58 protein-coding genes and 4 pseudogenes are annotated in these 57,243 nt (G+C 39.4%); 34 read left to right on the top strand and 28 right to left on the bottom strand.

The window, feature by feature from the left end; translation table 11 throughout:
• The first annotated feature begins 199 nt into the window (after positions 1-199).
• The 7 genes from H0185_RS15015 to H0185_RS14985 all read left to right on the top strand — a co-directional run bounded on the left by H0185_RS15015 (position 200) and on the right by H0185_RS14985 (position 7,447).
• The gene (locus tag H0185_RS15015; protein WP_221874327.1) at positions 200-1,570 is read left to right on the top strand and encodes a spore germination protein; all 1,371 of its coding nucleotides are present in this window, start codon (positions 200-202) and stop codon (positions 1,568-1,570) included.
• Positions 1,567-2,661: a GerAB/ArcD/ProY family transporter gene (locus H0185_RS15010; RefSeq protein ID WP_221874326.1), complete on the top strand. Its 1,095-nt coding sequence runs from the start codon at positions 1,567-1,569 to the stop codon at positions 2,659-2,661. Before H0185_RS15015 ends, H0185_RS15010 begins: the two co-directional genes overlap by 4 nt.
• The gene (locus H0185_RS15005) at positions 2,658-3,779 is read left to right on the top strand and encodes a Ger(x)C family spore germination protein (RefSeq protein ID WP_221874325.1); all 1,122 of its coding nucleotides are present in this window, start codon (positions 2,658-2,660) and stop codon (positions 3,777-3,779) included. The genes H0185_RS15010 and H0185_RS15005 overlap by 4 nt, the downstream gene beginning before the upstream one ends.
• Before the next feature lie 338 nt (positions 3,780-4,117).
• Entirely contained in the window at positions 4,118-5,578 is a 1,461-nt protein-coding gene (locus H0185_RS15000) for a YcdB/YcdC domain-containing protein (protein ID WP_221874324.1), read from the top strand.
• Positions 5,579-5,683: 105 nt separating this feature from the next.
• Positions 5,684-6,883, top strand: a complete 1,200-nt coding sequence (locus H0185_RS14995) for a DUF4085 family protein (protein WP_221874323.1) — start codon at positions 5,684-5,686, stop codon at positions 6,881-6,883.
• A 48-nt stretch (positions 6,884-6,931) separates the two neighbouring features.
• Positions 6,932-7,129, top strand: a complete 198-nt coding sequence (locus H0185_RS14990) for a hypothetical protein (protein WP_221874322.1) — start codon at positions 6,932-6,934, stop codon at positions 7,127-7,129.
• Positions 7,130-7,153: 24 nt separating this feature from the next.
• Complete coding sequence (locus H0185_RS14985) at positions 7,154-7,447, top strand: hypothetical protein (protein ID WP_221874321.1); 294 nt, start codon at positions 7,154-7,156, stop codon at positions 7,445-7,447.
• A gap of 56 nt (positions 7,448-7,503) precedes the next feature.
• Here the strand turns inward: H0185_RS14985 and H0185_RS14980 are convergent, their stop codons facing one another.
• On the bottom strand, positions 7,504-7,893 hold the full coding sequence (locus H0185_RS14980) for a hypothetical protein (RefSeq protein WP_221874320.1): 390 nt from the start codon (positions 7,891-7,893) through the stop codon (positions 7,504-7,506).
• Between the two features lie 540 nt (positions 7,894-8,433).
• Between H0185_RS14980 and H0185_RS14975 the strand changes: the two genes are divergently transcribed.
• The 4 genes and pseudogenes from H0185_RS14975 to H0185_RS14960 all read left to right on the top strand — a co-directional run.
• Positions 8,434-9,225, top strand: a complete 792-nt coding sequence (locus tag H0185_RS14975) for a DUF2935 domain-containing protein (RefSeq protein ID WP_221874319.1) — start codon at positions 8,434-8,436, stop codon at positions 9,223-9,225.
• A 157-nt stretch (positions 9,226-9,382) separates the two neighbouring features.
• Positions 9,383-10,102 (top strand): 3-ketoacyl-ACP reductase, encoded by a 720-nt coding sequence (locus H0185_RS14970; protein ID WP_221874318.1) that lies wholly within the window; start codon positions 9,383-9,385, stop codon positions 10,100-10,102.
• A gap of 152 nt (positions 10,103-10,254) precedes the next feature.
• A complete protein-coding gene (locus H0185_RS14965; RefSeq protein WP_221874317.1) occupies positions 10,255-12,102 on the top strand; it encodes a dihydroorotate dehydrogenase in 1,848 nt (615 codons plus the stop codon).
• 41 nt (positions 12,103-12,143) lie between these two features.
• Positions 12,144-12,290, top strand: a pseudogene (locus tag H0185_RS14960) (hotdog family protein); the annotation flags it as partial.
• A 447-nt stretch (positions 12,291-12,737) separates the two neighbouring features.
• Here H0185_RS14960 and H0185_RS14955 read toward each other — a convergent pair.
• Both H0185_RS14955 and H0185_RS14950 read right to left on the bottom strand, forming a co-directional pair.
• Positions 12,738-13,163 (bottom strand): annotated as a pseudogene (locus H0185_RS14955) (AhpC/TSA family protein); the annotation flags it as partial.
• 135 nt (positions 13,164-13,298) lie between these two features.
• Complete coding sequence (locus H0185_RS14950) at positions 13,299-13,742, bottom strand: MarR family winged helix-turn-helix transcriptional regulator (protein ID WP_221874316.1); 444 nt, start codon at positions 13,740-13,742, stop codon at positions 13,299-13,301.
• Positions 13,743-14,026: 284 nt separating this feature from the next.
• Here H0185_RS14950 and H0185_RS14945 point away from each other — a divergent pair, with 284 nt between their 5' ends.
• Positions 14,027-14,512, top strand: coding sequence for a GNAT family N-acetyltransferase (locus H0185_RS14945; protein ID WP_221874315.1), 486 nt, complete (start codon positions 14,027-14,029; stop codon positions 14,510-14,512).
• Between the two features lie 69 nt (positions 14,513-14,581).
• Here H0185_RS14945 and H0185_RS14940 read toward each other — a convergent pair.
• Positions 14,582-15,404 (bottom strand): annotated as a pseudogene (locus H0185_RS14940) (MBL fold metallo-hydrolase).
• Positions 15,405-15,668: 264 nt separating this feature from the next.
• Between H0185_RS14940 and H0185_RS14935 the strand changes: the two are divergent.
• Entirely contained in the window at positions 15,669-16,496 is an 828-nt protein-coding gene (locus H0185_RS14935) for a GNAT family N-acetyltransferase (protein WP_221874314.1), read from the top strand.
• A 212-nt stretch (positions 16,497-16,708) separates the two neighbouring features.
• Here the strand turns inward: H0185_RS14935 and H0185_RS14930 are convergent, their stop codons facing one another.
• From H0185_RS14930 to H0185_RS14895, 8 genes are all read right to left on the bottom strand, one after another.
• Positions 16,709-17,128 carry a hypothetical protein gene (locus H0185_RS14930; RefSeq protein ID WP_221874313.1) on the bottom strand — a complete coding sequence of 140 codons (420 nt, stop codon included), beginning with the start codon at positions 17,126-17,128 and terminating at the stop codon, positions 16,709-16,711.
• A 23-nt stretch (positions 17,129-17,151) separates the two neighbouring features.
• The gene (locus tag H0185_RS14925) at positions 17,152-18,609 is read right to left on the bottom strand and encodes a DUF4153 domain-containing protein (protein WP_221874312.1); all 1,458 of its coding nucleotides are present in this window, start codon (positions 18,607-18,609) and stop codon (positions 17,152-17,154) included.
• A 69-nt stretch (positions 18,610-18,678) separates the two neighbouring features.
• The gene (locus tag H0185_RS14920) at positions 18,679-19,317 is read right to left on the bottom strand and encodes an HAAS signaling domain-containing protein (RefSeq protein WP_221874311.1); all 639 of its coding nucleotides are present in this window, start codon (positions 19,315-19,317) and stop codon (positions 18,679-18,681) included.
• Positions 19,298-19,645: a PadR family transcriptional regulator gene (locus H0185_RS14915; protein ID WP_221874310.1), complete on the bottom strand. Its 348-nt coding sequence runs from the start codon at positions 19,643-19,645 to the stop codon at positions 19,298-19,300. Before H0185_RS14915 ends, H0185_RS14920 begins: the two co-directional genes overlap by 20 nt.
• 155 nt (positions 19,646-19,800) lie before the next feature.
• Positions 19,801-20,787, bottom strand: a complete 987-nt coding sequence (locus H0185_RS14910) for a DUF4003 family protein (RefSeq protein ID WP_221874309.1) — start codon at positions 20,785-20,787, stop codon at positions 19,801-19,803.
• 136 nt (positions 20,788-20,923) lie between these two features.
• Positions 20,924-21,691, bottom strand: coding sequence for an ABC transporter permease (locus H0185_RS14905; RefSeq protein WP_221874308.1), 768 nt, complete (start codon positions 21,689-21,691; stop codon positions 20,924-20,926).
• Positions 21,688-22,593 carry an ABC transporter ATP-binding protein gene (locus H0185_RS14900; RefSeq protein WP_221874307.1) on the bottom strand — a complete coding sequence of 302 codons (906 nt, stop codon included), beginning with the start codon at positions 22,591-22,593 and terminating at the stop codon, positions 21,688-21,690. The genes H0185_RS14905 and H0185_RS14900 overlap by 4 nt, the downstream gene beginning before the upstream one ends.
• A gap of 15 nt (positions 22,594-22,608) precedes the next feature.
• The gene (locus H0185_RS14895) at positions 22,609-22,806 is read right to left on the bottom strand and encodes a PLD nuclease N-terminal domain-containing protein (protein ID WP_221874306.1); all 198 of its coding nucleotides are present in this window, start codon (positions 22,804-22,806) and stop codon (positions 22,609-22,611) included.
• Positions 22,807-22,994: 188 nt separating this feature from the next.
• Between H0185_RS14895 and H0185_RS14890 the strand changes: the two genes are divergently transcribed.
• Positions 22,995-23,414 carry a YtxH domain-containing protein gene (locus H0185_RS14890; protein ID WP_221874305.1) on the top strand — a complete coding sequence of 140 codons (420 nt, stop codon included), beginning with the start codon at positions 22,995-22,997 and terminating at the stop codon, positions 23,412-23,414.
• A 261-nt stretch (positions 23,415-23,675) separates the two neighbouring features.
• Here the strand turns inward: H0185_RS14890 and H0185_RS14885 are convergent, their stop codons facing one another.
• Positions 23,676-24,500: an ABC transporter ATP-binding protein gene (locus H0185_RS14885; RefSeq protein WP_221874304.1), complete on the bottom strand. Its 825-nt coding sequence runs from the start codon at positions 24,498-24,500 to the stop codon at positions 23,676-23,678.
• Between the two features lie 212 nt (positions 24,501-24,712).
• Complete coding sequence (locus H0185_RS14880) at positions 24,713-25,678, bottom strand: iron-hydroxamate ABC transporter substrate-binding protein (RefSeq protein ID WP_221874303.1); 966 nt, start codon at positions 25,676-25,678, stop codon at positions 24,713-24,715.
• 123 nt (positions 25,679-25,801) lie between these two features.
• On the opposite strand from H0185_RS14880, the gene H0185_RS14875 reads away from it, so the two are divergent.
• Genes H0185_RS14875 through H0185_RS14860 form a run of 4 tightly spaced genes read left to right on the top strand, consistent with a single transcriptional unit; the run spans position 25,802 to position 29,903 of the window.
• A complete protein-coding gene (locus H0185_RS14875) occupies positions 25,802-26,815 on the top strand; it encodes a FecCD family ABC transporter permease (protein WP_221874302.1) in 1,014 nt (337 codons plus the stop codon).
• Positions 26,816-26,823: 8 nt separating this feature from the next.
• Entirely contained in the window at positions 26,824-27,837 is a 1,014-nt protein-coding gene (locus H0185_RS14870; protein WP_425515833.1) for a FecCD family ABC transporter permease, read from the top strand.
• A 25-nt stretch (positions 27,838-27,862) separates the two neighbouring features.
• On the top strand, positions 27,863-29,299 hold the full coding sequence (locus tag H0185_RS14865; protein ID WP_221874300.1) for a M14 family zinc carboxypeptidase: 1,437 nt from the start codon (positions 27,863-27,865) through the stop codon (positions 29,297-29,299).
• Complete coding sequence (locus tag H0185_RS14860) at positions 29,262-29,903, top strand: pyridoxamine 5'-phosphate oxidase family protein (RefSeq protein ID WP_221874299.1); 642 nt, start codon at positions 29,262-29,264, stop codon at positions 29,901-29,903. Before H0185_RS14865 ends, H0185_RS14860 begins: the two co-directional genes overlap by 38 nt.
• A gap of 91 nt (positions 29,904-29,994) precedes the next feature.
• On the opposite strand, the gene H0185_RS14855 is transcribed toward H0185_RS14860, so the two are convergent.
• Positions 29,995-30,204, bottom strand: coding sequence for a hypothetical protein (locus H0185_RS14855; RefSeq protein WP_221874298.1), 210 nt, complete (start codon positions 30,202-30,204; stop codon positions 29,995-29,997).
• A 268-nt stretch (positions 30,205-30,472) separates the two neighbouring features.
• Here H0185_RS14855 and H0185_RS14850 point away from each other — a divergent pair, with 268 nt between their 5' ends.
• Complete coding sequence (locus tag H0185_RS14850) at positions 30,473-30,703, top strand: glutaredoxin family protein (RefSeq protein WP_221874297.1); 231 nt, start codon at positions 30,473-30,475, stop codon at positions 30,701-30,703.
• 339 nt (positions 30,704-31,042) lie between these two features.
• On the opposite strand, the gene nspC is transcribed toward H0185_RS14850, so the two are convergent.
• Together nspC and H0185_RS14840 are read right to left on the bottom strand one after the other, a co-directional pair.
• Positions 31,043-32,170 (bottom strand): carboxynorspermidine decarboxylase, encoded by a 1,128-nt coding sequence (gene nspC, locus H0185_RS14845; RefSeq protein ID WP_221874296.1) that lies wholly within the window; start codon positions 32,168-32,170, stop codon positions 31,043-31,045.
• Positions 32,171-32,174: 4 nt separating this feature from the next.
• Positions 32,175-33,401 carry a saccharopine dehydrogenase family protein gene (locus tag H0185_RS14840; protein WP_221874295.1) on the bottom strand — a complete coding sequence of 409 codons (1,227 nt, stop codon included), beginning with the start codon at positions 33,399-33,401 and terminating at the stop codon, positions 32,175-32,177.
• 785 nt (positions 33,402-34,186) lie between these two features.
• Here H0185_RS14840 and H0185_RS14835 point away from each other — a divergent pair.
• Positions 34,187-34,369 carry a hypothetical protein gene (locus H0185_RS14835; protein ID WP_221874294.1) on the top strand — a complete coding sequence of 61 codons (183 nt, stop codon included), beginning with the start codon at positions 34,187-34,189 and terminating at the stop codon, positions 34,367-34,369.
• A 115-nt stretch (positions 34,370-34,484) separates the two neighbouring features.
• Here H0185_RS14835 and H0185_RS14830 read toward each other — a convergent pair whose 3' ends face one another.
• Positions 34,485-35,354 (bottom strand): nitroreductase family protein, encoded by an 870-nt coding sequence (locus tag H0185_RS14830; RefSeq protein WP_221874293.1) that lies wholly within the window; start codon positions 35,352-35,354, stop codon positions 34,485-34,487.
• Between the two features lie 213 nt (positions 35,355-35,567).
• Here H0185_RS14830 and H0185_RS14825 point away from each other — a divergent pair, with 213 nt between their 5' ends.
• Entirely contained in the window at positions 35,568-36,482 is a 915-nt protein-coding gene (locus H0185_RS14825; RefSeq protein ID WP_221874292.1) for a S66 peptidase family protein, read from the top strand.
• A gap of 78 nt (positions 36,483-36,560) precedes the next feature.
• Here the strand turns inward: H0185_RS14825 and H0185_RS14820 are convergent, their stop codons facing one another.
• Positions 36,561-36,704, bottom strand: a complete 144-nt coding sequence (locus H0185_RS14820; protein ID WP_221874291.1) for a hypothetical protein — start codon at positions 36,702-36,704, stop codon at positions 36,561-36,563.
• Between the two features lie 232 nt (positions 36,705-36,936).
• A complete protein-coding gene (locus H0185_RS14815; protein WP_221874290.1) occupies positions 36,937-37,227 on the bottom strand; it encodes a hypothetical protein in 291 nt (96 codons plus the stop codon).
• A gap of 399 nt (positions 37,228-37,626) precedes the next feature.
• Here H0185_RS14815 and H0185_RS14810 point away from each other — a divergent pair, with 399 nt between their 5' ends.
• From H0185_RS14810 to H0185_RS24490, 5 genes and pseudogenes are all read left to right on the top strand, one after another.
• Complete coding sequence (locus H0185_RS14810) at positions 37,627-38,196, top strand: DUF2179 domain-containing protein (protein ID WP_221874289.1); 570 nt, start codon at positions 37,627-37,629, stop codon at positions 38,194-38,196.
• A gap of 185 nt (positions 38,197-38,381) precedes the next feature.
• Positions 38,382-38,819 carry a hypothetical protein gene (locus H0185_RS14805; protein WP_221874288.1) on the top strand — a complete coding sequence of 146 codons (438 nt, stop codon included), beginning with the start codon at positions 38,382-38,384 and terminating at the stop codon, positions 38,817-38,819.
• 125 nt (positions 38,820-38,944) lie between these two features.
• A complete protein-coding gene (locus tag H0185_RS14800) occupies positions 38,945-39,373 on the top strand; it encodes a HEAT repeat domain-containing protein (protein WP_246629215.1) in 429 nt (142 codons plus the stop codon).
• A gap of 386 nt (positions 39,374-39,759) precedes the next feature.
• Positions 39,760-39,885 (top strand): annotated as a pseudogene (locus tag H0185_RS24495) (GNAT family N-acetyltransferase); the annotation flags it as partial.
• A gap of 114 nt (positions 39,886-39,999) precedes the next feature.
• Positions 40,000-40,374, top strand: a complete 375-nt coding sequence (locus H0185_RS24490) for a hypothetical protein (RefSeq protein WP_343223155.1) — start codon at positions 40,000-40,002, stop codon at positions 40,372-40,374.
• A 139-nt stretch (positions 40,375-40,513) separates the two neighbouring features.
• On the opposite strand, the gene H0185_RS14790 is transcribed toward H0185_RS24490, so the two are convergent.
• Positions 40,514-40,708: an IDEAL domain-containing protein gene (locus H0185_RS14790; protein ID WP_221874286.1), complete on the bottom strand. Its 195-nt coding sequence runs from the start codon at positions 40,706-40,708 to the stop codon at positions 40,514-40,516.
• Between the two features lie 692 nt (positions 40,709-41,400).
• Here H0185_RS14790 and proC point away from each other — a divergent pair.
• The 4 genes from proC (at position 41,401) to H0185_RS14770 (ending at position 45,241) form a co-directional block, all read left to right on the top strand.
• Complete coding sequence (proC, locus tag H0185_RS14785; protein ID WP_221874285.1) at positions 41,401-42,243, top strand: pyrroline-5-carboxylate reductase; 843 nt, start codon at positions 41,401-41,403, stop codon at positions 42,241-42,243.
• A gap of 39 nt (positions 42,244-42,282) precedes the next feature.
• On the top strand, positions 42,283-43,407 hold the full coding sequence (gene proB, locus H0185_RS14780; RefSeq protein ID WP_221874284.1) for a glutamate 5-kinase: 1,125 nt from the start codon (positions 42,283-42,285) through the stop codon (positions 43,405-43,407).
• A gap of 60 nt (positions 43,408-43,467) precedes the next feature.
• Positions 43,468-44,733 carry a glutamate-5-semialdehyde dehydrogenase gene (locus H0185_RS14775; protein ID WP_221874283.1) on the top strand — a complete coding sequence of 422 codons (1,266 nt, stop codon included), beginning with the start codon at positions 43,468-43,470 and terminating at the stop codon, positions 44,731-44,733.
• A gap of 118 nt (positions 44,734-44,851) precedes the next feature.
• Positions 44,852-45,241: a VOC family protein gene (locus tag H0185_RS14770; protein ID WP_221874282.1), complete on the top strand. Its 390-nt coding sequence runs from the start codon at positions 44,852-44,854 to the stop codon at positions 45,239-45,241.
• 55 nt (positions 45,242-45,296) lie between these two features.
• On the opposite strand, the gene H0185_RS14765 is transcribed toward H0185_RS14770, so the two are convergent.
• Entirely contained in the window at positions 45,297-46,589 is a 1,293-nt protein-coding gene (locus tag H0185_RS14765) for a S1C family serine protease (protein WP_221874281.1), read from the bottom strand.
• 448 nt (positions 46,590-47,037) lie between these two features.
• On the opposite strand from H0185_RS14765, the gene H0185_RS14760 reads away from it, so the two are divergent.
• On the top strand, positions 47,038-47,190 hold the full coding sequence (locus H0185_RS14760) for a YgdI/YgdR family lipoprotein (protein ID WP_221874280.1): 153 nt from the start codon (positions 47,038-47,040) through the stop codon (positions 47,188-47,190).
• A 91-nt stretch (positions 47,191-47,281) separates the two neighbouring features.
• On the opposite strand, the gene H0185_RS14755 is transcribed toward H0185_RS14760, so the two are convergent.
• The 3 genes from H0185_RS14755 to H0185_RS14745 form a co-directional block, all read right to left on the bottom strand.
• Entirely contained in the window at positions 47,282-47,368 is an 87-nt protein-coding gene (locus H0185_RS14755; protein ID WP_221874385.1) for a YjcZ family sporulation protein, read from the bottom strand.
• 354 nt (positions 47,369-47,722) lie between these two features.
• Positions 47,723-48,934, bottom strand: coding sequence for a SpoIIE family protein phosphatase (locus H0185_RS14750; protein ID WP_221874279.1), 1,212 nt, complete (start codon positions 48,932-48,934; stop codon positions 47,723-47,725).
• A 3-nt stretch (positions 48,935-48,937) separates the two neighbouring features.
• Positions 48,938-49,762 (bottom strand): alpha/beta fold hydrolase, encoded by an 825-nt coding sequence (locus H0185_RS14745; protein WP_221874278.1) that lies wholly within the window; start codon positions 49,760-49,762, stop codon positions 48,938-48,940.
• Positions 49,763-49,979: 217 nt separating this feature from the next.
• On the opposite strand from H0185_RS14745, the gene H0185_RS14740 reads away from it, so the two are divergent.
• On the top strand, positions 49,980-51,170 hold the full coding sequence (locus H0185_RS14740; RefSeq protein ID WP_221874277.1) for a MalY/PatB family protein: 1,191 nt from the start codon (positions 49,980-49,982) through the stop codon (positions 51,168-51,170).
• Positions 51,171-51,356: 186 nt separating this feature from the next.
• Positions 51,357-52,745 carry a sensor domain-containing protein gene (locus H0185_RS14735; protein ID WP_221874276.1) on the top strand — a complete coding sequence of 463 codons (1,389 nt, stop codon included), beginning with the start codon at positions 51,357-51,359 and terminating at the stop codon, positions 52,743-52,745.
• Between the two features lie 326 nt (positions 52,746-53,071).
• Here the strand turns inward: H0185_RS14735 and H0185_RS14730 are convergent, their stop codons facing one another.
• Both H0185_RS14730 and H0185_RS14725 read right to left on the bottom strand, forming a co-directional pair.
• Positions 53,072-53,425, bottom strand: a complete 354-nt coding sequence (locus H0185_RS14730) for a hypothetical protein (RefSeq protein WP_221874275.1) — start codon at positions 53,423-53,425, stop codon at positions 53,072-53,074.
• Between the two features lie 134 nt (positions 53,426-53,559).
• Entirely contained in the window at positions 53,560-55,242 is a 1,683-nt protein-coding gene (locus H0185_RS14725; protein WP_221874274.1) for a hypothetical protein, read from the bottom strand.
• 180 nt (positions 55,243-55,422) lie between these two features.
• Between H0185_RS14725 and H0185_RS14720 the strand changes: the two genes are divergently transcribed.
• The gene (locus H0185_RS14720) at positions 55,423-56,169 is read left to right on the top strand and encodes an AAA family ATPase (RefSeq protein ID WP_425515832.1); all 747 of its coding nucleotides are present in this window, start codon (positions 55,423-55,425) and stop codon (positions 56,167-56,169) included.
• 141 nt (positions 56,170-56,310) lie between these two features.
• Here the strand turns inward: H0185_RS14720 and H0185_RS14715 are convergent, their stop codons facing one another.
• A complete protein-coding gene (locus H0185_RS14715) occupies positions 56,311-56,787 on the bottom strand; it encodes a glutathione peroxidase (RefSeq protein ID WP_221874272.1) in 477 nt (158 codons plus the stop codon).
• Positions 56,788-57,243: the final 456 nt, after the last annotated feature.

Genomic DNA, 57,243 nt, shown 5'->3' with positions numbered 1-57,243 from the left:
ATCAACGACATTTCTGGCCTCCATATCCTAATTTGGCTCTTGAGCAATCCGCTCAAGGGCTTTCTTATGCGATTTTCACTAGCTTGTTCTTAGTCTAAATCTCAATGTCCTTTCCATCTGTCCCTTCCTTTATGAATGACAAATCTGTTTTCGGACACGATACTAGTATACTTTGAACATGACAATAGGAGATATTTACATGCTGTTTAAGAATCGTAAGCCGAATGTAGAAGAGGAACTTGAGTGGCTGATAAACGAATTGAAGCCTTCAAGCGATATCCTACATAAACCGTTGCGCTTAGAAGATAAACAAATTGAACTGGTGTATATCAAATCCGTCGTAGATGGAGCGCAACTTCAACAGATTGTGATTAAACCCTTTTTTGAATTGGCGAGTGAACAACATGTAGAGGCCTATTTAAAATCACTACCGAATCAGCAAGATGTTACCTCAAAAGAACAAGTTCTTTTAGAACTCACAAAGGGCAGTGTCGTGGTGAGGCTGAAAGACGAACTCTTGTTATTCGATATCAAGAAAGTCAACACCGACACCGTTCGAGAAACAAATATTGAACCTACGATTATCGGGCCACAATATGCGTTAAGTGAGGATATCGGAACGAACCTAAATCTGATTCGACAACGATATCATAAGCCGTCTCTTACTGTTGAAACGGTGGAAGTAGGGAAAAAGAGCCAGCAATCCTTAGCCATCATCTATGATATGGAATATGTTGGGGAAAAGGTATTAAAGCAAATTAAAAGCAAAATAGAATCCCTAGATCAACCTGTCATTCAATCCTCTACCCAACTTCAACGGTTTTTGAACGGACGCAAACGTTCAATGGTCCCAACCATGATGATGACTGAACGCACGGATCGGGTTGTGTACAATCTTGCAAGTGGAAAAGTAATTCTATTGTTGGACGGCTCGCCAACGACGATTATCGCCCCAGCGGTATTTTGGGATTTTATGACGTCCATGGAGGACAATTATGGATTGTATTGGGTCACCAAATTTTCAAAATTCCTACGTTACCTTGGGTTGTTTACCAGTCTCATTCTACCGGGACTTTATGTGGCTGCAACCTCGTTCAATCCTGAGGTATTCCGAGTGGAGCTAGCGCTTTCAATTGCGGGAAGCCGGATTGGGGTTCCGTATCCTTCCTTTGTTGAGGTTTTGTTTATGTTAATTTTCATGGAACTCTTAACCGAGGCAAGTATTCGTCTTCCTAAGGCCGTAACGGGGACAGCCACAACAGTTGGCGGGTTAATTCTAGGGACGGCTGCAACAGAAGCTGCGCTTGCATCCAACATTATTATCATCATCGTGGGCGCTGTCGCCATTTCAACCTTCGTCATTCCCATCAATGAAATGAGCTTTGCGATTCGACTTGTAAGATATTTGTTGCTTTTCGCCGCAACCGTAGCGGGTTTGGCGGGCTTAGCCTTAGGCCTCATTGGAATCTTAATGTATTTGGTCAGCAGGGATAGCTTTGGGCAACCTTATCTTAAACTCTTTTTTGAAAAAAAGAAGGCAGAAACTGCAACTAGGGTGAAGCCATCATGAGCCGCTATTTTTTCTATCTCGTCTTTGTCAATATGATTGCAAATGTTGTCGCATCGGTTCCGAAAATTCTTTTAGAAAAGAAATCAGAAGGAGCCATTGCCTCTATGCTCCTATCCATCTTCCTAGGACTGGCATTATGTTATATCGTTGCCAGATTTTTTAATTCTTTCCCTGGGAAGGGGCTACCTGAATTGACACAAAAATACTTACCCCGTTGGTTTGCAAATCTGCTCCTTCTTTTCATCGCAAGCGCTTGGTATATTGCAGGGCTGATTACGTTGGTTACGTACACCTTCTTACTAAAGCGGTTCTTAACACCCGATATGCCTTTAGTGTGGATAACGAGCATTTTTTTGTTATTTCTCTCGTATGGGGTTCTTATGAAGACAAGCAGCGTCCTTTATACAATTGAACTCGTATTACTATGCTGTATCCCAATCAATGTTCTCATCATGTTCAAGTCTTATGTAACACCTGAACTAGAATGGGACTTCATTAGTGAGTCAATCATGCATGCCTATGAGCTGCCTAGCTTTACTGCACTCTCAGCATCCACGTATTTATTGGTGGGCGGGTTCAACCTCATTATATTCAATCGGTTTTTCACAAAAAAGCACAAGATAACAGGGAAACAAATTCTTTTTATTGGAATGCTAGGAATTGGGTCATTGTTAACAACCTATTTTATTCCCATTGGGATGAACGGATTTGAATCGGTCGAAATGATTGCTTATCCGTGGATTATAACAGCCGATACGCTTCGATTAAATCTTGGGGTGATTGAGCGAATCTTATTTGTTTTTTTGCTATTATACTTGGCGATCTCTTTTTTAAGTTTATTAATTCACTGGCATGTTGCTATAGAACTATATAAAAGTGTGATCACGTTTAAACGCCTTACATATAAGGGCAAAAATTTAACTCCACTCCTTTTTATCGGCCTTTTTTGGTTTGGCAGCATCCAAGTGACGAAGTATTTAACTGAATACCAACTAACTCTCTATACGAGTTATTTTTATAATCTTTTGCTTTGTTCTCTTATCGGGATGGTCGGTCTTTTTTGGTTTATTGTAAGGAGGGCAAAGTCTTGAAAAAGAAAGTTCAGCATTTAGCAAAACCGTTCTTTATTATCGTTGCGGTTATGGTCCTTCTCTTCCAATCAGGGTGTGGATTTAAGGATATTGATAAGCGGATTTTTGTATTATCGATTGGTATCGATCACACAAAAAGTGAAGAAAAACCATTCCGCGTTGTGTTAAAACTAGCTGTTCCTTCAGGTTCCATCAAACAATCGGGCACAGAGTACACCTATTTAACAGAGGAAAGTGAGTCGATAAGTACCGCCATTAGGATATTAAAATCTCAAACCGATAAAGAACTAGATTTTGGTCATGCAAAGGTCATTGTTTTTGGGGAAGAAGTTCTCCACCATGAATTAGAGGAAATCATCGATTTTTTCTTAAGAAGAAGAGATATTCAAATGATTTCTTGGGTAGGAGTTGGCCAACCCTCTGCCGAGAGTGTGTTAAAAGCGGAGCCTGAATCAGAAATGGCAGGATCCCATGCCTTATTTAACTTTTTTGATCAGAATGGGGTCGAAAGCTCGCTCATCGTGACAAGCTATTTGTTTGATTTTAGGAGGAGAGTGATGGAGACGGGGATTGATCCCATTCTACCAGTCTTAAACACAAGTGAAGATAAGAAGAGAATCGAAGTGAGTCGGGCAATTGTCGTAAACAGCGATAAAAAGCCGGTTGAATTGAATGAAAAACAAGCGACCATCTATAACTTAATGGGGAATAATGCCGACCGTTATGATGTTAGAGTGAAAAATGACGATCTGAACTTTACGGTTGCGATTGATACATCAAAAGTAACCTTTGACATCAATACCGATTCAAAACAGAAGCCAATCATAAAAATGGATATCGAGATGGTGGGCATCATCCAGGAAGCTGATGTGGATACCGATTCTAGTAAATTGCACACCTACAGCGAAGTTACCAGTAAAACCGTCAAAAAAGATGTGACAGAAGTTTTAACAATGTTCCAAGAGGAAGGATTGGACCCACTTGGGTTCGGTTTACGGTACAAAGCAACCAGACTGAATAACAATAAACGATATGAAGAGTGGAAAGAACTTTATCCTAAGGTAACGTTTGAAGTAAACGCCAAAGCATCGCTTAAGAGCACTGGGGTAATTGAGTAGAAAAACGGGAGAGTCAGACATGCTGTCTGGCTTCTTTTTCTTTTTTAGGGGGAAAGGATTGTTTCTGTGCTTGTAATACGGGTGAAAATTAGGGATTATGGTAGGAGAGAAGAATAAAATAAATCCAACCTCCATTGCTAGTTCGTTGTTAGCTATTTCTTCGGTAGCAAAAATTACCCTACTTATAACTGGATTCAAGCTGCTAAAAGTTTCATCCGCCTTTCCATTTGAGTGGCTAAGAGAAATTGGCTGATTAGGCACTTTTTTAAAAGAAGATTGACTATTGATGTAAGAAAAGCCAAATTGCAAGAGAGTCTTAACATAAGGAGGAGAATAGGATGGCGTCCATTTTACATAAGCTACAGCCATTTTTACCGGTGGAGGTTTATCAAACCTATGCCGATTATGAGGGATATGAATTGTTTGCTAAGAAAACGAATCAACAAATCGGCATGTACACATTGAATCAACAAGGGGAGATTTCTAGTTTTTCCTTAGATGGAGAAGCGGAGGAAGGGAAATTCTCCAAGCAGGAACTTGTTGAAGTTGCAGCCAACTTTATTGAGACCTTTCATCCTGATAAAAAAGATGAGTATGAACTTTCTGCGATTATAGATTTTGATAATCCGTATATGATTTCCTATGAGAAAAGAGACGAAAAATACGGCCTGTTTTTACATAGTGAGGGTTTTACCGTGTCTGTTGCAACCAATGGGCAAATACAACAATTTTTTTATGCAAAAGAAGAGTATCAGATCCTCTATCCCGACACCATTATCTCTGAAGAAAAAGCGCTTGAAACGTATATGGAACATCTCAGCTTTGACCTCACGATCACAAAATTTGATCCAGAAGTCTTTAAGAATGGGGACAATCACATCCATCTATCCTACAGCGTGAATGAACACGCTTTTGATATTCCAGCTGATGGGGGTGAGCCTGCTACCCTAAATGAGGAAATAGACTGGAAACCGATCTCCCCACAGGCACCTCCGAAGGATGAACTTTATCAATTAATTGGGGTAACCTCTAAACATAAGCAACTGGAAGTAATTGAGGATGAAAATAAAACAATTGAATGTTGGTCGTTGCGGGATGATCCTGGGCACGTGAACAGTGATATGGATGAAGTGAATGCGCATATCATCAAGCTCTGTTTTGGTCAGAAAAGTGGCCATCTTCTCCAAGTGACAAATGGGGAACAGGTGGACCAGGATCGTAACCAAATAGGAATAGGAGAAGCCAAACAAAAAGCATTGGATGTCATGTTTAAACTCTTTCCTGATGCAGATAAACGGTTCCGCCTTGAAGTTTTAGAAGACCATGTGGAAGATGATTATCTTTTTGAAGAGGAGAATCACGAGGAACTTGGGGAATCGTTTGATGAAGAATCAGAAGAAGATTTTGTCGACGAAGATGAGAGTAGCTTAGAGGATAACTACACATTTTATTTTCATCTTCAATTTAAGGGTGTTCGAGTGGACGATTGCGTATCCATCATTGGAATTGGAAAGCATTCAGGGAAGGTCAATCATTTTCAATTGAATGTTTTAGAAGAGGCTGAATATCAGCAGCTCCCTAGTAAGCCCGTTATTTCGCAAGAGGAAGCGAAAAGGATGTACAAAGACCTGATCAAGATGGAGTTATTATTTGTCCGCGAATATGATGAAAACTATCAAGCCATTTATACATTAAGCTATAGTCCATCTTTCCCTGCCACGGTAGGTCATGTCCGTGCGATCGATGCCATTACAGGGAAAGCGATGTATGTGGACGTGGGGGATGCGACTTTTTATTAGGATGTATGCTTTTAGTCAAATAACTGTAAGATCCCGAAGGAGTGGCCTAACCACTCATGTTTGGACCGGAAGTCAAAGCTAAAAGAAAAAAGGAGGTGAGTTGACTTGAGGTGGAATCTCACAAAAGAAGCAAAAGAAACATTTTTAACATGTAATCTCCTGCCAATTCATGAATCGGATGAAGAATGGGAAATCACGTTAAGAGAAGCAGAGGAAGAAGGGGAAGATCTTCAGGGGCGATTGAAAGCCGATCTTGAAGAGGTAAAACAGGAACTCCTTCAGATCTTGCCTAGTCGTTTCCTGCACTATGTAGAAAATGGGCAATTGAATCAGCCTACTTTGCCAAAACACGTTCGCGAAGATTATTTACAATGGATGAGAGCCAGAGACAGGGAATTTGAGCGTGTGTTAGATGCTGCTTATAAACAAACAAAACAGGCTGTGGCCTATTTGCCTAGTAGCGTTCAGGAAATCTTTGCAGAAAGTTTGCATGATTCGACGATTGAGCGGATTGAAAGGGAGGGAAACACTCTCCATTTGTATCTCAACACAGATGGTGGCTTTTCAACGAAAGCACTGATTCATTTTAGTTTTAAAAAGGTGAGTAGTGAAGTAAGCGACCAACCAATTGAAGTGGGGCAATGGTTGGTTTATAACGAGCTACAGAAAACCGATAACGGCTTTGCCTTCAAAATTTTGTTTGAAAGCCCCGAAGATGAATGGACAATCGAAATGGAAGGTTTGGATGCTCGCTATTATTATCGCCCTAGGCTTTTTATGAGTTTGAGAGATGAAGAAAAGCTAGAAGTAACCTCCTTAACAGCTTATACGGAACAGCTACATCCAGATCAATCTTATTGGCTCATAACCCCGGATGTAACGTGCGCGATTCAATCTTTAGATGGTAAAATTAGTATTGAAAATGGGGAAATAGAGTATGGTCCAAGTGAACTGATTGTTACAGTAGGAACCGAACGCTTTACATACGATACAGAAGAACGGAATCCAATTGAGTACATCTACACGGACGTTTACGAAGATCCGTATGAACAAGCAAACGAACCTGTTCAAACAGACGAACTCAAACAAGCTGCATTAAGTGATGAATTAAAATGGCAAGTTCGTGCATGGAATACGATGTATCATCAACCAAAAGAGCTAGCAGACATCATCAATGAGATTTTGCTAGAAATTCAGGTGACCGAGGAAAATGAAATGATTTTAAGTGTATCTACCAACCATTTTCACAGTGAAGGAATTTTAACAGAAGCCGTCATTGAAAAATTCAAAAGTTTACTAGAGTAGTTTGTACATAAAAAAATAGCCATCTTAGCATCAAGGAGTGTCATCAATTTGTTAAAAAATGTATCAACTTTACACCTATATTTTTCGGTTCTATTCGTTTTTATGAGTTTTATCCAAGCCTATTACAATTGGAATGAAAGATTTATCTTTTCATTGCTTTCCTTAGTATTAGGTTCTGTTCTTTTGATTTTAAGTGTTCTAGTAGTCATCAAGAAAAAGAAAGAAGCCCATAACAACCAGTTGTAAAAAAAGAAGGGGGAGGAGGGATTCATGTTACCAACGTTTTTCGTCATCATTCTATTCTCCTTCCTTGTTTCAACGCTAACCAGCATGAGGATATGGAAAAAGAAGAGTAATAAAAGGGTGGCGCTATTGGTTTCCTTAATGATCAATACTCTTATTCTATCCTTAGCAACAGCTGTGCTCTACCAGGTAGATGTTCAAACCTTTCATAAGCAAACACAAGGATTCTTCGGTAGTTTAGGGATTTTCGTTTTAGGTTTTTTTATCCCAATCAACACACTTCTTACCTTCTATATTTTAGAAATTGTAAAAAATAAATAAAGGGAATGTCAGGTTTACACTGACATTCCCCTTGTTCGTTCATGACCCAAACCATTTTACTTCTCTAAAATAATGTAATCCTTAGACTTTGATACAGGGATACCATTTTCTTTAGCAAAATTAGATAAATCAAGATAAATTTTGCTTGGATAGAAATTTGCTATTCTAAAATTAAATCCTTTTTCAGTTTTTATTATGACACATTTCTTTGCCCAGCCGATACGTTTAAACTTCATACTTTTTATATCATGATAATGAACCTTCTTTTTGTAAATTGGTAAATGAAAGAACATAATTTGATAAGTTAAATAACCTTCATCTATATCAAACTTAAATTCCACCAAGAGGGCTATAAATATAAAAAAGGCCAATAATATTTGTGCTAATTGTAACCATTTGGGAAAATCCTCGACTGTTATTGAAACTAAAGGTACGAACAACAACATACCTAAAAGCCGCCTCTGAGCCCTTGCGTAATACAATCATGTCACCTCATCTTAAGATTCATAATAACTCGCTCAATGATGAATTACTCCCTTAGTTGAACAAGAAAAAAATAGAGCTTCATAATTGTATCATAAAATTCCAAATTTTGTATTACTATTTATCTGATAATTAGGTCATTCTTCGTGATATTTTTAAGAGAAAAGTTCACTAGCACAACTATCCATTGCTAGTTGATTACATCAGCATTGAAGTTTAATTTGGTAGACTGCAACGACTACTTCCGGAGAAGTTATTATCGACAATACCTCTATCACTCTATTAACATTCGCAGAAAATACATGGGATTGTATTTTGTATCATTGTACAAAGCATTTAACCTAATGTCCTTATTCATTTGTTCAGAGTTGTTGGGCCACCATCTTATGGTGGTTTTTTTTGTACCAGAAACAACTTTCTTAATAAAAAATGGAGTGGAAGAATTTGTATAAGCATTATGCGAATACACTCTAATTGGGGAAATACTTTTGAGGGGTGAAGTAATGTCCAATGAGTTTGTTTCTCGGTCGCTTGATGAAATTCGTTTTTGGTCAAGGATAATGAAGGAACATGCTTTGTTTTTAAGCCTTGGATTCAGTTTTAATGACTCACAACTAATTCAGGAAGCGCAACAACATATTACTTTATTTGAGAGAATTGAAGAACAGCTGAGTCGTTATTCTCCCAACTCTGATCCACAGTCAATCCGAACTTTTAACAATTACGTGTATCAGGCAGCTGCTTCCATCTGGGCTTATAAACGAAAAGTTTTGGGGTTAGTTTTGCGGTGTGAGATTCAGTCCAATAACTTTCCTTTGCTTGTTGATCACATCAGCCGAGAAGCAGCCTATTTTGCGAATCGCTTAAAAGAATTAAATGAAGGAAGAATTGTGCCTTTGCCTGAAGCCATTATTAAGGAAAATGTCTTCTTTCTAAAAATTATGGCAGACCATTCCAAGTTTATCGGACACCTTCTTGACCCATCTGAAAGGAAATTAGTGGAACAAGCCAGAGAATTTAGTCATGACTTTGACCAGCTTGTTTTTCAAGCCATTGATTTAGATTCCATGCGTCCTCAATCTGAAACACCACCAATTCTAGATCAATTCCTAGACCAAAATCGTGTATCCGTCGTTGCTCTACGTGATTTTAAGAAAACGGCGAGAGAGTTAATTGAAGCTTGTAGAATCAAGAGCAATATTCACCCATTGCTAGCCGATCACACCTTCCGTGAAGCGGAACGCTTTTTGTCGATCATAGATATGTTTGAGGCAAGTCTTACTTCAGGGAAATAGCACTTATAATTTTCGTGTTTCCTAGATCGTTTGCTGTGCATCGGCTTATCTCTTCATAATAAAACCATAATCTCTCTGTGCCTTGCGGATGTTTTGAACTTATCAATTTTAATCGTTAGAATGAGGGAAACGTACTTTTTATGGAGGGATGAAGCTGATGCAATCATTAAAAGGGAAAAAAGCACTGATTACAGGTGGAAGTAGAGGGATTGGGCGGGCAACCGCGCTGGCGCTCGCGAAGCAAGGTGTTGAGCTTGGATTAATTGCACGTTCAGAGGCAAGCTTTGATTCAATTCGGAAAGAATTAAATGAACTTGGGGCAACCTTTGTTACAGCCACTGCTGATGTAGCCAACGAAACAGAGGTTCAACAAGCAGTCAGTAAAATTGAAGACCAACTTGGAGGCATTGATATTCTCATTAATAATGCTGGTGTTGGGGCAAGAGGTTCTTTTATGGAGCTTTCAACGGATGAGTGGAAAAACGTCCTGGACACCAATGTCATGGGAATTGTCTACGTCACCAAAGCAGCACTACCAGGAATGATCCAGAAAAACAAAGGGGACATCATTAATATATCTTCGATGTCTGGCCTAAAAGGCACGGAGGGTTCTAGCGCCTATAGTGCCTCCAAATTCGCAGTGATTGGAATGAGCGAGTCCCTCATGCAAGAAGTACGCGGCCACAATATTCGTGTTAGCGTGCTTACACCAAGTCTTGTTGATACAGAGTTTACTCGCGGACGAGATTCTGAGCCTCGAGACCCAAACAAATTTATGCAAGCAGAAGATATTGCGGAACATATTGTCGGCTTGCTTCAGCTAGAGCAGCGTATCTTCATTAAAACCTCTGCACAGTGGGCAACAAATCCGTTTTAAACATACCCTCATCCATCGGGGAGGCCAAAGCAAATAAGCAGGGGTTTCCCTGCTTTTAAACGTTAGGTTGATGATAGAGGTCCATCAACATGATAGAATAAAATAAAATCAGGCTGCTAGGGCGGCCAAAATGAGTGCAGAAGGTGTTGCTTATGCCAGATTGGTCGTATCATCCACTAAAAAAGCTTGTCATAGATAAACTCAGTCCGAAAACTAGCAGAGAGTTCATACATAACTCAATGAGTACCATTGCGTCAATTCCTGGTGGGCGGGGACTTATTGGGTTTTTAGGACATATGCGACCTTCACCGGACCTTCAAAAGCTAGTGAATCATACGCTTTATTCTTCTCCAATTGGTTTAAGTGGCGATATCGATCCTCATTTGTCAGGTACGAATGCTTTTCAAGAACTAGGGTTTGGCTTTTTAGAAATCGGACCAATTGTGCTGAACGAACCTACATCCCAAAGTGAACCTAAAAGGGACAATCATCATATACTTTTTTCAACTTATCAAGAGAAAGTTCCTCTCAAACTAGCGATTAAAAAACTAACGAGACTGAACATACAAATTCCTATATTCGCTAAAATTGATTCACAAGTTACCAAAAACGAATTGAGCATCATCGCCAACCATTTAACCCCGTTTGTGGACGCTTTTATCGGAACGAGTGAACAGTTTCGTACATATCTAGATAAAAGTGAAATCTTTTCGGAGCGTCCTTTTTATGTAACATGCTTCGCTGATGAAATGAACGATAAAGAGTTAGGGCCGTTCATAAAAACATCAGGTCTAGCTGGGATTGTCGTGAATGCACCCCGTCAAACGGATGGAGATTATTGGCATGAAGCGGATAATGCACATGTATGCTTAGCCAAGAGTGTTAAACGGGTGAAGAATCTCTATCCTGATTTAACGGTCATCACTGCAGGTGGAGTAGAGACTCCAGAGGAAGGGGATTCCCTTATTCATGCTGGTGCAGATTTATTGCTTTTAACAGAGGGGTATGTACAAGCGGGTCCAGGATTGCCAAAGCGAATTCATGAAAAAATTTTATATGAAGAAGTCCAAGTAAATGACGCCACAACCTGGTACTGGTCCTTTCTGTTTGGACTAGCTATCCTTACCGCCGGAATAATTGCTTTATATTTTGCTTTCACGAGTATCATCCTTCCTTACGATGAATCCTTTATCGGAATCACAAGGGCTGATTTGTTACAAGTAAATCCTCTCATTTTAGCCTTTATGTCCCATGATCGAATGGCGCTCGCCGGAACGATGATATCGGGGGGAATCCTCTATATCCAGCTTGCCCGACACGGAATAAAAAACAATCTGCATTATGCAAAGATTGCTTTTCATAGCGCAGCAATCGTGGGTTTTATAGGCATCTTCCTTTTTATCGGCTATGGGTATTTTGATTGGCTACATGGTTTATTTTGGCTAATCTTGCTGCCAATCTATTATTTTAGCTTTAAAGAAGGGAAAAAAGTGATAGGTTCCCCATCTTCCAGTCATGGACAAAATGACCAAGCTTGGAAATACGCTCTTTATGGTCAACTAATGTTCGTCATCCTTGGCTTTTTAATCACAATCGGTGGAATTGTAATTAGCATAATCGGTGTTTCCAAGGTATTTGTGTCAACGGACTTAAGCTTCTTATGTATGTCACCGGAAATGATAGAAAGCATTAGTCAAAATTTAATCCCAGTTATCGCCCATGACCGAGCAGGCTTTGGCAGTGCCCTTGTCAGTGTTGGCTTACTTGTCTTGATGATTTCGCTGTGGGGTTTCCGACAAGGAGAACGTTGGATTTGGAATACGCTCGCACTAGGAGCCTTGCCAGCGTTCATCACAGGAATCGGAACGCATATTTACATTGGCTACACACCTTTTATCCATTTACTGCCTGTATACTTATTAGTCATTCTCTATATATTGGGATTAGTATTTTCATATCCTTTCTTAAAAGCCGGGACAAGAGCTCGTCCTAGAAAATAAAGGAGGACTAACATTGACATTAAAAGTAGGAGAGATCATATACGTTTACACCAGAGGATGTTGAGCTGTTTAGCAAGCTTTCTGGGGATGAAGGCCTTCACCATGTTGAACCAGATGAACAGGGGAGACTTGTCGTTCAAGGTTTGTTGACTGCGACATTGCCAACCAAGGTGGGTGGAGATAAAAATAAAATCAAACTGTAAAAAATCACCAAATGAGTTTAATATATAATAAAAATTTTTTTGGAAGTGATGTCTCTATGGAAAAAAGAAGAAAATGGTGGAGCATAAGTCTACTAAACTATAGTAGTTATGTGCGTATTTATTATTTTCTAACTTTGTTTTTAATGGTAATTGGAAGTAATATTATATTTAGGGCGTATTCTATGCTACCTGATTTTGATTGGAAACTTTTTTCGTCTATACTAATTATTTTTGCATTCGTATACACTCTTACACGTTGTATTAAAAAAATGAAGAAAGAATACGAAGAAAAAGAACTTGGTTATTAACTTATATCGTAATGTTTTTACTACTTCTTTATCTGTTTTTATAAAAAAACAATATTATTTAACATAGCTAAACGAATAAAAAAGGAAACGTAAGAGCAATGGCTCATCGTTTCCTTTTTTGAATCTATTTCATTTGTTCTAAAAGTTGGTCAATCGTTGCATGGTCTTCTGGCGCAGTGTCAATATGACTCCAAATCACTTCACCTTGTTCATTAAACAGCCAAGATCCACCTTGAATGTAAATATCATGCGTCTTCATGGCTTTTTTGACTAAGTTTTGTTGCTTTTCATCACTAGGAAGGAAGGTCTTAGAGCCGCCTTTTAACAAGGCTTTTCCAGCTGTAAGAAGAAGCTTCGTTTTTGCCATGCTCACATGTCCCATTTCACGATAAAGTGCCCGGTCTGGATCGCCGTAGATTGGAAACGGATAAGGCCCAAACGCTTCATCAAATTGTTCTAAGAAAGAACGATTCGAAGGGGCAATGATGATAATTTGATAACCAGTTGCAGCTACTTCTTGGTATCGCTCACGCAACTGCGTGAGTATTTCTCGACAAACCGGTCAACCAGGATGGCGGACGAAAACAACTAAGCTTTTTTGCCCGTTTAAGATCTCACGAAAGTTCTGATTTTCATGAAAAGGTCTTTGTAATGCAATATCCATGCTTTCACCTCATTGTTGTATTTAACGCGTTACTTTTTGTAGACTTTCAATCATTTGGTTCATTTGGTTCAATAACCCCGAGTATTCGTCTTTTGTTAAACCAAAATGAGGAATGCACTTCTCCGGTAAGTTTAACGCATCTTCCCGCAGCTGTTCTCCCCGCTCGGTCAGGGCAATATAAACCTTGCGTTCATCTTCAGTTCCTCGGACTCTTTTTACTAACTCCATTGCTTCCATTCTTTTTAACATCGGTGTTAGTGTCCCGCTATCTAAGAAGAGACGTTCGCCAATTTCCTTTACCGTTAAACGTTTATGTTCCCAAAGAACCGTCAACGTTAAAAATTGCGGATAAGTGATGCCTAACTCATCTAAAAAAGGACGATACAAACGTGTGATTTCTCGTGAACACGCATAAATAGCAAAGCATAGTTGATTATCCAACTTTAAAAATTGTTCACTTTCCATAGAGGTATTATCTCCTTCGCAATTAAATTGTGCACAATTTAATTATCTTATCCACTCACAAGAAAGTCAAGAGGGAGGAGGAAGCTGATATATGGTCACGTAAATCTATAGGACAAGGTCTCGTTTTTAATAGTAAAATAAATAGAATAAGTTAGAAGTGGTTGTAGGATTCTCAAAATGGAGTTCAGGAAAAAAATAGTAATTGTAGAGTTGGAGTTATATTTGTTTATACCACTATGGGTTTCGATAGCTTGAAGAGAGTATGGGTCAAAGGAGGGAATAGATTGTTCGAAACAAAAAGATGTTTGATCAATACCTTACGAACTTCGGACAGTGAAGAGGTTAAAAGATTATTTATAAATCCTGAAGTGAGAAAATTTCTCGGTGGCGTTCCTACAGTAGCTTCCATGGAAGGTATATTAAACGAAATGGTTGATCCAACAGCAACTTCTTATTATTGGGTTATTAGAGAAAAAAACACAAATGAGTTTATTGGGTTCGTTTCCCTTGACCCTCACCACGATGGTGATGATCTTGAACTTTCTTATCAATTATTACCAAAGTGGTGGGGAGCAGGTTATGGCACCGAAGTGGTAAAAAGAGTTCTTCAATTTGCTTTCAATGAATTGAATCTTCCAAAAGTAGTTGCAGAAACACAATCGAAAAATACTTTTTCGTGTAGACTCTTAGAACGGTTAGGGATGGAATTAGAACGAACAACGATTAGATTTTGCGCAGAACAATCCATTTATTCTATTAAACATTTATAAATGCCTTCTAAACCATCACAAGGCAATTTCCTCAGCTTCGTTGTAAGCAAAAGGAACTGACCTTTGCTTTTAAACTGACAATGATTGTTCTTGAATCACAGAATTAATAATATGCAACGAATCCCACTCTCCTGAAGAGAAAAAGATGATGGGGTATTTTTTAGGAAAAAGCTTCGCCTTGATTTCACTTGGAGAATCGCCTGCTTCATGGAGCTTGAGAATGTTTCCTTGTAGATTTCCTAAATACTCTAGCTTTCTCTGTAGAGCCGAACGACCATTTTTCAAATAGCCTGCATGGCAGCAAAATACTTCTTCGAAATCATAGGTTAACACTGTTTTTAAGGAATGAATCAAGGATGGAATGCTTTCTTCACGTAAAACAACTTTGGTTTTCTCTTGGCAATACAAATCTCCTGTAAAAAGTTGACCCGTTTCACGATTTAAAAACGACAAATGATCAATAGCATGCCCAGGTGTTTCAATCACATCCCATATAGCATGACGAGATGTAAAGGTTTTGCCTATTGGCTTTGGCGTGAAATGGAGCCCGCTTTCCCCAAAAATATTTGCGGTACAAAGGATAATCTGGCTTCTGTTTACAATAGTCTAGCTTGAGCTCACTCATATAAATCGGTACTTGAAGCTGTTTTTGCAAATAAGCGGCGCAACCTGTATGATCTTCATGAAAATGTGTGATAACCACTTGATCGATTTCTTGTTTGTCAAAGAATGGTTTGAATTCCTTTGCTAACGACTGTGCCCCCGTATCAATTAACACGCCATCTATAACGAAGCAATGAACATTTAGCTTTACCCCTTGAACCGCTACCGTGCCGTTTCCAAACGTAACATTGTTGATGCTTTGTTGTTCAAAGCTTCTTTTTACTAGCATGTATATGTCCCTCCACTTGCCCTTTTGATTTAGTAAAATTTTAACACAAGTTGAGTGAATATTCATTCATTTTTATCAAAGGATGATGAAGGAATCGTTGCTTTAATCCCAGAGGTGAACTCAACTTAATAATTTTTACAACTTCCACTAACAGGAATTTTCGGTATAATCAAAATAGAATGGGAGTAGATGACAAGATTGGGAATTCCCATTCTAGCAGTTAATCAGTTATAAAAAGAATTTTAGTAGAGTAGGGGTAAGAGCATGCTAACAACTAAACAATTAACGGACATACAACAGCTACAAGAAATCTGTGAAAAAGACGGGGAATTTCAGTTAAAGCTAAATCTTGATATGTTAGCGAACCGAACCGAGGGGAAAAAGGAAGACTTCTTTCATTACGAAGAGGGGAAGCTTGTCGGCTTTCTTGGTAGCTATGGGTTCGGGAATAAAATCGAACTCTGTGGGATGGTGCATCCAGATTATCGAAGAAAAGGAATCTTTTCAAGCTTACTGAAAATGGGAATTGAAGAAGCAAAGAAACAAGAAATCTCAACCATCCTTTTAAATGCGCCTACTGATTCTCAGTCAGCCAAGGGTTTTCTATCAAACGTTCCATGTAGCTTTGCGTTAGCGGAATATCAAATGAAATGGCATCAAACCGATTTAATCGATGACGACAGCATTACTGTTAGACACTCGGTTTCAAAGGAAGACTATGATGCAGAGATTCAGCTAGAGATTTCCGGCTTTGGGATGAGTGAGAAGCAAGCAAAGGAAATGCAAACTAGCATTAGTGAAAACAGCAACGAGCAAAAATTCATCATTGAAGTGGAAGGAAGAATCGCAGGAAAGATGCGCGTATCAGAATTGCATGGGGAAGCTTGGATTTATGGATTTGTCGTATATCCAGAACTACGCGGCAAAGGAATTGGCAGAAAAGCTCTTTCCAAAGTAGTAAAAATGGAACAGCAAAAAGGGTTGCCTGTTTTCCTAGAGGTCGAGGCGAAAAACGCCCATGCACTAGGATTGTATGAGTCTATTGGGTTCAAAACGTACCATTCTCAGGATTACTATAAATACAATTATTAATAAGGTCCTCCCTAGTAAGAATTTAGAATATCCCGGCTAAATTTATCGGCTGTTGAGCATGCTGCTGGGTGGAGATTTCTTTTAACGATCCCTTTTATCCTCTCAATGGCGGTATTTGTAATTAGTTTGGCGATATTTGAGGTTAGGCCAATGTTGAATCTAATTAGAAAATCGGAGCTTGATACCAAGCTCCGATTTTTTACGCTATCCTTTTAATTTACTCTCTTTAATTCTGCTTCTCTCATTGATTCACCTGTCAGTTCAAAGGAAACCACTTGATTCGGATGCAATTCAAGTGTGACTTTTTTACTTAATGGGATACGTTCACCATTATGTTTTGTTAAAATAAATACTTCCATGTTGGCGCTACCCTCTAACTCAAAATCTTCTTTTCGGAATTCAAACGTTAGATTCTCATCTTTGCCAATCTTAGAACCATCTGCATTCACGCTACCTTGTGAATGATGAAGAACAGCTAATTCTAATCCATAAAATTCAAAATCAGCTTTGTTGTTAATATGAATAATCATATTATTTTCAGTGGGTAGAATGGGTGTGCCAGTTTCATTGGTACAAGAAGATAAAATACCTAAGAAAAACAGGGTGCTAAGCAATAAAGATAATCGTTTCATTTTACTAGTCTCCTTTTCCTTCATTACAACTCCAATTCTCCAAGCTTTTCATAAGCTCTATCTCTTACAAGATTATGAGACTGCCATGTATCACTTTTTATATACTGTCTATCGTCCTTACGCTGTTTTAATAACTCTTCCAATCCTGGAACATCAGGATGCTTTTCATAAAGTTGGATTAAACCGAGTACTCCAGTCGATGACAAGTTGCTTAAATATTGGATGTCTATTTTCCCAGTTGATTCATAGCGAGCAATATTGCGATCCACGACAATTTGGTCCAGGTTGACGAGATTGATGCCTGTATAAAAAATGATTGAAGCCATGAAATAAAAGTGGAATAAAGATAATCGCTCCAGCCAGATTTTCACGAGTGTATAGGTAAAGATGACCATCAGGAATATCATGAAAGCAGTCACCAACACTCGTAGGAAGGTAAACCCATATGCATCCTCATACATCGCCATTCGCATGAATGCTGAGACTAGTAAAACTCCGCTTGATAAAACAAGAATAGTTAAAGCAGACTGAATCGCTTTTTTCAAAACTCCAAGAGCGCTTTTCGTAAATTGAATCACAACCATTGTGACCGTCAGATTAATCAAGGTAACAAACAATAATTCAAAAAAGCCGCGCCGCGCATATTCCGCATACGTGTAACCACCCTCAAGGGTGCCACTGAAAAAGTACTTGAATTGAACAGCAACAAATAATACATAAACCAAATCAAGCAGCAATAACACAGTCAGAGTGATGATCCCGTCGAGTGACATCGACTTGGGAATTCCTTCTTTCGGGATTGCTTTGATATTTTTATGCAGAAGAATCTGCATGAAACCAAAGAAACCAAAAGTGTAAAGTAGAATCACGATGATACGGAAAATCGTTTCTGGGTTAACATTTAGCAGTTCTGGAAAGTTACTTAAAAGTCGTTCAAATTGGGCATCAGCCGAAACCAATAGATTTAAGATGACAAATAAAATCGGAATGGAAATGGCAATTCCAATCAGAACCTTTTTCCAAACAACATATTTCTCTGGATGGCTGCTCTTTTTTAGACTTCCACTCAGGTGGGCGATGAAGTGGAAAGGGTAGAGAAGTCCATTTCCAAGGCGCAAAAAAGCATAAAAAAGGAAGCTTAGCTTATTCCATTCCATTTTCTGTGGTGACGTAATTAATGATAGGTGAAAAATGACCATTGCCGGAATCAAAAGGATATTTAAAGCGTAAAAAGCCGTTACATCATAAAGATAATAGCCAGCAGACAAGAGCCAAATCGAAATTAATACCAAGTACCCAACACGTTGGTGGGAGAAAGAAAACCTACGAAAGCGCCAGTAAAAAATTGCGTAAAATACACTTATAAACACAAAGTAGGAAATCCCAATTTGGTCACGGAAAAAGGCTTCTTCCGCAACGATTCCTAAAATAAGACACAACAACAAAAACAGCCAATCCTTCTTTTCTAGCTTCATTTCCATGTGATTACCCCCAAATAATATAGGTTTTCTTTGTATATAGAATTTCTATGTATATGCTCAAAAAAAAGCTTATACAGAAGCTTTTTTCCCCCACCTATAGCTAATGAGGCATAGGGGGTATAAGAGAGTAGTCAACAGAATGCAGAGTCCGATAAAGGTTTCCTGCAGTAACGGATAAAACCATTCGTGAGGAATAATGCGGAATACAGTTAACACCATCAAAGTTAAGTTTGGAATTAAGGCAAGAATGAACGTCCGCCTCATCAGCTTTTTGCCTTTATGACCAAAACCTCTGCCAATTTCATAGCCAAGCAACGCCCAAAAGAGCATGTAAACAAAAGCAATCAAGATTGGGAAGGAGGTCAGTTTAAACCAAAGATTCGTTAGCCAGTTCCACTCTAACACGTTATGTGCCAGGGTGAGGGCACCCCCACCAGCAAAAAAGAAGATATTCACAAGGATAAACAACCATTTCATATTGCTTGGCGTCACGGAAAGCTCTTCTTTCCACATGGCAGCAATCTCTTCCGGAGTTCCAAACCTAGAATAGATGTGTGAACGCATTTCTGACTCATCATTTAAGTGATAAAGCTCGCCAAGAAGTTCATCAAGATGGACATCATATTCAGTTAAAATGGATTGTTTATCTGGATGATCGCCAAGACACTTTGATAAACTTGTTAGGAACTCATTCTTTAACACTTCCATGATTTTTTCTCCCCATCAACTTGTTCATGACCGAAACAAAGTTATTCCATTCATTGGTTTTTTCAAGGAGCATGTCTTTTCCTGCTTCTGTAATCCGGTAATACTTCCGTGCTGGACCTTTTTCTTGTTCCTGCCAATAGCATTCAATGTATTCCTGCTTTTCAAGCTTGTGTAGTGCCGGGTACAATGTCCCTTCCTTCACGGAAAATTCATTTCCACTACGCTTCTCTAGTTCTTTTACGAGCTCATATCCGTACATGTCTCGCTCCTCAAGGAGCTGAAGCAACAAAAGGGAGGTACTGCCTTTCACCAATTCCCGATTAAACATCTTTTCACCTACCTAGAGTTTTTATGTATATAGAGATTCTACAACGTAGGGAAGAAATTGTAAAGGGGATGATTTAGAGGATGTGGATATTTTTTCCGTGTGAAACGCGGGAATGAAAGAAAGCCGTTTTCTCTTTGTGAGAAACGGCTCCTGTATCAACCACCATTATTTGCGTTGTTCGCTGCAACGGCTGCGGTCATGCTCGCTGTCATCGCTGCTTGTTGGGCTTGAAGTAAAACTTCGATGGTTGTGTTTAAACCAGTCGTTGCAGCCTCCGTTAGCAGCGCTTTATCACTCATTAAAAAGAGAACACTAAGCATAAAATTAACATCTTTATTCCATTTAAACAGGCGATCATTGTTTAGGTCTTCATAAATGGCAACGAGATGATTCATTTCGCTCTCAACTTGCTCTAAATAAGAGAGCATTCCGATATAAGGATAATACATCTTTTTGGATTTGAATTTTGCTTTTTCAAGGAGAGTCTTCACTTCAACGCATTTTTGTGCACTTTCGTCCGGCTTCTGCTCCTCATTTAAAGCAAGGATATGGCTTAAAAACTGCAGGTCATTGCCAATGGTAAATCCTTTTTGCTTTAAAGCGTGATAATGTTCTTCGACATGTAGTAGAATGTCTTCTTTATTTTTATCTAAAGTAGCAAGGATTGAAGCCAAAGGATAATCGCCAGAGTTTGTTAAGAAAGGGTGATGTTCTCTCATCCCTTTATATAAGTCCACTGTTTTTTGTGCATATTCCTCCACCTTATGAGGTTCTATTTTAAGAAGCGTCCCCGCAGCGATGTAGGAATAAACAGCGCGGCTATAGCCATTGTCGATTAATTTTTGATAGATAGTAGAAAAATGAGCGAAATGTTCTTTAGGGGTGTCGGTGGTTGTTTCTAATGTAGCGGCTACCGTAAAGCGGTGAGCCGTTCTCAAGTGTGAAAAAAGACCAACCTCATTTTTAATATAATCCGCTAGTTCTAGGAACCGGTGTAGTTGAAATTCCTTTGAATTGGTCACATACATCGCGGCAATGAGCATGAGAGACCGTTTATCACATTTCCACTTTAATTCTGTATATAGTTCAGCGTAGATTTCTTTAAAAAGGGCCAACCGTTCCCGAATGGATTGAGTGAGCATTCTAAAAAGACCACCTTTCGTAATTTCCTCTATTATTTGTTAATACGGATGAACTTTCAGAAAGTTCCATTCTTGAAGGCTTAGGGCGTGAAAAAGGCAGGGGAACTTCTTCCTCTGCCGATGATAAAACCTCTGATTATTTCCTTTGCCAGTTTGTGGTTGAGAGAAAAAGAAATATAACCACAAGTACTCCAGTGATCACAAGGGGAAGGAAGAGGGGACCTTCAACACGTCCATCCACCAAAAAGGAAGATGCAGCAGTTGTTAGTTGAGCAGGACTCCATTCCATCCATTTCCCGAGGAGCGATGTGGAAAGCGATAAAAGAATACTTACTAAAAGTGCGCAAACGGCGACAAGACCACTGCTATTCAAACGACTGCTAAGGAAAACAGTGAATGTTAGTAAAAATACAATCCAACCAAGATAGAGTCCGGTTCCTTTAACAAGATTTATGAAAGGATAAGGATCAATCAGCAGTCCGGTATAATACCAGGATGCAACCATGCCTAGAGCGATCGATGCAGCGCTTAGGAGTATAGCACTCAACCATTTTGCGGTGATATAAGAAGAATAAGCAACTGGCTTGACGAGAATCGCTTTAATCATCCCACTTTTACGTTCAGCTGAAACGATGCCCATAAAAGCAAGCACGAGCACGAGTACACCCATCTGATTGAACTGGCCAAGTGTTTGTGCAAGAACTTCACCGCTAGAGGGGAGAGGGATTTCAATGATGGTGCCTTCTGGGAGATCACTAGCGTTTTTTAAGATGTCGGGCATATAGTAATTGGTCACCGGCTGCAAGAGTCCAAATAAAATAAACACAAGCGGAACCCAGATGATTTTATAATTGCGAGACATTTCGAGCCATTCTTTGCGAAATAAAACAACCCATTTCTTCATTTCCCCACCACCTTCATGAAGAGGTCTTCAAGTGTCGTATGACCCACTGTAAAGCTTGTGACAGGGATTTGTTTGGCCTTGATTTCTGCAAGCAATGGGCTACGGGCAGCAGCAACATCCTTTACAAAAACCTCCACTGAGCCATCTCTGTATTCTACTTTGGAAACGACCTCCCATGTAGCAATTGTCTTTGCCCATTCTTCTAAGTTTTCCTCAGCAGAAATTTTAATAACATCCTCTTGATACTTGCGGCGGAGTTCAGGAAGGGAACCAGAGACTGCTAAATTTCCATCGTGTATCATAATGACATCATCACAAATTTCCTCAGCATCATGAAGAATATGGGTGGAGAAGAGAATGGTCATTTTCTTTTTAAGCAATTTCATCATTTCAAGAACTTCTCTCCGTCCGACAGGGTCAAGTGCTGAAACAGGCTCGTCAAGCATCAGCAGCTTGGGTTCGTGAATCATTGCTTGAGCGATTCCAAGTCGCTGCTTCATGCCACCTGAGTATCCACCAATTCTGCGTTTTTTGCTATGTGCAATCCCCACAATCTCAAGCAATTCATCTGTTCGTTTCATCGCTTCTGCTTTCGATAAACCCGATAATTCGCCGATAAACAGTAGGAATTCTTCTGCATTCATCCACGGATAGAAAACCGGATGTTGGGACAAATAGCCGATCTGCTCCCGGTAATCCCCTTTTTTAGCATTCAGAAATGAGATGGTGCCTTTTGTTGGTTTTTGCAAGCCAGCAAGCATTTCTAATGTCGTTGTTTTACCCGCACCGTTCGGACCAAGTAAAGCGACACATCTTCCTTCCTCAATGGTAAAGGAGAGGTCTTTTACGGCCATATGATGGGTAAAATTTTTCGATAGTGATTTCACTTCAACTATTTTCATCCTCATCCCTCCTTCTTAGTCATGCCTTTTCCCAATCGTGAAATATAAAATAGGCCCGATAATACTAACGAAGAGAGAGATGAGAACCCACATCCATTTAGGACCGTTCGTTCTTTCAGATTTTGATAAGTCTATTAAAGCAATGATGATGAGAATAACTTGAATCCCAATTAAAGGCGAAACTAGAGCCCAATTTACCTCTGCTAATCCCATTGTATTTTCTCCTTTACACCTTATTTGATGTATTCTACTTCTATTCTACCTTTTCCGGTAAGCACATCCAATTAAAATAAATATGTTTTATTGATAAGGGCTTCTTAGAATGTAAAAACAAAAAAGAGTTTCATCACTAGAAAAATAGGTAATAGAATAGATAACTACTAGAAAGGGAGCTGATTGAAATGAAAAAACAAACAAATCTTGCATGGGGTACGGTTGTTGGAGCAGCAGTAGGAGCGACAGCGACATTACTTGTGACTCCTAAATCAGGGAATCAAATACGAAAAGACATCGGTAATCAGCTGAATAAAGGGAAACAGAAAACAGCAGAAATAAAGAATGAATTAACAAGTAAATTAGAAGAGCTTTCTGAAAATGTAAATGATAGTACATCAACCATTTCACAATCGGTAAAAGAAAAAAGCGAAAACGTGAGCAATGAAGCAACCAAGGCAATCAACAAGGCTAGTGTGAGTGTTGATGAGTTAAAGAAAATAGTAAGAGATCTTACGAATGAAGGAAAGCATGCAAGAGAGGAAATACTAGAAATCGTCGAACATGAGCTAAATGAAATGGCAGAAAGTGTAAAAGAGTTAAGGTAAGAGGTAGGGAGGAAAAGAGCCTCCCGGTTTCTTCCTCCATTTTCTAGGAAATTGTTGTAAAATATAGAGCGTTGATGCTAACTGAAAATGAAAAACGGTCACCAAAAAGCGTACATGATGCCTAAAGACGCTCTAGGTTGAAAATGTCACCAAGAAGCTCTCATGAAGCCCGAAGAAAACCGCCAGCAAATAGAAATGTTGATCCATATAATGAATCACATAAAAAAGGAAGCAGAAGTCCGACTTCTCTGCTTCCCTATATTATATTACTGAAACTCGTTTCGTTTGTTTTGGTGCAATCGAACGACCTTTGCCGTGCGGTACGCAGACAGGAGTTCCGAAAATCGGATCACAAGAAATATTGCACTTCATTTGGAAGACGTCATGGACTAGTTCACAAGTGATGATGTCCTCTGGTTTTCCTTGTGCATAAATCTTTTTGTCTTTCACTGCTACCATATGGTGTGCATAACGACTAGCTAAGTTTAAATCATGCAACACCATCACAACTGTATGGCCTTTTTGCTCGTTTAAATCAAACAATAAATCGAGGATTTCGATTTGATGTGTCATATCTAAATAGGTAGTAGGTTCATCTAATAAAATGATATCGGTTTGCTGTGCCAAGGTTAACGCAATCCAAGCACGTTGGCGTTGACCGCCTGACAATGAATCAACCGCACGATCTTGAAGATGGAGAATATTTGTGGATTCAAGCGCTTGTTGAACAGCGTTTTCATCTTCTTTTGTCCACTGCTTCATCATCGAACGATGTGGGTGTCTACCTTGCTTCACGAGCTCATACACCGTCAAGCCTTCAGGAGTGACCGGGCTTTGAGGCAGAATCGCAAGCTTTTTCGCAATTTCCTTTGTTTTCATTTTGGCAATCTCTGCGCCATTTAAAAGAACCGTCCCACTTTTAGGCTTGAGTAAGCGTGCCAAGGAACGCAATAAGGTGGATTTCCCACAACCATTCCCACCAATTAACACGGTGATTTCACCTTTAGGAATCTCTATATCTAAATCTTCAATAATTGTTGTCTCTCCGTAACCCAATGTTAAATCCTTTGCTGATAATGAATGCATTGGAATCTCTCCCCTTTAATGTGCGCATCTAACACACATGTGTGACCGAATTGTATATCCCTATTCTATTTCCTTTCAGCATAACAGTCAATGATACTAATTATCATTTGAAAAATAGACACATTTTACAAGTGGTAATAAAAGAAAATGCTGTCCCTTCTTGATTGAAAGAGGGGACAGCACTGATAAGGTATTCATACAATGTTATAAGGTTATTTCACCAAAGCACTTAACACATCATCAATTGTTTCTTGGGAAGCGATAAGTCCTTTGTTAGTCCAGTTACTTGGATCGTTGATAAGATGGACATTAGCTTTTTTCGCGGCTGGTGTACTTTGCCATACTGAACTTTTCTCTAATGTTTCAATTCCTTGTTCACCCTCTAAAGCTAAAAGAATGACATGGTCAGCATCAAGCTCAGAAAGTTTCTCTACGGAAATTGGATTCCATGCTGCCGCATCCGCCTCACCTAATTCTTCAATAAGTTTTGGCTGTTTTACGCCTAACTCAGAGTAGAGGACCTCGGCACTATGACGATTTTGTTCAAATAAGAAGAATTGATTGCCTACTGCCCAAATCACAGCTGCCGTTTCGTCGCCAAGTCCTTCTGCTATTTGCTCCTTAGCGTCTGCTACTTTTTCTTCGTAGTCACTTATCGCTTTTTTTGCTGCATCTTCTTTGCCAAGAATCGTTCCAAATGTCTCGATTTGCTTTCGCCAGTCACCAACTGTTTCTTCTTTCATCACATAAGTTGGCGCAATTTTGTTATAATCGTCAAAGGAACCTTCATAGCTATCCATATTATTTTGTAAAATAATGAGGTCCGGCTCATGGCTTAGAACCTGCTCTAATGGAAGATTCCATTCAATGCTTGGGACATCTTTCAAGTCTTTCTCTAAATAGTCTTGAACACTTTGACCAATGGCCCATTTTGCCACTGGAGTAACACCCAATGCAAGTAAAGCGTCTTCATGAAAAGGTGCCATTATTTTTTCTGCATTTCCCGGAAGGGTGACTTCACCCATCCCCGAATCGAGAGTCACGTCACTGCTTTCGGTGCCACCCTCTGATTCAGGTTCTGGGGATGCATCATCGTTTCCACATGCAGAGATAATAAGGACGAGCAAACTCATAACGATTGTGAAAAAAAGTCGACGAAACTTCATATTCTTTTTCATATGTATTTCTCCTTTTATGGTATAATTTCACTGTCAATGATAATCATTTTCAATTACATAGTCAATTAAATGTTTCTTTCTTTTTTGACAAATTAATGAACTCTGTAGAAACAGGAGAGAGCAATGCGATCATTTATTCATCAATCGAATAGTACAAAAATCATGATTAATTTTTTCACCTTCCTTGCTTTAATTGTTTCAATCGGTGTATCCGTTTCGTATGGATCAACCAATATAGATTTTACAACAGTTTGGCAAGCAGTCTTTCAATTTGATCCAGAGCAAACCTCCCATCAAGTCATTCAAGAGTTACGGTTACCTCGGGCAATCTCCGCAGCGTTCGTTGGTGCTTTTTTAGCGGTATCAGGTGCAATTATGCAAGGAATGACCCGTAACCCTCTAGCTTCTCCTTCCATCATGGGGGTGACAGACGGAGCGGCGTTTGCACTTGTGCTGATGCTAGCATTTTCCCCAAGTCTTTCAAACCTAGGGCTTATTGGTTCATCGTTTGTTGGTGCCGGTTTGGCAGTGGCCTTGATTTTTACCATTGGTTCCTTTTCAGCTGGGGGGTTAACGCCTGTAAAACTTGCGCTAGCAGGTGTGGCGATAGGAACGATGTTACGTTCAGTTTCTTCTATTATCTCCCTACATTTTAATTTAGAAAAAGAAATGGGCTTTTGGCTTGCAGGGGGACTGGATGGAACCAGTTGGACATCTGTTCAGATTTTGTTGATTTCGGGTGTGATAGGGTTGCTTTTAGCGCTATCGATATCAAAATCAATCACTGTGCTCAGTTTAGGTGAAGACATGGCCATAGGCTTAGGGCAAAATAACATGTTGATTAAAATTCTTGGGATTGTCTCGATTTTAATCCTCACAGGGGCCGCGGTTTCGGTCGGGGGAGCTGTAGGTTTTGTCGGACTCATTGTTCCCCATATTACGAGATTTATTATCGGAACTGATTACCGCTGGATCATTCCGACTTCAATTCTCTTTGGAGCGTTATTGCTTGTTTTATCGGATGTGGTTTCAAGACTGGTCAATGCTCCCTTTGAAACACCTGTTGGCGCAATTACCTCCCTTATAGGCGTACCATTCTTCCTGTACTTAGCTCGCGGTAGCGGAGGTGGAAAATAATGAATTCTATTGAAATGAAGAAAAAGAAGAGATTATCGACGGTTCTCATCTTATTAGCAACGCTCATTGTCGTGATGTTCTTTGTCAGCTTAAGTACGGGGGTGATTACTATTTCCCCGAGTGAAGTCATCAAAACCTTCCTAAATCAAGGGACTAGTCGACAGGAACTTGTGTTATTTGATTTCCGATTACCAGGAATTTTGTTAGCGCTTCTTATCGGGGCAGGGCTAGCGGTATCGGGGGTTATCTTGCAAGGAATCACACAAAATGAGCTTGCTGACCCTGGGATTTTAGGAATCAATACCGGTGCTGGTCTAGCGGTCGTGTTATTTCTATTTTTCTTTAAAAATCAACTAGACCCAACGAGTTCGTTCTCGATTTTTATCATGCCTGTCGCAGCCTTAATTGGCGCAATGGTGGCTGCCGTTCTCATTTATGCCTTAGCGTGGAAAAAGGGTGTGAACCCGATTCGCCTTGTGTTGGTGGGAATTGGTGTCAACGCTGGATTTGCTGCTTTTCTAACCATCTTCCAATTAAAAATGGATCCGCAGGATTTCCGCCAAGCGACGGTTTGGCTAACCGGGGACATATGGAACGCCAATTGGAATATGGTGCTCGCTTTATTACCGTGGATGCTGATTTTAATTCCAATTGCGCTTCATAAAGCCCAGTCACTCAATGTGATGAATTTAGGCGATGAAGTAGCTTCAGGTTTAGGAACTTCGGTTGAAAGAGAAAGGATGTTCTTATTATTTATCGCCGTTGCCTTAGCCGGTGCGGCCGTTGCAGCAGGTGGGGGAATTGCTTTTTTAGGCTTGGTTATTCCGCATATTGCGCGAAAAATAATGGGACCGTTGCATCAATATATCATTCCAGTCTCAACCCTCCTAGGAGCCTTACTGTTAATGGTGTCGGATACAATCGGAAAGAATTTATTAGCTCCAACAGAAATTCCGGTCGGCATTATTGTCTCGATCTTAAGTGCACCTTATTTTGTGTATTTATTAATAAAAACCAAGTAAACCAAGCTGGAAAGGAAACTTTTACATGAAATTTCAATCTGTAGTCGATCAAGTTCCCGATTACAACGCTTTTCTAACAGTAGATGAACTTGATGAGAGCAGTGTGAAACTAGCTGAAGAGTTCCCTGATATTGTCACACTGTTTGAAGCTGGAACATCTCGAGCGGGACATTCTATTTTATGTATGAAAATCGGAGATGGACCAAAGAATGCGTTATGCTTTGCCTGTCCTCACCCGAATGAACCAATTGGAGCGATGACCCTCGAGTACTTTTCTCGTGCTTTAGCAGAAAATGATGACTTGCGAGAAGACTTAGGCTTTACCTGGTACATCATCAAATGCATTGATCCAGATGGGGTACGTCTGAATGAAGATTGGTTCAAGGGACCGTTTAACGTCTATACCTATACCAAGAATTATTATCGTCCGATCGGCTACGAACAGGTAGAATGGACGTTTCCGATTGACTACAAAGAGCTCCATTTTCAAGAACCGCTTCCTGAAACACAAGCATTGATGAAGATCATCCAAGAGACGAAGCCTGATTTTATGTATTCTCTTCATAATGCCGGGTTTGGCGGCGCGTATTGGTACATCACGCATGATCTTCCAGACTTGTATGAACCACTGAGGCAATCAGCGCTAAAACAAGACATTCCTCTAAGTTTAGGGGAACCTGAGGAGCCGTTTATTACAAAGTTTTCACCGGCAATTTTTAAAACAATGAACATTGCTGATGCTTATGATTTTACTGAAAAATTTACGGGAGAAACTCCGAAGATTAAAAATGGTACTTCAAGTTCAGACTACGCCTCGACCATCACAAAAGATTGCGTAACCTTGCTAACGGAGCTTCCATATTTCTTCGATTCACGGATTGAGGATATGAGTGATAGTGAGATGACACGAAAAGAAGCCATTTTAAAAAGTGTAGAAATGTCCCAAACTCATTTTACTACCTTAGATCAAATGTTAACTGAAGTTCGCTCTTATATAACTGATAAAAATCCATTTGTTAAACTGGTAGATGAAGTGATTCAGTATATACTGAATGGAAGCGAAGCGAAAATAAACTGGGCCGAAAGTAATCCCGAATTTGAGCAACCAGCGAAAATAGCTGAGGTTTTTGATAACCTATATGGCGCTAAGTTTTATAACGGATTATACTTAGGATTAACGGTTCGTACATGTGAATTTGAGCTAGAAAGGCTCCAAAAACTAGACGCAAAAGAGGAAGAGGCAATCCGCAAACTAAAGGAAACCCACGAAAAAGGGGAGCGCTACTTAAAGGAATATTGCGATACTCTTGAAGAGGAACTAGATTATTCTTTTATTCCAATTCAAAAACTAGTGCGGATCCAAGTAGAAAGTGGGCTAATCGTTGCCGAATCCATAGGATGGAAGCAAGGGGGAGAGGGAGAAGATGTCGGACACTACATTAATATGGAAAGACAAGATTGAAAGTGAAGACGAATTACGTTCAATGATGGGGGAGTCAAGTGAGTTAGTGAAAAGAAAGGTGATCTCCAACCTAGATGAACATTGTCAGGATTTTATATCTCGTTCACCTTTTTTAGTGATTTCAACTTCTGATGAGTTTGGTAATAATGATGTTTCACCTCGAGGGGACCAACCAGGCTTTGCTCTTATCCTGGATGACAAGCATCTTGTGATTCCAGAACGACCAGGCAATAAACGAATGGATACGTTGCGGAATATTCTATCCAACCCGAAGGCTGGTCTCTTGTTTCTAATCCCAGGATTAGGAGAAACGTTAAGAGTGAATGGAAAGGCCTCATTGGTGAAAGATGATGTTCTCCTTGAACGAATGGCCGTTAATGGAAAGAAGCCTCAGATTGGAATTGGCATTGAAGTAGAAGAATGCTTTATCCATTGTGCAAAAGCAATGAAACGTTCTGGACTATGGGAACCAGAAACGTGGAGTCAAAAAGAGATATTGCCAAATGCAGCAAAAATTCTCTTAGCTCATTCGAAACTTCCCAACAAAACTGAAAAAGAACTAAACGAAGCACTACAAATAAATTACTCAACAAAGCTTTATTAAACGAAACCCCCTAGTTTGTTCACAAATGCTAAGAACAAACTAAGGGGTTTTCTTTTTGGAAAAGAACATTTTCGTTACCTGCCATTTTGTTTTATTGGAGTACAGTCTGATCTTTTTGCGAGTGTGCTGCATGATTGTCTAGACTCTTTTCGAAGTCTTCCAGGCGTGGTGTGCTTTGTTTCACTTTGGAGTTAAGGATTTGGTGTTTTTTACGTGAGAGTATGATGACATCCTCCTGGACTGCTTCAAAGTTTGAATCGCTACAGATCCTGTAAAAATCATCAAAATCAATGGAAGACATAGTCAATCCCTCCTTTCTTATTCCTCTTTTCACCTTTATTATATGATGTATTTGAACATGAAACGGTGTATTTTTTTACAATTTATTGAAAATTAGAAATCAAAAAACCAACCGAAACAACAGCCAAACGAGATTTTCATTTTTTTCATCCATAAAGGGAAAAACAAAGATGTATCTAGGTGATTCTGCTGTGCAGATGAATTGACAGTAGTGCTAGGACAATCTAAAATACCTATTTGGGTATAAAAAGTGGAAGGAGGGAAACCAAATGAATGATATTACTGTGTATTCAACCAATACTTGACCGTACTGCACAATGATGAAAGAATTCCTTGAGGCTCAAGGATTATCATACAAAGAAGTAAATGTGCAGACAGACCCTGTCGCAGCTCGAAAGCTTGTTGAAGAAACTGGCCAGATGGGTGTACCACAAACAAAGGTAAATGGTGAGTGGGTCCTCGGCTTTGATCCAGAAAAGCTTATGAAACTTGTGAAATAGGGGAGGGAGGAGCATTTGATGCTTCTCGCTGCAACCAAAAGCTCGGTCCACAGGATCGAGTTTTTTTGGTTCTCCTGCAGGATGATTAGTGGTCGTGATTAGAGGACAATTTTTACAAGCATTTAGGTTGGTTTTTCGTAAGAAGTGGAAAACGAGGTTTTGTAACTGAACTTCATGGGAAAATAAAAGACATTCTTTTCTAAGTTAGTAGTTTCCTATTAACTCATTAACGTAAAACATAAAACTCCTAATCAGTCATTTAAGACATATAAAAAACCAGATTCAAGAGCGAATCTGGTTTTAAATCTTCCTATATATATATAGCTTGATATAAAAAGCTTAAGCCAATCTTACTTTAAAATCTTGGTAGCCAAATTGGCGGACAACCTGACAATCTCCATCTGTCTTTTTAACGGCGATGGCCGGTAAAGGCATGCCGTTAAATGTGGTGTTTTTCACCATAGAGTAAATTGCCATATCACCAAATACTAAGCGGTCGCCGCTTTTTAATGGTTGATCAAAGGAGTAATCACCAATTACATCGCCTGTTAAACAGGTTTGACCACCAAGTCGATACATAAATGGCTTTTCGCCAACTTCTCCAGAACCGAAGAGGGGAGGACGATAGGGCATTTCCAATACATCTGGCATATGACAAGATGCAGAAGTATCAAGAATGGCAATTTCCATTCCATTTTCAATCGTATCAAGGACCGTTGTCACTAAGTACCCTGCATCTAAGGCAACTGCTTCACCTGGCTCAAGGTAAACCTCTAAACCATATTTGTCTTGCATTCTTTTAATACAAGCTTCGAGTTTAGAGAGATCATAATCTTCTCTCGTAATATGATGACCGCCACCGAAATTAATCCATTTCATTTGCGGTAACCATTCACCGAACTTTTCTTCGATAGCGTTTAGCGTGGTTTCCAAATCGTCTGAGTTTTGCTGACATAATGTGTGGAAATGAAGTCCATCCACACCGTCTAGCCTATCAGGACGAAAATGCTCTTTTGTTACCCCAAATCGGGAACCTGTTGTGCAGGGATCATAAATATCATGGCCAACTTGTGTTGAGCATTCAGGATTAATACGCAAACCGACACTTCGGCCTGCATCCAACGCTTTTTGTTTAAATTTCTCCAATTGGGAGAAAGAGTTAAAGATAATATGGTCACAAATGGAGATGATTTCGTCAATTTCATCCTCGCGATAAGCAGGGGAGAAGACGTGATTTTCTTTTCCCATTTCCTCGTAACCAAGGCGGGCTTCGAAAAGCCCGCTTGCAGTCGTGCCCGTTAAGTACTCTGCAATAAGTGGATACATGGTAGTCATTGAGAAGGCTTTTTGTGCTAAAACAATCTTACAACCTGTGCGGTCCATGACACCCTTTAGGATGTTAAGATTCTTTTCTACAAGCGCCTCGTCGACTACATAACAAGGGGTTGGCAATTCTTCAAACTTCATCTTCTTATACGTACTCTTTTACTTTCTTAGGATCGTCAACAAGAGTTGGGTTCAGATCTTCTTGCCATGGAAGGCCCCATTTGTTTAATGCTTCCATGAATGGATCTGGATCAAATTCTTCAATATTGAATACGCCTGGCTTATTCCATTTTCCAGTCATGATCATCATTGCACCAATCATTGCAGGAACGCCTGTTGTGTAAGATACCGCTTGAGAACCAACTTCTGCATAGCAAGCTTGGTGGTCACAAACATTGTATACGTAATAAGTTTTATCTTTTCCATCCTTTTTCCCTTGGAAAATACAACCGATATTGGTTTTTCCAACTGTGCGTGGTCCAAGTGAAGCTGGGTCAGGTAAGACAGCTTTCAAGAACTGAAGTGGAATGATTTGCTTTCCTTCAAATTCAATTGGCTCGATGGAAGTCATGCCAACATTTTCAAGTGCTTTTAAGTGAGTAAGGTAGCTTTGGCCAAATGTCATGAAGAAACGGATACGCTTAAGACCTGGTACGTTTTTCGCAAGAGATTCAAGTTCCTCATGGTACAACAAGTACATGTCTTTTTCGCCAACTTCAGGGAAGTTGTAGACGCGTTTGATCTCCATTGGCTCAGTCTCAATCCACTCACCGTTTTCCCAGTATCTTCCGTTTGCTGATACTTCACGGATATTGATTTCAGGGTTGAAGTTTGTAGCGAATGGGTAGCCATGGTCGCCAGCGTTACAGTCAAGAATATCGATATATTCAATTTCATCGAAATGATGCTTTAATGCGTGAGCAGAGAATACACCTGTTACGCCTGGGTCAAAACCGCTACCTAAAAGAGCAGTAATTCCAGCTTTTTCAAAGCGCTCTTTATACTCCCACTGCCATTTGTATTCGAACTTTGCAGTATCTTCTGGCTCATAGTTTGCTGTATCCATATAATGTGTCTTTGTTGCTAGACAAGCATCCATGATTGTTAGATCTTGGTATGGCAATGCCAGGTTCATAACGATATCAGGTTTTACTTCTTCAATAAGCGCGATAAGCTCATCTACATTATTTGCATCAACTTGTGCAGTTGTAATTTTTGTTTTTCCACCATCTAGTTTCGCTTTAAGATCATCACATTTCGATTTTGTACGGCTTGCGATACAAATTTCTTCGAAGACCTCACTGTTTTGAACACATTTGTGGATGGCAACAGATGCCACTCCTCCACAACCGATAATAAGCGCTTTTCCCATAATAAAAACCCCTAACATAATAGATTTTTGCAACTAAAAAGAGCTCAAGCTTCCTGACACCTAGTAGGGAAGTCTACTAGGTTAACTGTCTTTTGCCATACCCACTCAATCAGTTTTTAAACAACAAAAAAAAGCATGTGCAAAACGCATAATCGCGCACAACACTTGCTTTAGATATAATCAATATTAAAAAGGCATAGTTATCCTTACAATGCAAATATGTAACCGTCCCTAAAAAGAGCATAAGGACATGCTTAGAAGGAAGCTTTTTAATATTCAATCTATATCATAATAGGACTCAGAGTCTATATAGCAAATAATTACTAAGTACTCTTATTGACCGTTTCACAAGTTGTGTGCATGCGCACTGGTTGTAAAGTAACCAACTTATAAAATTTGAGCTTTTAACTCAATCAATAAGGCAAACTAAGTTGCCAATCGGCATTTGACCCGGCTGTCCGTATGGCCTTAACTTTATATAAAAAAGTGGTCAAAATTATCTGCTGGAAAGACCCCAATACATTGAATATTAGCTTTCCAATTAACGCTTTCTATAATGTAACAACACAAAATAAAAATAGCAAGAGGAAATAGAAAAAAATTTTAAGTTTTTTACAGTTTTTCTCATGAGTGAAAAAGGTTCCTTCATAGATATATAGTGCTGATCTGAAGTTCTATTCGAACAAATTATATTTTTCTGATTAGGCAGGGCGAAGAAAGTTTTCCCCGATAGAATCAATGGTATAATAAAATTAACAAATAGTGGAAATGGAAGGTGTTGTTCAATGCTTTGGTTAATCATCCTTGCTCCAGTTGTATTAATCGGTGCCATTGCCGTTTATTTTGAAAAAAAGTCAGGAATGGTTCCACCCGAAGGCAGTACAGATAAACAACTTGATAAAATGGCAGAAGTAGATGCACAAACACGGAAAGATTTTGGCGGAAGTAACATAGGTCCTTTTCAGTAAACAGAATCACGAGCATGTTGAATAGTCCCTTTTTACAAATAGCTGAATAGTAATACAGGCTCTATATATAAAAGACAGGCATACCTATTCACCGGTAAGCCTGTCTTTTTTTCGTTCATTTATTCTCACGCTTCCAACTTACAATATATTCGATTTGTTCATTTCCTGATTCGAGATGAGGGTCGTCAATTTGCCAGTTTCCCGATATTTGCAGTTCTCTGCAAGCTGATTCAAACTGGCACATCGCAATCCCCATATCTAGTAGCTGCATATCATAGCCTAAGCTTGAACTATAATTAGGGGTATGTTGAATATAAAAATGGCATAGTTGCCGGTCTTCTGAAAGAACAAGTCTCCACGGCTGTTTATTTGAGGCAGATGGCCCTAGCCTGACCATTTCAATGGGGATTTCCAATTGTCCCGCATTCTCCTTGATTAAAGGTGTTAGAAAAGTAGAATCATAAAAAAGCTGTTCCCAGCGTTTTTTATTGTCTGCTTTGACGGCAAAGCGCAACGCTTTGTCAAATACCCGTTGTTTTTGTTTTGGATACCCAAGTGGTGTAATACATGGAATAAATTCATCGCGGTTTAACTGAATTTCATCTTCAAAGGAAGTGCGATTGAAAGTACCTCCCATCCAACATGTCCCAATCCCTAGCTGTGTTAGGAATAAAGTAGCTCGGTGGAAGATATACGCATACTCAACCAGGGCAATTTTTTCATTGATAGCGGTCCCCACCAAATAAGCTCTTGGATTTTTAATAAAACCATATGTCCCAAGTTTAATTCCTTTATCGGTAACATTGTGGTTTACGAGGACAAAATGAACTCGGCCAGTTCCACCAAAGGGCCCAACAAAATTCTGATTTTCGTTTAGATACGTGTTGATTTTATTCATGTCTGATTCTGAAAGAGATTCTGTCCTATATGTCCGAATAGACTGTCGACCACGCATTATATCAATAAGTGAAGGGTTCGCACTCATGGTTACACTCCTAAAGAAACGTATTTTTCTCTCATAATAATTATACTACTTCTCCCGAAACACCATTTACCTAGAATGTTACTGTTTTGGGTAAAAATTGTTCCCTTCTGTTTATTTAATTCCAGTCATCTTCCTCCCTATCCCGTTATATGGTTAGGAGAGGGCGCATTGGTAGAAAAGTAAGCGATGTTTTTATTATTTGTGAGGTGAACCATGAAGTTTCCAAACCAACTATCAAAAGGAGATAATGTTGCAATTATCGCACCATCCTCTCCAGTAACCAAAGAAGAAGCGGATTTATGTAGAAAGCTTGTTGAAAACATGGGCTATAAAGTAAAAATGGGGAAAACAGCTTATCGTTCGATTCATGGATATTCAGCGGGAACAGGGCAAGAAAAAGCCGATGATCTCCATCAAATGTTTGCCGACCCCGAAATCAAAGCCATCTGGTGTATCCGAGGTGGAGATACAAGTGCTCATATCGTCGATAAGCTAGACTATGAGTTGATTCGCAACCATCCTAAGATCTTTGTAGGCTACAGTGATGTCACAAATCTCCATGTGAATTTTAATCAGAAGTGTGATCTTGTCACGTTCCATGGACCGATGGTGAAATCGAATATGCTCTATGATTTCGATGATTTTACAAAACGAAGCTTTGAAGCAGCCTTAACGATGGAAGAGGAGCTCCTCCTTGAAAATCCAGAGGGCGAGGATTTTCAAGTGATGGTGGAAGGGTATGCTGAAGGGACCATTGTCGGGGGGAACTTGACGTTGCTCACTTCAATGATTGGAACGCCTTATGAGATGGATACAAAAGGGAAAATACTCTTCATTGAAGACATTGGTGAAAGTGTAAGAAGATTGGACCGCATGATGCATCAGCTCAAATATTCGAATAAATTAGAAGATGCTGCAGGAATAATCGTTGGAGACTTTGCAGAGTGTGACAATAAAGAGGATATACATTATACGGTGATTGAACTGCTAAAAGATTTGCTATCAGATTACAAAAAACCGGTCATGTATAATATCCAATCGGGGCATTGTTTCCCGATGTCGACGATTCCATTCGGTGTAACATGTACCATAGACACAAATTCTAAGAGCATCAAATTTACGAAATGAGAGGGAAATGTAGAGAATGACGAAAAAGGAATAACCAATAGATAACTAAAAAACGATGCGATTTCGCATCGTTTTCCTTTAAGATGAGTCCTTTTCTGGTAATTTATCAACCCTACTCGAATCTTCTGAATTGACAGCGCCTCTAATAAACATAAAGAAGAAGTAAAGCATTGCAAAGAAAATGCTCATAGCACCTATTAATGTTAGCCATAACCCTAACACATGAATCCCCTCCTTATGAGGATTTATATGCAGAAACGATGGCACTTACGACAAGGTATTCCTATTCATGACTTAGAGGCTTTTTCCGATTCCAAATAAAAACGCTCCCAATGAGGAAGCGTCATTTCTGCAGCAAGCGCTGCATGAGGGTTTATCTATCTATTATTAAATTGTATGAGTTCATTAGGGTACGTTTATATGCCTATCTCCTCCTTCCTTTATCTTTATTTCTTTAACGATCACCTGGACCTATAAATTGTAATGCCGCAGGGGAGTATACCCCGACTCTTCTTTTCATTTCCTCGGTTGGGATTCGGATTAAACGAGCAAAGCTTCGTCCCTGTTTAGCGGAGTTGGTGAGGTTCGCCAGTTTTTCAGCTGCCCCTTTCACTTTCTCCATTGTTTGAAACATCGTCATCACTTTTACACGGTGGAGGACTAATTGAATGACCTCCTTCACTTCATCACCTTCGGATTTGTTGGATCGAGCTGGGACCTTTCGCTGTAGCTTAAGAAATAACATGCTTCATCACTACCTTTCCGAAAAGATGCTGGGGATATTACCCTATGCGTAGATAATTCAGGATAAGTATGTGAATTCCTTTGTCAGCGGGGAGACTTTTTACCGTCAATTTTCATAGGGAATTGAGGTAAATCTGGGTATATCTTGATATTTGGATAAATTCTGTTATCGAATCTGGGAGTTTGCTGTGGGATGCTGGAGAAATATTGTTTAAATTATTTTCATGTTTATAAGCATAAAGCAAAGGGAATGGTCATAGAAGCTCGCGGGCAAGCCATGAGATGGTTCTTTAATCCCCTTACATTAGAAAATGGTCAAAAATCTAAGAGAAACACTAGCCTCAGTGAATGAATCCTGTTACACTACTTAAGTTGAACTTTTTAGGAAGAAGGTGGGAGAATGCTTCAAGCACTAATTATTTTTGTTGCCCAACTTATTTATGTTCCTGTTTTAACATTAAGAACAATCACCATGGTTAAAGGAATGAAAGAAAAAGCTGCCGCTCTTGGAATGCTTGAAGGTGTCATTTATGTAGTGGCACTTGGAATTGTTTTTAGCGATTTATCCAATTATTTAAATATGGCTGCCTATGCGATTGGTTTCGGTGTAGGTTTATATATAGGTCAAATGATCGAGCAAAAGCTAGCAATTGGCTTTGTTACGATTGAAGTGAATATCATGAACAAGAATGACGACTTGGCAAAACATTTGCGTTACGAAGGCTTCAGTGTTTCGACCGCAGAAGTAGAAGGAATGAATCATGCTCGTCGATTTCGTCTAGATTGTACCGCAAGACGTGACCGTGAACAGGAATTTATCAAGATTGTTAGTACCTATGAACCAAGTGCCTTTATCGTGTCCTATGAACCACGTAGCTTTAAAGGTGGATACATCACAAAGGCCATGAAGAAAAATAGAAAAAATAAGCAAAAAAACGAAGCAGCAGGCAAAGCCCCGACGCCTCTATAGAAGGAAGTGTCCTAAAGGACGACAAGTCCGAATGGACACTTCTTTTTATTATCAATCCAGCATAAGTTGGGACAGAGGGACAGGTACAATGTCCCACTTCGACCAAGGAAATTTGGGGTCATGTTAATGGTTGAATAAGGGAAAACTCTAAAAATGAGGTACACTAAATAAAGTGACAGAGATGATTGTCTGTAGAGGAGAGGGTTTACATCACTACGTATAATGAACTGATTGAAAAGCTTAAGGAATTTGGTGTTCCAGATGAAGATCTTCCGACGATTAACGAACCAAAAGTAACCATCGAACGGGATGTTAAAGTGTTTAATAATGATTTCAACATCCTGCAGTTAAATTTGCTGTATTCAATGATTACGGTTGAAGAGTGGGAGAAAGAAAAGGTTTTTTATATCACATGGAAGAATACGGATGTGAAAGCGAACTTGAAACGGTTTGTCCTTTTCTATAATCAGAAAAAAGGAATCCTCCGGAGAAAGTATGTGTATAGGAACAACACACCGTCTCGAAAAGAAGAAAAACGCTCCGTTTCTAAAGACCACCTAATGGCTGCCGCAAGTAAGGGATTGCTTTCCATCATCATGGAAGATTATAAACCGATGGAATAGCTCGAAGAAGTTCAGAAAACAATGCTAGGGACTTCCAAACATACAGAAAAGGAAGTCTACTTGGACAGGCTATAAATGAATCAAAAGAATATAAGTAAATTGGTTAGAGAAGGAGCTTGAATATTTTGAGGAAAAATGAATTACCAGAGAACTATGAAGAGCTGAAGAAAAGTGTGAACCGATCGTCAAATTGGCGTGAGCGATTGGATGCGATTGATGAGTTAGGACAATATAAGCATGCAAAAGTAATAGATGTCCTCACCAACGTCATGAATCATGATCCGGTTGTCAAAGTGCAGGATGCAGCTCACCGTACGCTTAAAAAGTTTGGTGAACATGTAGAAGCACCGGCTAGGAAAAAAGGCGAGCCTGTGAAGGGTGTAAATAAAATATTACTTAGGATCAAGAAAAGTCTCCCAGAAGGCCATTCATACGAGGAATTCAAAGAAAAGCTTAAAAAAATGCGGTTAGATGTATATGATACATACGAGGGAAACAAAGGAACCGACTTTGATAAGTGGTTAGAACAAACATGGGCAGAACTAAATAAATAAGGAATTAAGAAGAAGCAAGGATCAAGAATCCTTGCTTCTTCTGTCTTTATAAAGAGTGTTGTTTGGTGTTAAGACTCCTTGGGCGTACAGGGCAGTATAGTCTCAAGGAAACGTTCACATCATGCCCCAAAAACCGCTCGTTTTGAAGTAGAACAAAGAATAGGAGAAACAGAATAAAGGGAAATTCTTACAAGTACTAGAAATAGTAAAGTAGAAAAAAAGGGGAGGGGTTGTTTTGGCAGATTTTCAAATAGTAGAGCTAGATACACAAATCCTAGAAGGAATGGGGAGTTTTTGTCTAAGAAGTAAAAAGAAATCAGATGGGTACATAAACAAAAAATAAGTGGCTAAATGATAGATTTGAAGAAGGATTAAAATATCTTCAAATCATTGAAAATAAGAAGCAAGTAGGGTTCATTGAATATACGGATGCTGAATATTCCTCGAGAGTTGTTCACGCTAAAGATTATTTGGTCATCCATTGTTTATGGGTAAGTGAAACGGGAAAGGGATACGGGACGAAGCTGATTAACTTATGCCTTCAAGATGCAAGAAAGCGATCGAAGCAAGGAGTCGTCGTCGTAACCAACCCTGAAACCTCTTGGACACCAAGTAAGGATATTTTTTTGAAAAATAATTTTACATTGATGGATACTGCACCCTATGGTTTTGAGTTGCTCGTTCATCCTTTTGAAACTAGCACCGCACAACCTGTCTTTCCTAAAAACTGGGAAGAAAGAGCAAATCAATTCAAGAAGCTTACGATTCTAAGATCCTTTCAATGTCCATACGTTGAAGTGGCGACACAAAACATTATTGAGGGTGCAAACACCTTGGGTCTAGAGGTCAAAGTCATTGATTTCAAAAGCAAAGAAGAATTAATGGAGCAATCTCCAACTCCTTATGGGATCTTTTCCGTTGTTTTTAAAGGGAAACTAGTTACCTTTCATCGGTTGACGGTGCACTCTGTTATCAAGAAATTAAAGGAACATTTAGATTGATTTTTACGAGAAAACAAAACCATATAAAAAGGCTCTGGGGGGAACAGAGCCTTTTCACATGGTTTTTATTTGCTAAAACTATGTTCATCAGTTTGTTATTCAAGAATTTCACTTAATAAAAAAACAGAGTCTGGTACGTTTACATCACTTTCTTCAGTTCTTCGGTTAATCTTAAAAATTCACTCTTGTTTTTGTCTAGTAAGGATTGATCGATTTTTTGTTGGATTTTCTTTTTGCGAAACGTAAGAAGAGCCTGGTCTAACACCATTTCAGCCATTAATGAATCTATCACATTTACTTCCGATTTTGGTGAATTCAGCAATTTCTTATCCATTAAAATCACTCCTTAACCTTTTTTCTATTATACTTTAAGTTGTTATAATATTCAAACTATTTATGTTTATAAATGATAAAAAAAGAAAAAATGTACGTTTTCTACCCTTGTTTTCACTGTTGATTGAAAGGCTGCAACTCATAAATCATGGAAGTCTGACTGTGTTGAGGTTTACATGATGCATTCCCCTTTCTATAGAGATTTAACGTGTTAAGGTCATCATACGTGATAGTTGAAGTGTTTCCTACAAAAGTGTAAGGAGTCCTACCATGGTAATTTGAGGGCTTATACGAAAAATGGGTAGAAAGGTGTTTCTGGTGAGGAATTCTCACGTATTGGAATCCTGCCGACCTTCCAGGTAGACAAGCTCTCCCCCTCTACCCTACCTCATTTCCTATATTTGGCTGGCAAAAAACAGGAACCTGTCACATATTGTCTAGAAAAGCAGGGGATTTAAAAAATCCTAATTGTGAAACAGGCAAATATCGCCTTCATCAAGGATTATCTAGCTTGAGAAGGCGTGAGAGGATGCTTAGGTACCTATTTAGACCATTTCATTGACTATCTCGCCTTTATCCTGCTCACTTTCTTGTATCCTCTTGAATATGAAACTCAGCATGTTACGATAGATAACGTTGGAAAAATACGAACGATTATACGAACAGAATGAACCATTTTCTAGGAGGATATGAATGTTAGAAAATAAAACAATCGCTTTTTTAGGAGCGGGTTCGATGGCTGAGTCGATGATTTCAGGAGTCATCACCGCTGAGAAAATGCCAGCAAACCAAATTTATGTCACGAACAAGAGCAATGCCAACAGACTATTAGAGCTTCAGTCAAAATACGGTGTGAACGCATTAACTCAAAGTGAACTCCCTTTTGAAAAAGTCGACTTGTTCATCCTAGCGATGAAGCCGAAAGGGGCGGAAGAGGCCCTTCTTTCTATTAAGGATAAAATAAGGCCCGACCAAGTAATTCTTTCCGTACTTGCTGGGATTACCACACAATTTATGCAAGATCACTTAAATAAAGATCAACAGGTTGTCCGTGTGATGCCGAATACATCCAGTATGATTCAAGAGTCCGCGACTGCTGTTGTTGCGGGTGAGACGGTCACGATGGGGCATGTGAAATTGGTCACGGAATTGCTCGAGTGCATGGGGAAGGTTTTTATCATCGAAGAAGACCAGATGGATGTTTTTACAGGTTTAGCCGGAAGTGGTCCAGCGTACTTCTATTATCTAATGGAAAATATGGAGCGCGTTGGAGCTGAAAATGGATGGGAAGAAGCGAAGGTCAGACAGATTATTGCGCAAACGATGTATGGCGCAGCCAAAATGGTTCTTGAACAAGGCGAAGCTCCAGCTTCGCTAAGAGAGAAAGTCACTTCTCCAAATGGTACGACTGCTTCAGGAGTTGAAGCTTTAATCAAATATAATGGTGGCGAAGCCATTGCACAGGCCGTTCTCCATGCGGCCAACCGATCAAAGGAAATCAGCAAGGAGCTTGAAGGGACGATTGTCACTCCTTAACGACTATTTTAGGCTGCATATGTACACAGGAGGTATTAGATGTTAAACGGTGATAAACAGATAAAAAGAGTTGTTATTAAGATAGGAAGCAGCTCATTAACAAGTATGCACGGAGAGATTAGCCGGAGAAAGCTTGAGAATTTGGCAGAGCAAATTGTACAGCTAAAGGATGCAGGCTATGAAACAGCGGTTGTTTCTTCTGGTGCAGTAGCGGCAGGGTATCGGAAGCTTGGTTGCCTGGAGCGACCAACGTCACTTCCTGAAAAGCAAGCAGCAGCGTCCATAGGCCAGGGGCTTTTGATGGAATCTTATTCAGAACTCTTTTTATCTCACGGATATGTTGCTTCGCAAATTTTAATCACGAGAAGTGACTTCTCAGATGAAACTCGATTTGAAAATGTAAAAAACACGATGAATGTGTTATTAGATCGTGGAATTATTCCGATTATCAATGAAAATGATACGGTCACTGTTGACCGTTTGAAATTTGGGGACAATGATACACTTGCGGCGAAGGTTGCTGGTCTAATCGATGCAGATTTCTTAATTATTTTATCAGATATTGATGGCCTTTATGATAGCAACCCGCATGACAACCCTGATGCGAAGCTACTAGAAAATGTCCATTGTATCACACCCGAAATTGAAGAAGCAGCCGGCGATTCAGGGAGTGCAGTTGGAACTGGTGGCATGAAATCAAAAATTGAAGCCGTGAAAATTGCGATGGCTGCAGGAATTGATTCCTTTTTAGGAAAAGCAGGTTGTGAACACATCTTGATGGATGCTGTAAATGGAACTGCAAGAGGGACTTATTTTGAACAAGAACCTGATGCCTTAAACCTAGATGATAAGCAACAATGGATTGCGTTTCACTCTGGTCCTGAAGGAAAAGTCACCATTAGTACTCACGGAAAAAATGCCATTATCGAAAAGCATGAGGACCTGTATCGATCGGATATTCAGGATTTTATCGGGGAATTTCATGGTGGTGCCGTCGTTCGAATTCTCGATGAGGCAGGGACAGATTTAGGCCTTGGTCGTATTAATTATTCACATGAACAACTGAGAGAAACTACTTCGGATGGGGAACAAGATCCTGTACCTGCGATTGCTCACGAGACCTTTGTCTGCGCACTTGATTTCCAGTTGCCAGCCATTGGGTAAAGAGATAAGCACAACAGAGCTATGTGACTATGAATTTACCATATATTTTGGAGGGATAGAATGACTGAATCAGTTATACAAACCATAACCGTAGAAGAACAAGCGAAAAAGGCAAAAAAGGCTGCAAAAGTTTTAGGAATCCTTACAACGGAGGAAAAAAACCAAGCACTGCGGACGGTAGCGGATGCATTAGAAGCAGATTACCAATCTATTATTGCTGCAAACTTAGTTGATTTACAAAAGGGTGAAGAAAAAGGGTTTGAACAGGCGTTTATGGATCGCCTTTCTCTTAATAAAGACCGGATTTTTGATTTTGCTGAGGGGCTTCGCCAAGTTGCAGAGCTCCCAGATCCGATTGGCGATGTGATGTCAGGCTGGACTTTAGAAAATGGCCTGAAGGTGGAAGAAGTTCGCGTCCCTCTTGGTGTCATTGGGATGATTTATGAAGCACGTCCGAATGTGACCGCTGATGCGGCTGGGCTTGCGTTAAAATCAGGAAATGCGATTGTGCTAAAAGGCGGCTCTTCTGCACTCAACTCAAATCGAGCGATTGTTAAAATCATTCATCAGGCGCTAGAAAACACAGCCATTCCGAGAGATGCCGTCCAGTTTATTGATAGTTTGGACAGAGAAGCAACGCAGCAATTGTTCACCATGAAAGACCATATTGATGTGCTAATCCCTAGAGGTGGAGCATCGCTAATCAAGGCAGTGGTGGAAAATGCGACTGTACCAGTTCTAGAGACAGGTGTTGGGAATTGTCATATTTATGTGGATCAAGAAGCAGACGCAGAAAAGGCCATCAATATTCTAATCAACGCAAAGACAGACCGTCCGGCAGTGTGCAATGCGGCGGAGACATTGATTGTTCATCAAAACTGGCTAAAGGAACACAAGGACCTGTTGGCAGAAGCATGTAAGAAACATGGAATCACCGTTCATGGTGACGAGCTAGCCAGAGCTGAACTTCCTGACGTTCAACAGGCTACCGAAAAGGATTGGGCAAATGAATACTTAAGCCTGGACCTTGCGGTAAAAACAGTGAGCAGTTTAGAGGAAGCGATTGAACATATCGATCTTTATGGAACAAAGCACTCTGAAGCAATTATTACTGAAAACACTGACACAGCTAAAAAGTTTATGCAGCTAGTGGATGCGGCTGCACTTTATCATAATGCTTCAACCAGGTTTACCGATGGCGGGGCGCTGGGATTCGGAGCAGAAATTGGAATCTCCACCCAAAAGCTTCACGCAAGAGGGCCAATGGGGTTGCCAGCCTTAACAACGAGAAAGTACTTAATGTCCGGGAACGGGCAGGTAAGATAGGCAGGAAAAAAGAGCGATTGTTCAACATGAGCAATCGCTCTTTTTCTAGCAAAGAAAAGACAAAAAACGAATTCAATGGTATCATCAAAAAAACAATGAAATGAAAGAAGTGAAGATTTTGATTACATATAAGAGCCTCCATCATGTCAGCCTCACGGTCACAGATTTGGAAAAATCCAAAGAGTTCTATGGAAAAGTTTTAGGGTTAAAAGAACTATCTCGCCCAGATTTTGATTTTCCTGGAGCCTGGTATGGAATAGAAGGGCAGCAACTTCATTTAATCGTCGAACCTTCAGCACAAACGATTCGCCAGGATAAAAGTCTCCACACTAGAGAAGGTCACTTTGCCTTAAGAGTGGAGAACTACTATGAAGCATTAAACTGGTTAAAACAAAATCAAATTGAAGTCCTCGAAAAACCAGACGGAAAAAGCGGATTCGCCCAAATCTTTTGTGCGGACCCCGATGGGAATTTAATTGAACTCAATGTGGACCAAAAAGATTTATAAAACAGAAAAGCCTCCTATTCTAGGGGGCTTCTCTGTTTTTTTATAGTTTTTGCCTTTAATTAATAGGCGACGTTGAGTTGGCTAGGTTGACCTCCACTTCGATGGCTTGCCCTTCGCGATAGATTTTTAAGGTGGCTTTATCTTTCGCGTTTAAATTAGTGTACATATATTTTCTTAAATCACTTGAGTTCGTAATCTCCTCACCATCAATCGATACAATTACATCCATTTGCTTTAACCCAGCATTTGCGGCAGCGCTATTAGGTTCAACCTGAGCGACGATTGTCCCGCCTTTCACACTTTCAGGAAGGGATTGCAGATACATACTCGGAACCTCTTGTAAATCTGCCAGGCTGACGCCAAGATACGGACGTTCAATTTTTCCATGTTCAATCAGCTCATTGATAATTGGAACGACATCATTACTTGGAATCGCAAATCCCAATCCTTCAACACCACTGTCAGAGATTTTTAAACTATTGATTCCAATTACATGACCGCTTGTATTGATTAAAGCGCCTCCGCTGTTTCCCGGATTAATAGCGGCATCGGTTTGAATAACCGAAAGCTCCCATTTTCCGGCGGACGTATCGACGGCAATATTGCGGTCGATGGCGCTGACAATTCCTTGAGTAACAGTACGAGATAAATCAAGACCAAGCGGATTTCCAATCGCCATGACTTGATCACCAGGTCTCAACCCAGAGGAATCTCCAAATTTAAGTGTATGCGTTGCATACTTTTCATCGATTTTAAGAACGGCTAAATCGGTTAAGGCATCAGCCCCTACGACTTCTGCTTTCGCTTTTTCGCCATCATAAAGGGAGACTTCTACCTCTGATGCACCTTCAATCACATGGTTGTTTGTCACAATATAGGCATCATCATCTTGCACATTAAAAATGACCCCAGAACCTGAACCGCTTTGTACCGTTCCTTGTGCCCCGGAAAAAGGGTTGCTTTGATTCTGGTAATTGACAATCCCAACAATTGCTTTTGATGCATCCTCAACTACATCCGCTAACGAAGCTGTAGGGTTACTTGAATTGGATGTGGGAACAACGCTTGTTGTTAATTCACTTTGTGATAATGACTCTGTTGAGGTTGCGGCGTTAGGCTGAGGTTCAGTTTTTAAGAAATCAAACACATCTGTATAAGTAACGGCTCCTAACGTTAAGGCTGAACCCATTACGCCAGCTGTCACCATGGACAGAAAGCTTTTCATCCCACCAGTCTTCTTTTGCTTCTTCAATGGTTCAACCGGTTTTTCATAAGGGTTTGGTTTAATGGGTTCCTCATTTGGAGTAGGGTTTATCTGTTCATCGAAAGGTTTATATAAATCGCTCATGGCTTGTTCCTCCTTGGGTATCCTTTACTATGCTTTTATCTTAGCGAGAAATTATGAACAAACTATTAACAAATTGCGACATGTTATGGAAAGATTTTTGAAAAGAATGTTCATCGTGCCCAAATGAGGGACTTGAAGTAAAAATGGTCGCGCGGGAAAATTTATCAGCGTGCCGAATGGGGGTGGGGGAGAGAAAAAAAGTGTCGCAAGAGAATCAACCCTTCCCGAATGAGGAGTGTGAAGTGAGTAAAGGTAACGGAGGAGGATTCACAGTGCCCGAATGAGGATGTCAAACTGAAAAAAGGTCACAAGGGAGGCTCCACCGTGCCCTAATATGGATAGAAGTAAGAGCGGTCCGAAATGCCAATTAAGTTTTATGATCTTTAATTAGAAAAAACATAATTACAAATAGTTTCGGGAAAGTTACCTTTAAAAAGGAGGTCACAACATGAAAAGGTTATTATTTATGTTTTTATTAGCTATTTCCTTATTCACATTAGGCGGGTGTGGGGACAACGAAGCACCACCAGAAGAAGGAGAACAGATCGAAGAAATTGAAGAAGAAGATGAAATTGGCGATGGTGAAATTGATGATGAATAAGGGGTAGGGGCGATTCCTTTCCTTTTTCAAAAAAAAACAACGAAGGCTGCCCTATTTGGACAGCCTTTCGTTGTTTCTTTGGGCATAAAAGCTAGAAACTAGCTCCTACGATGATGAGTAGAATGAACAAGACAACAATCAACACAAATCCGCTATTGTTTCCGCCATTTCCTGACATTTGCAAGTCCCTCCTTTTAATGTATTCTTTATACCTTATTCAGATGGGAAGGGAGTTGACAGGACAGGCATATTAAGAGTTTTGCGGATTTTTCTTGTTGTTCCCTTTGTTTTAAAAATATTTCTTAGGCTCGTACCTTCTTGGACAACTGTGTTCGCATTTCTTTCCTCGATATAAACTTTCCTATTGAAAATGTCAAAGGGTAGATTTCTATAATATTATTATGTAAACTAAACTAACGATGTGCACAGACAAACTCTAAGATAAAAATAAATAGTACATCGTCATATATTTTTGAAACGCTAGGTGTCAGTACATAGCCAAAGAGCCCAGCATCTGAGCTGAACTCTTTGGCTATTTTAGTTCAATTAAAATTAAACATTGATCATCGCTGCGCTGTTTTTCACTTTTTTGTTGTTCTAAAGACGCAATGATTCTTTCTTTTAATGATGACAGCGAAGATTCTCTGTTTTTCATAAACAGCTTGCTTAATTGATTTGGACCAATCAAATCGGTGACGCCATCTGTATAAAGTAGAAGGCGATCTCCCTTTGAATAGTTAACTGTATTGGTTTTATATTCAATTCCTTCGAACATGCCGATTGGAACACTTTTAGAAAATAATTCATGCTGCTCCCCATTCTTATCTAACCAAAACGCAGGAGGATGCCCAGCATTGATATATTCAATTTTTTGTTTCTTTGTATCAATTAAAAGATAAATTGCCGTACAGTAATGCCTAGCTTCCTCGTTATTCTGAAACAATGTATGAAGATGTTGGTCTAACTCTTTCATCACAATGTCCGTATTCACCCCATAAGAAATGAGTCTTTGGAACAATGAATGCAAAGACATCGTGATAAGGGCGGAGGAAATCCCGTGTCCCATGACATCTAGAAGAATGATTCCATATCGATGTTGGTCAATTTGATAAAAACCATATATATCTCCTGATAATTCTCTAGACGCTTTATGGAAAGATTGAATTTGGATATGTTTGGTCTCGATAGGATCTGTTAAGGACGTTTTTTGAATTTTTCTAGCAAGCTCTAGTTCCTTTTTCGTTTCTATTTTAAACTTCTGATTTTGTTCATTCAGATCCATTAGTTTTTTCTGTTGTTCCTTTAATTCCTCTAACGTATTCTCTAATTCTTTATTGGCCTTATGTTTGGCCAATAAAGCTGCTTCAGCTTCTTTTTTTGCAATGAGTAGTTCATTTTCATATTCACTTCGATTGTGGATTGGAAACAAAACACAGTCTGAGTATCGTTCTCCGCCTCTTTTTCTCAGAAGGGCATTCACCATCACAGGAATCTCTTCCCCACTATTTGTTTTTAACGATATATACATTTCTTCCACTTTTTGTTTCATTTTAATAAGTGGGACAAAATATAACTGATAAAACATTTGAGCAGGAACAGTAAGGATGGATTGAATATGTTTCCCTTGCAATTGCTCAGGAGGATAATGGAGCATTTCTAGTAAAGTCTCATTGATGGTTACGATCCTGCCATCTTCTGTTAAGGATAGAAAACCACACGGTGCTCTATTTAATTGTTCATCCATTAGTTAGAATCGCCTACTTGGCGTTACATTCTTCAAATAATCACGAAGGAGGTGGATGGTTTCTTCAGGGTCACTCATATGTGGACAATGTCCAATCGCGTTCATTTTTTTATAAGTGCTGTTCGGAAGGTGTTGCTGCAAATACAAGCCAACAGTCTCTGGTGCTACGATATCTTCGGAACACTGCAAGATTAAAGTAGGGACCGTAACATTCTTCAAATCTTTTCGATTATCTGAGAAAAAAGTAGCCTCTGCAAATTGACGGGCAATGATTGGGTCCGTTGAACAAAATCGATCCTCAAGGTCACTTTTCACCTCAGGGTGATTGGGATTGTTTAACAAGGTATCCGCAAACATTGTTGCCCAACCAATATAATTTTTCTCCATCATCTCAAGTAAACCTAATAGCTGCTCTTTTTCAAATCCACCGTAGTATTCAGGCGGATCATTCAGGTAGCGAGGGGATGGTGCAAGCATAATTAAATCTGAAAAATATTGTGGTTCGCGGAGGGATGCAAGCATACCAATCATTCCAGCAACCGAATGCCCTATGAAAATAGTATCCTCTAGATCCAATGCGGAGCAAACGTCTAAAACATCCTGGGCATAGCCTTCTAGCGTACTATATTTGTTCACATCGTAGGCTTGTAAATCTGAATTTCCAGTTCCAACATAGTCAAATAAAATAATGCGATATTCATCCTCAAAGGCTTTTGCAACGATGTTCCATACAGTTTGATCGCAGCCGAAACCAGGTGCAAACAAAATGGTCCGGTCTCCGGTGCCAATCACCTTCACATTATTTCGAGATAAAATGTTCTGTTCCATAATAAGCTCCTTACTAAAGTGGTTATTTAACACTATGTATATGTTAGTAACTATCATACCATTTAGTTGGCAAATAACGTATGACTTTGTTTAAAGCGTTCCCAAAGGAGAGCACATTGATGGACATTTGATGCGTAGTATTTGAAACTAAGGGTAGAGGAAGGTCAATAATTTGGTAGCTCTATTCATATCCTAATACAAAAAGGAGAGGGTTTAGATGAAATACAATTTTGATGAAGTCGTCAATCGAAGAAATACATACTCAATGAAGTGGGATGGCGGTGAGTTTTTAAAACAAGTTGGGTTAACGGAGAGGTATGATGAAGAAACCATCCCGTTATTTACGGCGGATATGGATTTGCCGGTTCCCCAACCCTTATTAGATGCGTTGCATAAAACCGTTGACCACAAAATCTTTGGCTACTCAATTTTCCCTCCTGAGTACTTTGAAGCCATTCAGCATTGGTTTAAAAAGAGACATGATCGGGACATCAAAAAAGAAGAAATCGTTTATAGTCCTGGAACCGTACACGCTGTGAATGTCGCTGTGAGAGCTTTAACCAAACCAGGGGACGGGATTATCATTCAGAGACCCGTTTATCCACCGTTTACCTCTGCCGTTGAAGGGAACGGAAGAATTGTACGAAATAATGCTTTGAAGGCAGATGAAAATGGCTATTACACCATTGATTTTGAAGATTTTGAAGCAAAAGCAAAAGAAGAAAATACCACGATGTTTATTTTATGTAACCCTCATAATCCAGTAGGGAGAATTTTTAAAGAAGAAGAGCTTAAGCGTCTATCTGATATTTGTGCAGAAAACGGGGTGATCATTGTTGCGGATGAGATCCACGGGGATTTAATCAGACAGAATCAAACGTTTACTCCAATTGCGAAAGTAGCCAATCAGCTTGATCATATTGTCACATGTACGGCAATCAATAAAACCTTTAACGTTGCTGGTCTCCATTGTACAAATGTCATCATTACAAACCCAGAGGTAAGAAAAACATTTAGCAAAGCTATGGGCATGCATTTGCCATCTCCGTTTACGGTATCTGCACTTATCGCTGCATATCGTGAGGGAGAGGATTGGTTAGAGCAGTTAAAAGAATACCTCGATGGAACCATGGAATGGGTGGTCAACTTCTTGGCAGAAAACATGCCAAATGTAAAAGTAACCATCCCTGAAGGTACGTATGTTATGTGGATGGATTTTAGTCGATATAATCTCACACCAGAAGAAGTCCATGACCGTATTTACAACAAAGCCAATGTGTTGTTAGAAGATGGGAAAATGTTTGGCGAAGAAGGATTACAATACCAAAGAATCTGTCTCCCATCCCCGCGCCCGATCATAAAAGAAGCATTCGAAAGAATAGCCAAAGAGTTTGCGGACGTAAAATAAGGCAGATATTTTCCAGCTTCACCCCCATTATTGTTCAATTAAGTTTGGGCGAACAGAAATCTAGTTCGCCCGAACCTAATGAGCATCCCTCTATCACATCTTCAAGAACTTTTCTTATTTTAAAAACAAAACACGCTTTTCAACCTGTATAATGTAATTATAGAGCCATCATGAGGGGGAAGGAGGGTGGCTGTGACCAATCCTACTGATAAGCAGGCTAAAGAAATTGAGCATTTGTACGCACAAATCACTGAATTGGAACGAAAAAATAAAGAGCTCGCTAAACAAATTCAGGTAAACGAGTCCTTGTATCGTAATGTTCTGGATGCTTTACCTATAAATATATATCTTGAAAATCGGGAAGGGCAGACCATATTTGCCAATAAGCAGGCATGTCAAATGAATGGTCGTAATCTTGAAGATTTATATGGGAAAACGGTATTTGACCTCTTTTCTCAACCAATCGCTCAGACTAACCGTAATTTTGATCTTGAGGTTTGGAAGCAGCGCCAATTAATAACTAATGAGCTTCTCGCCAGCTTTAAGGGAGAAAATCACCATATGTATACAGGTAAAACCATCATCCACATCGATGAGTCGGGTGACGACTTTCTTCTAGGTTTTGGGTTGGACATTACCGATCGAGTGAAAACCGAGGAGTTGTTACGAGAGAGTGAGGAAAAATTCAGAAGCGTCATTGAGCAAGCAGCAGATTGTATTTTTTTAATTAGTAAAGATGGAACAATTATTGAAGTGAACCCTACTGCAAGCGAAAGTTTACACTATGCAAAATCAGAATTGTTGCAGATGAAGATAGATAAGGTATTCAATCGTTTTATAAAACTAGATGAGATAGAAAACGACCTAATAAATTTCGAGGATACGATGATCGGGAGAGGGAACCACCAATTCCCAGTAGACGTAAATATCAGGTTAATCAAGATTGGGAAGAAACAAATGTATTTAGCGATCTGTCGTGATATTTCAGATAAAAAACGGGCTGAAGCCCAAATAAAGCACATGGCCTACCATGATGCTTTAACCAATTTACCTAATCGTTGGTATATTCAAACCTATCTTCAGGATTACCTAGAAAACACCGAAACAAATACAGTTGATTTGGGTTTGATTCTTCTTGATCTGGATCGCTTTAAAGTCATCAATGATTCTTTGGGTCATGATGCCGGGGATTTATTATTGAAGGAAGTAGCGGCACGCTTACAACTTGCCGCTGGAAAAAGAGAGACCTTCCTAGCACGGTTTGGTGGAGATGAGTTCATTCTACTAGTTCCGAGATTGGCTAATGAAGAAGAAATATTTAAGCTTTGTGAAGAGATTACGAAAGTCCTGAGGGATTCGTTTGAAATTTTCGGTCAGAAGTTTACGATTTCAGCTAGCATTGGCATAAGTCTTTATCCGAAGGACGGGAAAGACTTAAATACCTTAATCAAAAATGCAGACCTTGCCATGTACGATACAAAGGAACAAGGAAGAAATGGGTACAGGTTTTTCACGCACACCTTAACACATCAGGCAATGAAGCGCTGGACTGAAAAAGAGATCGAGTCCGAATAGGGGTGTAGTTCGGACAGAACAAGCATAGAAAAAGAAGATTGAGTCCGAATAAGCGTACGGTTCGGACAGAAGAGGCAGAGAAAAAGAAGGTTGAGTCCGAATAGGTATGCAGTTCGGACAGAACAAGCATAGAAAAGGAAGAATGAGTCCGAATAAGTGTTCTGTTCGGACAGAAGAGGCTGAGAATAAGAAGAACGAGTCCGAATAGCTCCACAGTTTAAATAGATCAAGTAGAAACAAGAAACAAGACCGACTTAAATTGAGTCGGTCTTTATATTTCTCGTAATTTAGCTATTATAAGTTCTTTTTCCCATACTAATACTCATTTACTTAATGGGTGCTGGCAATTTAATCGGAGTATTTAACTCATACGAATCACGATAAGAACGATAAGAGACAAATTGTTTTTCACCTACATAACCATCTAGTTGTAAAATTCGCGCATTATTAGCTTCCATATAAAAATATTCATCATCGGTTTTTAATCGATAAAAAGTGAAGCTAATCCCAAGCAACTTTTTCTTAGTTGTATGGGTGTTCGGGTGTGTTTTGATCTTTTCAGCAAGTTCTTGGACTGTTATGGAAGGAATATCCTTCATGTGGTAATAAGTCTCTTTCACATTCGCTTTAATTTTGTTTACAGCCGAAAGAGCCTTGTCTTTGTATTTATTTTTACTCATCTATCATCACTTCTCCTCATTATCTAGATATTAAGCATAATCCCCAAAAATGGAGGGATTAAACGAAATGGATCAAACTTGGTTCTATACCATTAAAAAGAGGCTGTTCAACCTGAACAGCCTCTAGATGCATGTTAGTGAAGCCCTTTGATCACAATCTCCTTAGCAGGCATAAATTCTTCACCAGTATCGTTGTAGATGACCTCGACCTCATCATCTGGTTGTAAGTAAATGGCCTCTGGTGTGTTTTCAGAAGAGATAATATAACTTTGACCGTTATCTAAAAGGAAGGAAATCAACGTAAATTGCTCCGCTTTCTCTTTATAGACTCTGACCACAATCCCACTCGTTTGTTTCTCTTCTGCTTTCGAATTGCCATCCACTGAACCGCCACCACGTTGTAGCGCTGTTTTATATTGCCTTAAGGCTTCGTTTGGGGTGTTTCCGTAAACTGAAATTTCTGGGTTGGCTGCCGACACGATAAAGTAGTTTTGGAGAAACCCATTTGCATCTAATACCGGTGTTAACCAGCTAGCCTCACCGTAGAAATTATAGAGAATGGGCATTTCTCCTTTCCATTTCTTCTCAATGAATTTCTTTTCAATAATTTGCAACGCACCCTGGGAATCCATATAAGATGCCTCTAAATTTCCAGTATAGTACGTAGCGTTACCTGTCCTGGAATTCGTTAAAGAATATCCAAGCATAGAATCGACGCCTTCTTTAGGGCTAGTAAAATCGGTGAAATAATACATGTCTCCATTCTCATCAAAAATCGGACTGACATTCGCCTCTGTTCCTTCATCTGAAGGGAGTTTCACGTCAGATTTTCCAAATTTGCTGTTCCAAAAGCCGTGTATATAGTTACCAAAGTAACTATTATGCAAACTCACTGTTTCAGGGGAGACAGCTCCATCAATAAATTCTGGAACATCAGCTAATGCCACCATTTCGGTTTTTCCCGATTTTGGTTCTACCATGACAATGCCCTCGACTTCAAACCCGTTACGAGCAGAAATAAAGTCACCATAGGTACGAATATAATAAGGTGCTCCCTCATCATCAATCTCCAATTGCGGTTCTCCATAGAAAATAAGATTTGGATATTGCATTCGGATATGGCGTTCAAGACTTTGGTTAAAATAAGAAGAAGGAGTGTAGACCATTTCTGACTTGATAAATTTTGGGTTATCGGAGGAATCCGTGGCACTAATAGTAAAATAACCAGGGGTATGATCTCCGTTCCACCATTTGAAAAAGCCTGAAAACTCTACTGGTGCGATATAGACGTACTCACCGTTCACCTTTTGTATTTGTAAATTGCCTAGCTCATAATAACTGGTATTTGGGACTTGGCCAAATGCCTTTTTCATTTTATTGCGTGCAAACTTTGGTGGAACACTAGCGGGAGTCTTTGTTTCATCAAACACTTCGATTTCTGTTTTTTCCTCCATGCTCGCAACCTCATATTTTTCATTAGCGTTAAAGAGGGGAGCAGCCAAGATATAAATGCTTACAAGAACACTGACCAGACAAAGCAGCGTTTTAACCATCCGCTCTTTCCCTGAAGAAAATATAGCTCCAGCTGCCGTTATGAAGATAGCCAGAATCCATAGAGAGGAAGGATTTCGGTCAAGGTTTGTTAAATAGTAAAAGATAAAGACAATTACAATGAAAAGAATAGGTACTGTAATAAACCTTCCTATGCTAGACTGCGTATCCTCTTTTTCTTTCGCTTTCTTTGACCGCGAAAAGGGGATGAGGATGAGTGAAGATGCGAGTCCGATTATCAATGAAAATAAGAATATATTAGTCATGTGATCTCCTTTCAAGAGTAGTTTCTATTATTTACGTATCATGAAGGGGAAAAGTTTCAGGTGAAAAATGGAATGGGTGAAAATAATTGAAATAAGAAATGGACATCGGATAATGTGTGCAATGCCGATGCTAAGTATTCGTGTTACGATAAGAATAAAACGAGGTAAAATGAAATGGAAATGTTAAATGGACAATATGTAAGAAGAGTAAAAATGAAAAGAGAGGAAGTCCCTTCGTTTAACCAGTTTCCTTATAACCTTCCTAGTTTAAAGAAGTTGGATGAACTTACTTTTCATCCAAAGGTCACGTTCTTTATCGGTGAAAACGGCATGGGAAAATCAACTTTATTAGAAGCTGTAGCTGTGGCTTTAGGATTTAATCCTGAAGGAGGTTCGTTTAATTTTAATTTCTCAACCTATGATTCTCATTCTAGTTTGGATTCATTTCTAAGAGTAATAAAGGGAGTTGAGAAACCAAGAGATGGATTTTTCCTGCGAGCTGAGAGTTTCTATAATGTTGCTTCAAATATCGAAGAGCTCGACCGAGAAGGGATGGGACCTCGTGTCATCGATTCCTTCGGTGGACGTTCCCTCCATGAGCAATCACATGGAGAGGCATTCTTTTCAACGTTTCTCCATCGGTTTCGGGGGAATGGAATCTATATCCTTGATGAACCAGAGGCTGCACTTTCCCCTTTGCGGCAAATGTCGATGCTTACAAGAATCCATGATTTAGTAAAAGAGGATTCACAGTTCATTATTGCCACACATTCACCCATTATCATGGCCTACCCAGATGCCGTCATCTATGAATTTAGTGAACAAGGACTAAAAGAAACAAAACTAGAAGAAACCAATCACTATCAAATTATGAAGCAATTTTTCGATGATAAAGAGAGAATGATGCATCATTTGCTGAATGGGTAGGATAGGCCAGCACAAAAGAAAGTGATTTTCCGAAGGCTGGAAATCCCTACAACATAAAAGGAAGATTCCTCTGTAGGAATCTTCCTTTTATGTTGTTTTTTTATATCCTTTTACTTATTGTCTTTATTGCCCGTTTTGAACCTATAAAAGTTTTTCTAAGTCCTTTTCAATTTTATTTGGTTCGGTAGTAGGGGCATAACGCTCAATGACCTGACCGTTTCGATCTACAAGGAACTTTGTGAAGTTCCATTTTATATTACCGGATAGTATGCCTCTCTTTTGTTCCTTAAGGAAGGTGAATAGGGGATCGGCATTTGTACCATTCACGTCAACTTTTGCAAAGATAGGGAAGGATACTCCATAGTTCACTTGGCAGAATTGGGTTGTTTCATCGATATTATCAAATTCTTGATTGTTAAACTGATCGCAAGGGAATCCTAATATCTCCAACCCTTGAGTGTGGTATTTTTCATAAAGCTCCTGGAGTCCTTTGAATTGAGGTGTTAGTCCACATTTGCTAGCTGTATTTACAATAATAAGTGGTTTGCCTTCATATTCTTTTAACGATATTTCTTCACCGTTGGTACGCTTCACATTTAAATCGTAAATGGTTTGCATGAATCTATCCTCCTAGGGTTTGAATATCTATTTTTATCGCTTGCAATTAAATTTTACACAATCTAAAAAGAAAACTCAAATCTAAACCAGTAAGTTTATAACATAGGAGAAGATTTCTATGAAGCTAATAAAATATTCACTTTGTAAAATATTTCTATTGATTTCCGGAAAGAAAACATGTTATTCTGTTTTAGCTGCTTCGGTAGTGCATTGAAAAAAATGATTCATTTCGAAAAAACTTTTAAAAAAATGTTGACGAAATGAACTGAATGTTATATGATTATTCCTGTCGCCAAAACGACATGAAAGAAATTGCTCTTTGAAAACTAAACAAACAAGCGTCAACAAACAATAAAATCATGTTTCTTCTATTAATATAGAAAAATATGAGCCAACGTTTTTACTATGAGCTTAACTCATACTCTTTTATTGGAGAGTTTGATCCTGGCTCAGGAC

Source organism: Mesobacillus maritimus (genome assembly GCF_019749255.1).
Classification (GTDB): domain Bacteria; phylum Bacillota; class Bacilli; order Bacillales; family Cytobacillaceae; genus Mesobacillus_B; species Mesobacillus_B maritimus_A.
Note: the sequence above shows the minus strand (reverse complement) of the source record. Positions and strands in the feature narration are given on the sequence as shown.

What these genes read in the sequence shown, in the direction of transcription:
- H0185_RS15015 (WP_221874327.1), top strand. Translation starts at nt 200, where the DNA reads ATGCTGTTTAAGAATCGTAAGCCGAATGTAGAAGAGGAACTTGAGTGG.
- H0185_RS15010 (WP_221874326.1), top strand. Translation starts at nt 1,567, where the DNA reads ATGAGCCGCTATTTTTTCTATCTCGTCTTTGTCAATATGATTGCAAAT.
- H0185_RS15000 (WP_221874324.1), top strand. Translation starts at nt 4,118, where the DNA reads ATGGCGTCCATTTTACATAAGCTACAGCCATTTTTACCGGTGGAGGTT.
- H0185_RS14985 (WP_221874321.1), top strand. Translation starts at nt 7,154, where the DNA reads ATGTTACCAACGTTTTTCGTCATCATTCTATTCTCCTTCCTTGTTTCA.
- H0185_RS14980 (WP_221874320.1), bottom strand. Translation starts at nt 7,893, where the DNA reads ATGTTGTTGTTCGTACCTTTAGTTTCAATAACAGTCGAGGATTTTCCC.
- H0185_RS14975 (WP_221874319.1), top strand. Translation starts at nt 8,434, where the DNA reads ATGTCCAATGAGTTTGTTTCTCGGTCGCTTGATGAAATTCGTTTTTGG.
- H0185_RS14970 (WP_221874318.1), top strand. Translation starts at nt 9,383, where the DNA reads ATGCAATCATTAAAAGGGAAAAAAGCACTGATTACAGGTGGAAGTAGA.
- H0185_RS14965 (WP_221874317.1), top strand. Translation starts at nt 10,255, where the DNA reads ATGCCAGATTGGTCGTATCATCCACTAAAAAAGCTTGTCATAGATAAA.
- H0185_RS14950 (WP_221874316.1), bottom strand. Translation starts at nt 13,742, where the DNA reads ATGGAAAGTGAACAATTTTTAAAGTTGGATAATCAACTATGCTTTGCT.
- H0185_RS14935 (WP_221874314.1), top strand. Translation starts at nt 15,669, where the DNA reads ATGCTAACAACTAAACAATTAACGGACATACAACAGCTACAAGAAATC.
- H0185_RS14930 (WP_221874313.1), bottom strand. Translation starts at nt 17,128, where the DNA reads ATGAAACGATTATCTTTATTGCTTAGCACCCTGTTTTTCTTAGGTATT.
- H0185_RS14925 (WP_221874312.1), bottom strand. Translation starts at nt 18,609, where the DNA reads ATGGAAATGAAGCTAGAAAAGAAGGATTGGCTGTTTTTGTTGTTGTGT.
- H0185_RS14920 (WP_221874311.1), bottom strand. Translation starts at nt 19,317, where the DNA reads ATGGAAGTGTTAAAGAATGAGTTCCTAACAAGTTTATCAAAGTGTCTT.
- H0185_RS14915 (WP_221874310.1), bottom strand. Translation starts at nt 19,645, where the DNA reads ATGTTTAATCGGGAATTGGTGAAAGGCAGTACCTCCCTTTTGTTGCTT.
- H0185_RS14910 (WP_221874309.1), bottom strand. Translation starts at nt 20,787, where the DNA reads ATGCTCACTCAATCCATTCGGGAACGGTTGGCCCTTTTTAAAGAAATC.
- H0185_RS14905 (WP_221874308.1), bottom strand. Translation starts at nt 21,691, where the DNA reads ATGAAGAAATGGGTTGTTTTATTTCGCAAAGAATGGCTCGAAATGTCT.
- H0185_RS14900 (WP_221874307.1), bottom strand. Translation starts at nt 22,593, where the DNA reads ATGAAAATAGTTGAAGTGAAATCACTATCGAAAAATTTTACCCATCAT.
- H0185_RS14895 (WP_221874306.1), bottom strand. Translation starts at nt 22,806, where the DNA reads ATGGGATTAGCAGAGGTAAATTGGGCTCTAGTTTCGCCTTTAATTGGG.
- H0185_RS14890 (WP_221874305.1), top strand. Translation starts at nt 22,995, where the DNA reads ATGAAAAAACAAACAAATCTTGCATGGGGTACGGTTGTTGGAGCAGCA.
- H0185_RS14885 (WP_221874304.1), bottom strand. Translation starts at nt 24,500, where the DNA reads ATGCATTCATTATCAGCAAAGGATTTAACATTGGGTTACGGAGAGACA.
- H0185_RS14880 (WP_221874303.1), bottom strand. Translation starts at nt 25,678, where the DNA reads ATGAAAAAGAATATGAAGTTTCGTCGACTTTTTTTCACAATCGTTATG.
- H0185_RS14875 (WP_221874302.1), top strand. Translation starts at nt 25,802, where the DNA reads ATGCGATCATTTATTCATCAATCGAATAGTACAAAAATCATGATTAAT.
- H0185_RS14865 (WP_221874300.1), top strand. Translation starts at nt 27,863, where the DNA reads ATGAAATTTCAATCTGTAGTCGATCAAGTTCCCGATTACAACGCTTTT.
- H0185_RS14860 (WP_221874299.1), top strand. Translation starts at nt 29,262, where the DNA reads ATGTCGGACACTACATTAATATGGAAAGACAAGATTGAAAGTGAAGAC.
- H0185_RS14855 (WP_221874298.1), bottom strand. Translation starts at nt 30,204, where the DNA reads ATGTCTTCCATTGATTTTGATGATTTTTACAGGATCTGTAGCGATTCA.
- nspC (WP_221874296.1), bottom strand. Translation starts at nt 32,170, where the DNA reads ATGAAGTTTGAAGAATTGCCAACCCCTTGTTATGTAGTCGACGAGGCG.
- H0185_RS14840 (WP_221874295.1), bottom strand. Translation starts at nt 33,401, where the DNA reads ATGGGAAAAGCGCTTATTATCGGTTGTGGAGGAGTGGCATCTGTTGCC.
- H0185_RS14835 (WP_221874294.1), top strand. Translation starts at nt 34,187, where the DNA reads ATGCTTTGGTTAATCATCCTTGCTCCAGTTGTATTAATCGGTGCCATT.
- H0185_RS14830 (WP_221874293.1), bottom strand. Translation starts at nt 35,354, where the DNA reads ATGAGTGCGAACCCTTCACTTATTGATATAATGCGTGGTCGACAGTCT.
- H0185_RS14825 (WP_221874292.1), top strand. Translation starts at nt 35,568, where the DNA reads ATGAAGTTTCCAAACCAACTATCAAAAGGAGATAATGTTGCAATTATC.
- H0185_RS14815 (WP_221874290.1), bottom strand. Translation starts at nt 37,227, where the DNA reads ATGTTATTTCTTAAGCTACAGCGAAAGGTCCCAGCTCGATCCAACAAA.
- H0185_RS14810 (WP_221874289.1), top strand. Translation starts at nt 37,627, where the DNA reads ATGCTTCAAGCACTAATTATTTTTGTTGCCCAACTTATTTATGTTCCT.
- H0185_RS14790 (WP_221874286.1), bottom strand. Translation starts at nt 40,708, where the DNA reads ATGGATAAGAAATTGCTGAATTCACCAAAATCGGAAGTAAATGTGATA.
- proC (WP_221874285.1), top strand. Translation starts at nt 41,401, where the DNA reads ATGTTAGAAAATAAAACAATCGCTTTTTTAGGAGCGGGTTCGATGGCT.
- proB (WP_221874284.1), top strand. Translation starts at nt 42,283, where the DNA reads ATGTTAAACGGTGATAAACAGATAAAAAGAGTTGTTATTAAGATAGGA.
- H0185_RS14775 (WP_221874283.1), top strand. Translation starts at nt 43,468, where the DNA reads ATGACTGAATCAGTTATACAAACCATAACCGTAGAAGAACAAGCGAAA.
- H0185_RS14765 (WP_221874281.1), bottom strand. Translation starts at nt 46,589, where the DNA reads ATGAGCGATTTATATAAACCTTTCGATGAACAGATAAACCCTACTCCA.
- H0185_RS14760 (WP_221874280.1), top strand. Translation starts at nt 47,038, where the DNA reads ATGAAAAGGTTATTATTTATGTTTTTATTAGCTATTTCCTTATTCACA.
- H0185_RS14755 (WP_221874385.1), bottom strand. Translation starts at nt 47,368, where the DNA reads ATGTCAGGAAATGGCGGAAACAATAGCGGATTTGTGTTGATTGTTGTC.
- H0185_RS14750 (WP_221874279.1), bottom strand. Translation starts at nt 48,934, where the DNA reads ATGGATGAACAATTAAATAGAGCACCGTGTGGTTTTCTATCCTTAACA.
- H0185_RS14745 (WP_221874278.1), bottom strand. Translation starts at nt 49,762, where the DNA reads ATGGAACAGAACATTTTATCTCGAAATAATGTGAAGGTGATTGGCACC.
- H0185_RS14740 (WP_221874277.1), top strand. Translation starts at nt 49,980, where the DNA reads ATGAAATACAATTTTGATGAAGTCGTCAATCGAAGAAATACATACTCA.
- H0185_RS14730 (WP_221874275.1), bottom strand. Translation starts at nt 53,425, where the DNA reads ATGAGTAAAAATAAATACAAAGACAAGGCTCTTTCGGCTGTAAACAAA.
- H0185_RS14725 (WP_221874274.1), bottom strand. Translation starts at nt 55,242, where the DNA reads ATGACTAATATATTCTTATTTTCATTGATAATCGGACTCGCATCTTCA.
- H0185_RS14720 (WP_425515832.1), top strand. Translation starts at nt 55,423, where the DNA reads ATGTTAAATGGACAATATGTAAGAAGAGTAAAAATGAAAAGAGAGGAA.
- H0185_RS14715 (WP_221874272.1), bottom strand. Translation starts at nt 56,787, where the DNA reads ATGCAAACCATTTACGATTTAAATGTGAAGCGTACCAACGGTGAAGAA.